At 63.1% G+C, this 56910-nt stretch carries 54 protein-coding genes and 2 tRNA genes (1 of these 56 only partly in view); 44 read left to right on the top strand and 12 right to left on the bottom strand.

Annotated features, from left to right (window positions below; genetic code table 11):
* On the top strand, positions 1-1206 hold the 3' portion of the coding sequence (locus CKO35_RS03415; RefSeq protein WP_200172676.1) for a SurA N-terminal domain-containing protein. 681 nt of this gene lie to the left of the window's left edge; the window shows 1206 of its 1887 coding nt (coding positions 682-1887); its start codon lies off the left edge, out of view; its stop codon occupies positions 1204-1206.
* Positions 1207-1264: 58 nt separating this feature from the next.
* Here the strand turns inward: CKO35_RS03415 and CKO35_RS03410 are convergent, their stop codons facing one another.
* Positions 1265-2053, bottom strand: coding sequence for an enoyl-ACP reductase FabI (locus CKO35_RS03410; protein ID WP_200172674.1), 789 nt, complete (start codon positions 2051-2053; stop codon positions 1265-1267).
* A 155-nt stretch (positions 2054-2208) separates the two neighbouring features.
* On the opposite strand from CKO35_RS03410, the gene CKO35_RS03405 reads away from it, so the two are divergent.
* The 4 genes from CKO35_RS03405 to CKO35_RS03390 are packed head-to-tail and all read left to right on the top strand — an operon-like array spanning position 2209 to position 8362.
* Positions 2209-4077, top strand: coding sequence for a peptide-binding protein (locus CKO35_RS03405; protein WP_200172672.1), 1869 nt, complete (start codon positions 2209-2211; stop codon positions 4075-4077).
* A 40-nt stretch (positions 4078-4117) separates the two neighbouring features.
* A complete protein-coding gene (locus tag CKO35_RS03400) occupies positions 4118-5500 on the top strand; it encodes an ABC transporter permease (protein WP_200172670.1) in 1383 nt (460 codons plus the stop codon).
* Positions 5493-6692: an ABC transporter permease gene (locus tag CKO35_RS03395; protein ID WP_200172668.1), complete on the top strand. Its 1200-nt coding sequence runs from the start codon at positions 5493-5495 to the stop codon at positions 6690-6692. Before CKO35_RS03400 ends, CKO35_RS03395 begins: the two co-directional genes overlap by 8 nt.
* Positions 6693-6694: 2 nt before the next feature.
* A complete protein-coding gene (locus CKO35_RS03390) occupies positions 6695-8362 on the top strand; it encodes an ABC transporter ATP-binding protein (protein WP_200172666.1) in 1668 nt (555 codons plus the stop codon).
* Between the two features lie 21 nt (positions 8363-8383).
* On the opposite strand, the gene CKO35_RS03385 is transcribed toward CKO35_RS03390, so the two are convergent.
* From CKO35_RS03385 to CKO35_RS03370, 4 genes are all read right to left on the bottom strand, one after another.
* Entirely contained in the window at positions 8384-9148 is a 765-nt protein-coding gene (locus CKO35_RS03385) for an FHA domain-containing protein (RefSeq protein ID WP_200172663.1), read from the bottom strand.
* A gap of 23 nt (positions 9149-9171) precedes the next feature.
* On the bottom strand, positions 9172-9882 hold the full coding sequence (locus CKO35_RS03380; protein ID WP_200172661.1) for an FHA domain-containing protein: 711 nt from the start codon (positions 9880-9882) through the stop codon (positions 9172-9174).
* Positions 9883-9907: 25 nt separating this feature from the next.
* Positions 9908-10732 (bottom strand): Stp1/IreP family PP2C-type Ser/Thr phosphatase, encoded by an 825-nt coding sequence (locus tag CKO35_RS03375; protein ID WP_200172659.1) that lies wholly within the window; start codon positions 10730-10732, stop codon positions 9908-9910.
* A gap of 129 nt (positions 10733-10861) precedes the next feature.
* Positions 10862-12274 carry a LysM peptidoglycan-binding domain-containing protein gene (locus tag CKO35_RS03370; RefSeq protein ID WP_242466994.1) on the bottom strand — a complete coding sequence of 471 codons (1413 nt, stop codon included), beginning with the start codon at positions 12272-12274 and terminating at the stop codon, positions 10862-10864.
* 325 nt (positions 12275-12599) lie between these two features.
* Between CKO35_RS03370 and CKO35_RS03365 the strand changes: the two genes are divergently transcribed.
* Genes CKO35_RS03365 through dnaQ form a run of 3 tightly spaced genes read left to right on the top strand, consistent with a single transcriptional unit; the run spans position 12600 to position 14529 of the window.
* A complete protein-coding gene (locus CKO35_RS03365) occupies positions 12600-13364 on the top strand; it encodes a class I SAM-dependent methyltransferase (protein ID WP_200172655.1) in 765 nt (254 codons plus the stop codon).
* On the top strand, positions 13357-13800 hold the full coding sequence (gene rnhA / locus CKO35_RS03360) for a ribonuclease HI (RefSeq protein ID WP_200172653.1): 444 nt from the start codon (positions 13357-13359) through the stop codon (positions 13798-13800). Before CKO35_RS03365 ends, rnhA begins: the two co-directional genes overlap by 8 nt.
* A gap of 9 nt (positions 13801-13809) precedes the next feature.
* Positions 13810-14529: a DNA polymerase III subunit epsilon gene (dnaQ, locus tag CKO35_RS03355; RefSeq protein WP_200172651.1), complete on the top strand. Its 720-nt coding sequence runs from the start codon at positions 13810-13812 to the stop codon at positions 14527-14529.
* 18 nt (positions 14530-14547) lie between these two features.
* Here dnaQ and smpB read toward each other — a convergent pair whose 3' ends face one another.
* Positions 14548-15030, bottom strand: coding sequence for an SsrA-binding protein SmpB (smpB, locus tag CKO35_RS03350; RefSeq protein ID WP_200172649.1), 483 nt, complete (start codon positions 15028-15030; stop codon positions 14548-14550).
* A gap of 166 nt (positions 15031-15196) precedes the next feature.
* Here smpB and CKO35_RS03345 point away from each other — a divergent pair, with 166 nt between their 5' ends.
* Genes CKO35_RS03345 through CKO35_RS03335 form a run of 3 tightly spaced genes read left to right on the top strand, consistent with a single transcriptional unit; the run spans position 15197 to position 17343 of the window.
* A complete protein-coding gene (locus CKO35_RS03345) occupies positions 15197-16585 on the top strand; it encodes a sodium-dependent transporter (RefSeq protein WP_200172641.1) in 1389 nt (462 codons plus the stop codon).
* 16 nt (positions 16586-16601) lie between these two features.
* Positions 16602-17039, top strand: coding sequence for a type II toxin-antitoxin system RatA family toxin (locus CKO35_RS03340; protein WP_200172639.1), 438 nt, complete (start codon positions 16602-16604; stop codon positions 17037-17039).
* Positions 17029-17343, top strand: a complete 315-nt coding sequence (locus CKO35_RS03335; protein ID WP_200172637.1) for an RnfH family protein — start codon at positions 17029-17031, stop codon at positions 17341-17343. The genes CKO35_RS03340 and CKO35_RS03335 overlap by 11 nt, the downstream gene beginning before the upstream one ends.
* A gap of 27 nt (positions 17344-17370) precedes the next feature.
* On the opposite strand, the gene CKO35_RS03330 is transcribed toward CKO35_RS03335, so the two are convergent.
* The gene (locus CKO35_RS03330; protein WP_200172635.1) at positions 17371-17700 is read right to left on the bottom strand and encodes an outer membrane protein assembly factor BamE; all 330 of its coding nucleotides are present in this window, start codon (positions 17698-17700) and stop codon (positions 17371-17373) included.
* A gap of 110 nt (positions 17701-17810) precedes the next feature.
* Here CKO35_RS03330 and fur point away from each other — a divergent pair, with 110 nt between their 5' ends.
* A complete protein-coding gene (gene fur / locus CKO35_RS03325) occupies positions 17811-18251 on the top strand; it encodes a ferric iron uptake transcriptional regulator (RefSeq protein WP_200172633.1) in 441 nt (146 codons plus the stop codon).
* Here the strand turns inward: fur and recN are convergent, their stop codons facing one another.
* Both recN and CKO35_RS03315 read right to left on the bottom strand, forming a co-directional pair.
* Positions 18252-19922, bottom strand: coding sequence for a DNA repair protein RecN (recN, locus tag CKO35_RS03320; RefSeq protein WP_200172632.1), 1671 nt, complete (start codon positions 19920-19922; stop codon positions 18252-18254). It abuts the gene before it with no gap.
* 132 nt (positions 19923-20054) lie between these two features.
* Positions 20055-20936: an NAD(+) kinase gene (locus CKO35_RS03315; RefSeq protein WP_200172630.1), complete on the bottom strand. Its 882-nt coding sequence runs from the start codon at positions 20934-20936 to the stop codon at positions 20055-20057.
* Between the two features lie 120 nt (positions 20937-21056).
* Here CKO35_RS03315 and hrcA point away from each other — a divergent pair, with 120 nt between their 5' ends.
* From hrcA to greA, 8 genes are all read left to right on the top strand, one after another.
* Positions 21057-22115, top strand: coding sequence for a heat-inducible transcriptional repressor HrcA (hrcA, locus tag CKO35_RS03310; protein WP_200172628.1), 1059 nt, complete (start codon positions 21057-21059; stop codon positions 22113-22115).
* A 96-nt stretch (positions 22116-22211) separates the two neighbouring features.
* On the top strand, positions 22212-22775 hold the full coding sequence (gene grpE, locus CKO35_RS03305) for a nucleotide exchange factor GrpE (protein WP_200172626.1): 564 nt from the start codon (positions 22212-22214) through the stop codon (positions 22773-22775).
* 114 nt (positions 22776-22889) lie between these two features.
* Entirely contained in the window at positions 22890-24824 is a 1935-nt protein-coding gene (dnaK, locus tag CKO35_RS03300; RefSeq protein WP_200172624.1) for a molecular chaperone DnaK, read from the top strand.
* A 127-nt stretch (positions 24825-24951) separates the two neighbouring features.
* Entirely contained in the window at positions 24952-26097 is a 1146-nt protein-coding gene (dnaJ, locus tag CKO35_RS03295) for a molecular chaperone DnaJ (protein ID WP_200172617.1), read from the top strand.
* Positions 26094-26906, top strand: coding sequence for a 4-hydroxy-tetrahydrodipicolinate reductase (gene dapB, locus CKO35_RS03290; RefSeq protein ID WP_200172615.1), 813 nt, complete (start codon positions 26094-26096; stop codon positions 26904-26906). Before dnaJ ends, dapB begins: the two co-directional genes overlap by 4 nt.
* 141 nt (positions 26907-27047) lie before the next feature.
* Complete coding sequence (gene carA / locus CKO35_RS03285; RefSeq protein ID WP_200172612.1) at positions 27048-28181, top strand: glutamine-hydrolyzing carbamoyl-phosphate synthase small subunit; 1134 nt, start codon at positions 27048-27050, stop codon at positions 28179-28181.
* A gap of 158 nt (positions 28182-28339) precedes the next feature.
* Positions 28340-31564 (top strand): carbamoyl-phosphate synthase large subunit, encoded by a 3225-nt coding sequence (gene carB / locus CKO35_RS03280; RefSeq protein ID WP_200172604.1) that lies wholly within the window; start codon positions 28340-28342, stop codon positions 31562-31564.
* On the top strand, positions 31561-32037 hold the full coding sequence (gene greA / locus CKO35_RS03275) for a transcription elongation factor GreA (protein WP_200172595.1): 477 nt from the start codon (positions 31561-31563) through the stop codon (positions 32035-32037). The genes carB and greA overlap by 4 nt, the downstream gene beginning before the upstream one ends.
* A gap of 47 nt (positions 32038-32084) precedes the next feature.
* Here greA and yhbY read toward each other — a convergent pair whose 3' ends face one another.
* Positions 32085-32375, bottom strand: coding sequence for a ribosome assembly RNA-binding protein YhbY (yhbY, locus tag CKO35_RS03270; RefSeq protein ID WP_200172593.1), 291 nt, complete (start codon positions 32373-32375; stop codon positions 32085-32087).
* Positions 32376-32570: 195 nt separating this feature from the next.
* Here yhbY and rlmE point away from each other — a divergent pair, with 195 nt between their 5' ends.
* The 23 genes from rlmE (at position 32571) to CKO35_RS03155 (ending at position 54480) form a co-directional block, all read left to right on the top strand.
* Positions 32571-33194, top strand: coding sequence for a 23S rRNA (uridine(2552)-2'-O)-methyltransferase RlmE (rlmE, locus tag CKO35_RS03265; RefSeq protein ID WP_200172591.1), 624 nt, complete (start codon positions 32571-32573; stop codon positions 33192-33194).
* A gap of 47 nt (positions 33195-33241) precedes the next feature.
* A complete protein-coding gene (ftsH, locus tag CKO35_RS03260) occupies positions 33242-35161 on the top strand; it encodes an ATP-dependent zinc metalloprotease FtsH (RefSeq protein ID WP_200172589.1) in 1920 nt (639 codons plus the stop codon).
* A 131-nt stretch (positions 35162-35292) separates the two neighbouring features.
* The gene (gene folP / locus CKO35_RS03255; protein ID WP_200172587.1) at positions 35293-36099 is read left to right on the top strand and encodes a dihydropteroate synthase; all 807 of its coding nucleotides are present in this window, start codon (positions 35293-35295) and stop codon (positions 36097-36099) included.
* A 55-nt stretch (positions 36100-36154) separates the two neighbouring features.
* Positions 36155-37507 carry a phosphoglucosamine mutase gene (gene glmM / locus CKO35_RS03250; protein WP_200172585.1) on the top strand — a complete coding sequence of 451 codons (1353 nt, stop codon included), beginning with the start codon at positions 36155-36157 and terminating at the stop codon, positions 37505-37507.
* A gap of 75 nt (positions 37508-37582) precedes the next feature.
* The gene (gene tpiA / locus CKO35_RS03245; RefSeq protein ID WP_200172583.1) at positions 37583-38344 is read left to right on the top strand and encodes a triose-phosphate isomerase; all 762 of its coding nucleotides are present in this window, start codon (positions 37583-37585) and stop codon (positions 38342-38344) included.
* A 7-nt stretch (positions 38345-38351) separates the two neighbouring features.
* A complete protein-coding gene (secG, locus tag CKO35_RS03240) occupies positions 38352-38702 on the top strand; it encodes a preprotein translocase subunit SecG (RefSeq protein ID WP_200172581.1) in 351 nt (116 codons plus the stop codon).
* Positions 38703-38819: 117 nt separating this feature from the next.
* Positions 38820-38904 (top strand) — tRNA-Leu (locus CKO35_RS03235).
* A gap of 377 nt (positions 38905-39281) precedes the next feature.
* Positions 39282-39638, top strand: a complete 357-nt coding sequence (locus CKO35_RS03230) for an NADH-quinone oxidoreductase subunit A (protein WP_008931995.1) — start codon at positions 39282-39284, stop codon at positions 39636-39638.
* Positions 39629-40105 carry a NuoB/complex I 20 kDa subunit family protein gene (locus tag CKO35_RS03225; RefSeq protein ID WP_200172579.1) on the top strand — a complete coding sequence of 159 codons (477 nt, stop codon included), beginning with the start codon at positions 39629-39631 and terminating at the stop codon, positions 40103-40105. Before CKO35_RS03230 ends, CKO35_RS03225 begins: the two co-directional genes overlap by 10 nt.
* A 27-nt stretch (positions 40106-40132) precedes the next feature.
* Complete coding sequence (locus CKO35_RS03220; RefSeq protein ID WP_200172577.1) at positions 40133-40858, top strand: NADH-quinone oxidoreductase subunit C; 726 nt, start codon at positions 40133-40135, stop codon at positions 40856-40858.
* On the top strand, positions 40851-42104 hold the full coding sequence (locus CKO35_RS03215) for an NADH-quinone oxidoreductase subunit D (RefSeq protein WP_200172575.1): 1254 nt from the start codon (positions 40851-40853) through the stop codon (positions 42102-42104). Before CKO35_RS03220 ends, CKO35_RS03215 begins: the two co-directional genes overlap by 8 nt.
* Positions 42104-42610, top strand: a complete 507-nt coding sequence (locus tag CKO35_RS03210; protein ID WP_200172573.1) for an NADH-quinone oxidoreductase subunit NuoE family protein — start codon at positions 42104-42106, stop codon at positions 42608-42610. Before CKO35_RS03215 ends, CKO35_RS03210 begins: the two co-directional genes overlap by 1 nt.
* A 6-nt stretch (positions 42611-42616) precedes the next feature.
* Complete coding sequence (gene nuoF, locus CKO35_RS03205) at positions 42617-43897, top strand: NADH-quinone oxidoreductase subunit NuoF (RefSeq protein WP_200172571.1); 1281 nt, start codon at positions 42617-42619, stop codon at positions 43895-43897.
* 32 nt (positions 43898-43929) lie between these two features.
* Positions 43930-46314, top strand: a complete 2385-nt coding sequence (gene nuoG, locus CKO35_RS03200) for an NADH-quinone oxidoreductase subunit NuoG (protein WP_200172569.1) — start codon at positions 43930-43932, stop codon at positions 46312-46314.
* Positions 46315-46342: 28 nt separating this feature from the next.
* On the top strand, positions 46343-47395 hold the full coding sequence (gene nuoH, locus CKO35_RS03195; RefSeq protein WP_420870736.1) for an NADH-quinone oxidoreductase subunit NuoH: 1053 nt from the start codon (positions 46343-46345) through the stop codon (positions 47393-47395).
* A gap of 14 nt (positions 47396-47409) precedes the next feature.
* Positions 47410-47901 carry an NADH-quinone oxidoreductase subunit NuoI gene (nuoI, locus tag CKO35_RS03190; protein WP_200172565.1) on the top strand — a complete coding sequence of 164 codons (492 nt, stop codon included), beginning with the start codon at positions 47410-47412 and terminating at the stop codon, positions 47899-47901.
* Positions 47902-47919: 18 nt separating this feature from the next.
* Positions 47920-48513: an NADH-quinone oxidoreductase subunit J gene (locus CKO35_RS03185; protein WP_200172563.1), complete on the top strand. Its 594-nt coding sequence runs from the start codon at positions 47920-47922 to the stop codon at positions 48511-48513.
* A 149-nt stretch (positions 48514-48662) separates the two neighbouring features.
* The gene (gene nuoK / locus CKO35_RS03180) at positions 48663-48968 is read left to right on the top strand and encodes an NADH-quinone oxidoreductase subunit NuoK (protein ID WP_200172560.1); all 306 of its coding nucleotides are present in this window, start codon (positions 48663-48665) and stop codon (positions 48966-48968) included.
* A gap of 3 nt (positions 48969-48971) precedes the next feature.
* Positions 48972-50972, top strand: coding sequence for an NADH-quinone oxidoreductase subunit L (gene nuoL, locus CKO35_RS03175; protein WP_200172558.1), 2001 nt, complete (start codon positions 48972-48974; stop codon positions 50970-50972).
* Positions 50973-51029: 57 nt separating this feature from the next.
* Positions 51030-52544: an NADH-quinone oxidoreductase subunit M gene (locus CKO35_RS03170; protein WP_200172556.1), complete on the top strand. Its 1515-nt coding sequence runs from the start codon at positions 51030-51032 to the stop codon at positions 52542-52544.
* Between the two features lie 18 nt (positions 52545-52562).
* The gene (nuoN, locus tag CKO35_RS03165; protein WP_200172554.1) at positions 52563-53999 is read left to right on the top strand and encodes an NADH-quinone oxidoreductase subunit NuoN; all 1437 of its coding nucleotides are present in this window, start codon (positions 52563-52565) and stop codon (positions 53997-53999) included.
* Positions 54000-54009: 10 nt separating this feature from the next.
* Positions 54010-54336 carry a DUF2818 family protein gene (locus tag CKO35_RS03160; RefSeq protein WP_200172552.1) on the top strand — a complete coding sequence of 109 codons (327 nt, stop codon included), beginning with the start codon at positions 54010-54012 and terminating at the stop codon, positions 54334-54336.
* Positions 54337-54403: 67 nt separating this feature from the next.
* Positions 54404-54480, top strand: a tRNA-Met gene (locus CKO35_RS03155).
* A gap of 53 nt (positions 54481-54533) precedes the next feature.
* Here the strand turns inward: CKO35_RS03155 and arsC are convergent.
* A complete protein-coding gene (arsC, locus tag CKO35_RS03150; RefSeq protein ID WP_200172550.1) occupies positions 54534-54965 on the bottom strand; it encodes an arsenate reductase (thioredoxin) in 432 nt (143 codons plus the stop codon).
* A 201-nt stretch (positions 54966-55166) separates the two neighbouring features.
* Here arsC and CKO35_RS03145 point away from each other — a divergent pair, with 201 nt between their 5' ends.
* Entirely contained in the window at positions 55167-56459 is a 1293-nt protein-coding gene (locus tag CKO35_RS03145) for an arsenic transporter (protein WP_430733774.1), read from the top strand.
* 43 nt (positions 56460-56502) lie between these two features.
* On the opposite strand, the gene CKO35_RS03140 is transcribed toward CKO35_RS03145, so the two are convergent.
* Positions 56503-56688, bottom strand: a complete 186-nt coding sequence (locus tag CKO35_RS03140; RefSeq protein WP_200172548.1) for a hypothetical protein — start codon at positions 56686-56688, stop codon at positions 56503-56505.
* Positions 56689-56910 lie beyond the last annotated feature (222 nt).

Below are 56910 nucleotides of genomic sequence, written 5' to 3'. Positions count from 1 at the left end.
GTGCGCCTGGAGTATCTGGTGCTGGATCTGGAGCAGCTGGAGTCCCGTATCACTCCCACCGAGTCTGAGCTGCGTCGCCACTATCAGCAGCAGATCGACCGTTTCACCACCCCGGAGGAGCGGCGTGCCGCCCATATTCTGGTCCGGGTCGACGCTGACGCCGATGCCGATGTGGTGGCCGATGCCCGGGCCCGCGCCCAGGCCCTGCGTGCCCGGGTGACCGGTGGAGAGGAATTTGCCCATGTGGCGGCGGATGCCTCCGAAGACCGCCTGACTGCGGAACGGGGAGGGGATCTGGGGTATGTGCAGCGGGGTGACCTGGGGCCGGCCCTGGACGGGGTGTTGTTCACCCAGTCCGTCGGCGATCTGAGTCAGCCCGTGCGAACCAGCGAAGGCTTTCATCTGGTGCTGCTGACCGATATCGAGCGGGCTTATGCGGAGCCGTTCGAGAATGTGCGGGAGCAGGTGGCGGAGGAGTTGCGTGCCCGTCAGGTGGAATCCCGTCAGATCGAGTTGATGGAACGCCTGCTGACCGAAAGCTATGAGCACCCCCGTAGTCTGGATGCCGCGGCTGATGCCACGGGCCTTGAAATCCGCCGCTCCGACTGGATCACCCGTGATCAGGGGCCGGGACTGGGCAGCTTCCCCATGGTGCGTCGGGCCGCCTTCAGCCAGGAGGTGCTGCAGGAAGGCCGTAACAGTGATGTGATCGATCTGCCCGATGGCCGTTCCGCCGTGGTGCGGGTTTTGGAACATGAACCGGCAGCACCCCGTGCCCTGTCCGAGGTCGCGGATGAAATCCGTGCGCTGATCCGCCGTGAGCAGTCCGGCCGTCTGGCCCGGGAGGCCGGCGAGGCGGTGCTGGAGGCCCTGCGGGGTGGCGAGGCGCTGGGCGCGGCGGTGGCGGGGCTACCGGGTAGCCTGGAACAGCAGCGGACCATTACCCGGGACAGTACCGATGTGCCGGGTGGGATCATCACGGCAGCCTTTGGCCTGTCGGCCTCGGATAGCGCGGGCGTGGCCCTGGATAGCGGGGATTATGCCCTGGTGAAGTTGCATGGCGTGAGAGATGTGGAGCCCAGCCGAGCAGAGCTGGACCGGGCCCGGAGTCACCTGGAAGGACTCTATGGGGCGCTGGATTTCGAGGCCGTGCTCAATGCCATGGAGGCCGCGGCCAAGATCAAGATCCACCGCGACAACCTGTAAGTCCATCCCCTGTTCGCCGGCGCATCAAGCCGGCGAACAGGGCAAGGTGTTGGCGGGATCAGACCTCTGCCGGGCCCAGACCCAGGGTGCTGTAGCCTGAGTCCACGTAGGTGATCTCCCCGGTGATGCCGGCGGCCAGGTCCGAACACAGGAAGGCGGCGGCATTGCCCACCTGCTCGATGGTCACGTTGCGGCGCAGCGGGGCATTTTTCTCCACATGGTCCAGGATCTTGCGGAAGTCGCCAATCCCGGCGGCCGCCAGGGTGCGGATGGGGCCGGCGGAAATGCCGTTCACCCGGATGCCTTCCGGACCCAGGGTGTAGGCCAAAAAGCGTACATTGGCCTCCAGACTGGCCTTGGCCAGGCCCATCATGTTGTAGTTGGGCATGGAGCGCACGGCGCCCAGGTAGGACAGGGTGAGAATGGCACCTTCGCGGCCCTGCATCATGGGGCGGGCGGCCTTGGCCAGGGCGGACAGGCTGTAGCTGCTGATGTCATGGGCGATGCGGAAGGCCTCCCGGGACATGCCCTCCAGAAAGTCTCCTTCCAGGGCTTCCTTGGGCGCGAAGGCCACCGAGTGTACCAGGCCGTCCAGGCCGTCCCAGTGCTTGCCCAGTGCGTCGAACAGACCCGTGATCTCCTCGTCGCTGGACACGTCGCAGGGCAGCACGATGCTGGAATTGAATTCCGCCGCCATCTTTTCCACCCGGTCCTTGAGGCGGTCGTTCTGGTAGCTGAAGGCGAGCTCGGCACCCTCGCGGGCCATGGCCTTGGCGATGCCGTAGGCGATGGAGCGGTTGCTGGCGAGGCCGACGATCAGTACACGCTTGCCTGTCATGAAGCCCATGCTGTTGTCTCCTGATGATGTTGTGATCGGGTTTTTCAAGCCGGGCATGATACTACGACTGTGCATCCGTCGGGTCCTGATCGGGAAACTTGTGGGACCCATTGCAATCTCTATACTCTGGACCCGTCACGTACCCCGAGAAGAATCCGCGATCCATGGAAAAGCGCTTCACGTCCAAAGATGCCGTCCTGATGGTTTTCCTGCTGGGGATCGCCCTGCTGGTGGTACTGCTCATGTATCAGGTGGACCGGCAATGGAATCGGCTGTCCGAGATGCAGCGGGCCATGCAGGAGCAGGCCGATGACATGCGGCGCATGCGGGCGGTGATGCAGTCCCTGGATGCCCGGCTCAGGGCCGGGGCCATTGCCGCCCAGGACGGTCCGGATGCCCACGCGGAAGTGCCGCCCGCCTTCGCGCGGGCCTGGGCCGCCACCCGGCAGCCGGACTATGCCCAGGGAGACTGGCTGGTCAGGGCCTTCGGCACCGGTCTGGCCACACTGACCCCGCTGGTGTCTTCCGACGCCTATTCCTCGGAGGTGCAGAGCTATGTGCTGGAGTCCCTGCTGATCCGTGACCCGGACACCCTGGAGTGGCAGGGGCTGCTGGCCCGGGACTGGTCCTTCAGCGAGGACGGACTGACCATCACCTTCCTGCTCCGGGAAGGCATCGAGTTCTCCGACGGTGAGCCGCTGACCGCCGCGGACGTGGTGTTCACCTACGACTTCATCATGACCGATGCCATCGCCGCCCCCCGGGCGCGGGCCTTTCTGGAGAAACTGGAGAAGGTGGAAGCCCTGGGGACCCACGAGGTGGCCTTCACCTTTTCCGAGCCCTACTTCAACAGCCTTTCCCTGGCGGGCGGCATGCAGATCATGCCCCGCCATTTCTACGCGCCCTTCCTGGAGAATCCCCAGCAGTTCAACCAGTCCCGTGGCCTGTTGATGGGGTCAGGCCCCTATCGCCTGGCGGACCCCAGGGGTTGGACCCCGGACCAGGGTCTGGTGGAACTGGAGCGCAATCCCCGTTACTGGGGGCCGGTGGATCCACCCTTCAACCGCCTGCTGTGGCGGGTGATCGAGAACGACAGCGCCCGCCTGACCACCTTCCGCAACCAGGAACTGGACGTCTACGGTGCCCGGCCGCGGGAATACGGGCAACTGCTTGACGATGCCCGCCTGCGCCAGCGTACCCACCACTTCGAGTACATGAGCCCGACCGCCGGGTACTCCTATATCGGCTGGAACCAGGAACGGGACGGCCGGCCCACCCGGTTCGCCGATCGCAGGGTACGCCAGGCCATGAGTCATCTGACGGACATCCAGCGGGTCATCGACGAGATCATGCTGGGTTATGCCGAGCCGGCGGTGAGCCCCTTCAATCCCCGCAGTCCCCAGCATGACAGCACGCTTGAACCCTATGACTTCAACCTGGAACGGGCCCGCGCCCTGCTGCGGGAGGCGGGCTTCGAGGACCGCAACGGCGACGGTATCCTCCAGGATCCGGAGGGGCGCGCCTTCGAGTTCGACCTGGTGTTCTTCCAGGACAACGAGGACACCCGCCGGATGGTGCTGTTCCTGCGGGATCTCTACGCCCGTGCCGGTATCCTGATGCGTCCCCGGCCCACTGAATGGTCGGTAATGCTGGACCTGCTCAACCGCAAGGACTTCGACGCCATCACCCTGGGCTGGACCAGCGGGGTGGAAACGGACATCTACCAGATGTTCCACTCCAGCCAGACCGTGTCCGGGGGCGACAACTTCATCAACTACCGCAACCCTGAACTGGATGCGGTGATCGAGCGGGCCAGGGCTACGGTGGACGACGATGAGCGGATGGCCATCTGGCACGAGGCGGAGCGTATCCTGCACGAGGATCAGCCCTATACCTTCCTCATGCGGCGCATGACCCTGGCCTTCATCGACGAGCGCATCACCAACCTGCAGAAGACCCGGCTGGGTCTGAACCTGACCAGCATCCCGGTGGAGATCTACGTGCCGGCGATCCAGCAGAAATACGCGCGCTGACCATGCCCGGTGGCATCCACGCAGACCCCGGGATCCGGCCATGCTGACCTATATCGTCCGTCGCCTGCTGCTCATGTTTCCCACCCTGATCGGGATCACCGTGGTGGTGTTCGTGGTCATGGCCGCCGCCCCCGGCGGCATCAGTGCCCAGTCCCTGGTGGACGGCATGAATCTGGAGCCCCAGGCCAAGAAGGCGCTGGAGCAATATTACAACCGCATGTACGGCCTGGATCAGCCGGCCCCGGTGCAGTATCTGCGCTGGCTCAACAATGTCTCCCCGGCGGGTTTCACCTTCGACCAGGACGGGGCGATCAGCGGCTTTTCCCTGTTCAAGGGCTCCGAACTGGGCACCAGTTTCCGCTACGGCCGGCCGGTGGGGGATCTGATCGCCGAGCGCCTGCCCATCACCCTGCTGCTCAACATCCTGTCCATTCCCATCATCTACGTCATCGCCATCGCCGTGGGGGTGCAGGCGGCCACCCGGCGCGGCAGCCGCTTCGATACCGGTTCGGGGATGGTTCTGCTGGGGTTGTGGTCCGTGCCCACCATGCTGGCCGGCGTGCTGATGATCGGATTCTTTGCCTCGGAGCAGTTCTGGCGCTGGTTCCCCACCGGCGGCATCAACCGGCGCGAGGCCCTGGACATGCCGTTTCTGCCCCACTGGACCGTGGCCACCGACCTGCTTTTGCTGTTCCTGCTGGCGGGGCTGTGTGCCGCGCTGATGATCTGGGCCGCCCTGAAACTGGCCCGTCACTGGCGCATCCTGCTCGGGGCGGTCCTGGGCGGCGGGCTGGGGGTGCTGATGGCCAATGGGGTGTCGGTGGTCACTTTTGGTCCGCTGCACGTGGTCCTGATGCTGCTGGTGGCCGGGGTGGTGGGTCTGGTGGCGGCCTCCGCGTTCACCGGCCTGCGGGTCGGTATCCTCGGGTTGCTGGGCATGGGGGTGGGCATCGCCCTGGCGGCGGGGATGGCCCAGGGTGAATTCGTCCGGGGGTTTGTGCTGGACCGGGCCTGGCACCTGATCCTGCCGGTGCTGTGCCTGTCCTACGGTGGGTTTGCCTTTTTGGCCAAGCTGACCCGTTCGGCGGTGCTGGAAAACCTGCTCTCCGACTACGCCCGCACCGCAAGGGCAAAGGGGGTGGGGGAGAGGGACGTGCTCTGGCGACACGTGTTTCGCAACTCCCTGCTGCCCCTGATCACCGTGTCCGCCACCCTGCTGCCCAGCCTGCTGGCGGGTTCGGTGATCGTCGAGACCATCTTCTCCATCGACGGCATGGGCAAGCTGGCGGTGGAGGCGGTGCAGACCCGTGACCGGGAGCTGGTGTTGTCGGTCACCCTGATCAGTGGTGTGCTGACGCTGGTGGGCTACCTGCTGGCGGACCTGTGCTATGCGATTGCGGACCCGCGGGTGAGTTATGACTGACACGGTACAGGACCCGACACCGACCTCCGCCTCCCGGCGTTCCCGCGGCTATGCGGCCCAGGTGGCCCGGGAGGTACTGCTGCGCTGGGGGGCACGGGTGGGGCTGGCCTGGATCGGCATCCTGGCGGCGGTGGCGGTGTTTGCCCCGTTCCTGGCCAGCAGCCATCCGTGGCTGATCCTGGAGGAGGGTAACTGGTCCAGTCCGGTGCTGCGTCACCTGACGCCCACCGATGTGACCCTGATGGCGGGTTTTTGTACCGGTCTGGTGTTGTTGTTCCTGCGCCTGTCCCTGCCCAGGAAACTGCTGATCCTGCTGGGGGTGCTGGTGGTGGCCGGCGGGATCAGTGCCGTCACCGTCTCTCCCCCCAAGCTGGTGATTCATGAACAGTATCGGGAGGCGGAAGCGGCCGGCCAGTACGACTGGGTGCTGCGTGCCCCGATCCCGTATTCCCCCAAGGATTACCTGCGGGACTTCGGCGACACGGGCATGGAGCCGCCCCTGGCCGATGACCTGCGCCGGCACTGGCTGGGCACGGAGGAAAACGGCGCCGACGTGTTGTCGCGGATGGTCCATGCCTCCCGCATCGCCCTGGCCATCGGCTTCATCGCCACCGGCATCGCCCTGGTGATCGGGGTCATCGTCGGCGGGCTGATGGGGTATTTCTCGGGCATTGTGGACATGATCGGCATGCGTATCGTGGAGATCTTCGAGGCCATTCCCACCCTGTTCCTGCTGCTCACCTTTGTCGCCTTCTTCGGCCGCAGTCTCTACATGATGATGATCATCATCGGCATCACCTCCTGGTCCGGCTATGCCCGCTATGTGCGCGCCGAGTTCCTCAAGCTGCGGGAGCAGGACTATGTACAGGCGGCGGTGGCCTGCGGCCTGCCGCTGCGTTCCGTGCTGTTCCGCCACATGTTGCCCAACGGTGTGGCGCCGATCCTGGTGGCGGCCAGTTTCGGCGTGGCCTCGGCGATCCTGGCGGAGGCCACCCTGAGCTTCCTGGGGCTGGGGCTGGTGGATGATCCCTCCTGGGGGCAGATGCTCAATCAGGCGGTACAGTCTTCCTCCTTCAACTGGTGGATGGCCGCCTTCCCCGGCGGCGCCATTTTCCTCACCGTGTTTGCCTACAACCTGGTGGGGGAATCCCTGCGGGATGCCCTTGACCCTTATCTGAAAAAGAAGGCCTGAATATGCTGCTGGAGGTCAGAAACCTGCAGACCCATCTCCAGGCCGGCGGTGCCGTCGTGAAGGCCGTGGATGACGTCAGTTTCGGTATCGAGCGGGGGGAAACCTTCTGTCTGGTCGGGGAGTCGGGCAGCGGCAAGTCGGTCACGGCCCTGTCGGTGATCCAGTTGCTGCCCCGGGGCATCAGTGATCACCCCGGGGGACAGATCCTGTTTCAGGAGCGCCACGCCGACGGCAGTCACCGGACCGTGGACATGCTGGATCTGCCGGAGACGGAACGCCGCCGCATCCGCGGCGCCCGCATGAGCATGATCTTCCAGGAACCCATGACCTCCCTCAATCCGGTGTTCACGGTGGGGGAGCAGATCGGGGAAGTGCTCAGGCTCCATCGACCGGAATTGTCGGAGGCGGAGATCCGGGAGCGGACCATCGAGGCCCTGGCCCAGGTACAGATTCCCCATCCCGCCGAACGGGCGGATGAATTTCCCCATCGCCTCTCCGGCGGGCAACGCCAGCGGGTGATGATCGCCATGGCCATGGCCTGCGAGCCGGATCTGCTGATCGCCGACGAACCCACCACGGCGCTGGACGTGACGGTACAGGCGGAGATCCTGCGTCTGATGCGAGAGCTGCAGGACCGTAACGGTATGGCCATCCTCTTCATCACCCACGATTTCGGCGTGGTGGCCCGGATGGGGCACCGCCTGGGGGTGATGCGCCTGGGGAAACTGGTGGAGGAGGGGACCGTTCGACAGGTGCTGCAGCGACCGGAGCATCCCTATACCCGGCAGCTCATTGATGCCCTGCCGGAGAATCTCGGTCGCCGCCGGGAGGCCGCCCGGGGGGCGGACGGGGTTGCCGGACAACAGGCATCGGAGGAGGCCCCTCTGGTCCGTCTGCAGGACCTGCAGATCCATTTTCCGGTGCGCAAGGGACTCATGCGCCGGGTGGTGGACCATGTGCGGGCGGTGGACGGGGTGAGCCTGGATATCCCCAGGGGGCAGGTCATGGCCCTGGTGGGGGAGTCCGGTTGCGGCAAGACCACCCTGGGCCGGGCCATCATCCGCCTGCTGGAGCCCACCGGCGGACGCATCCTGTTTGCCGGCGAGGACATCACCCGCCTGCCGGCCAGGGGCATGAAGCCCTATCGCCGGCGTATGCAGATCATTTTCCAGGACCCCATGTCATCCCTGAACCCCCGTCTGACCGTGGCGGCCACCCTGACCGAGCCCATGACCGTGCACGGGATCGGCAAGGATCGGGATGAGCGGCTGGCCCTGGCGGCCCGGGTGCTGGAGCAGGTGAAACTGCCGGCGGAAAGCCTGTGGCGTTATCCCCATGAGTTCTCCGGGGGGCAGCGCCAGCGTATCGGCATTGCCCGGGCGCTGGTGCTGGACCCGGCCTTCATCGTCTGTGACGAGGTGACCAGCGCCCTGGATGTCTCGGTACAGGCGGAGGTATTGCAGATCCTGAGCGCCCTCACCCGGGAGCGGGGGCTGACCCTGCTGTTCATCACCCACAACATCGGGGTGGTGGAATACCTGGCCGATACCATGGCGGTGATGTATCAGGGGCGGGTGGTTGAACAGGGCGAGGCGCGCCGGATCTGTCGGCATCCCGAGCATGAATACACCCGAAAACTGCTGTCGGCGGTACCGCGGGTGTCGCTGTAATTCATGCCTTGAAGGCGGGTTTTACAAAGGGTGCCTTTCCCCTTCTCCTGCGCTTGTTTCGATGTTCACCATCATGTGAACACCCGCTACTTCCAGGATGTCACCATGCTTGAGCGGATGGCGCCCGAGGTCGTCAATGGTTTTTTTGTTGACCAGGGGCGGGTCGAGTTCGGATGCGAGGACCTGAAGGAAAAGTTGCCCTTTTTCCCTGATCAGCGCCACGATCTGACGGCCGGGTTCTCCCAGGGTGTTGACCGGAGAGAGCAGATCCAGGTGTCGGCCCTGATTGCGACCGCTGATGATGCGAAGGAGCATCCGGTATTGGGATGGGGCCGGGCCTTCACCCCCATGGCTTGATGAGAGTGCCACCTGTTCCTTGGCCTGACGAATCCTGGCGCTCAGCTCCTGGTCGGCCACGATGGGAGGCAATCCGGGGGTGGCCAGGCGGAGGATATAGGTGTCGTCATCCTCATCTGTTGATCCACGGAGTGAATCCTGAGATTGCATCCAGAAACGGAGCCTGAATTTTCCGATGATGATGAAATCCCCATCCTGAAGGGTTGCTTCCCGGGTTGTTTCGCCGTTGACGAAGGTTCCGTTGGTGCTTTCGAGATCGTGGATGGTGGCAACGCCCCGGTAAAACCGGATACGGGCATGATGCCCGCTGACTGATCGGTCATCCAGCAATATGCGGTTGTCCTGGTGCCTTCCAATGGTCGTGGTTCCTTCCTGCAGTTGGTATTCACCCGCGGGTTGTCGGTTCAGGTAGGCTTGTAGATATGCCATGGAATCTGTGCTCTCAAGATTCGTTACAACATGATGAATTCCATGCGCACCCCCGCGACATCTATGATGTCGTGATTTTTGAGTGGGCTGGCCTGGGTGGTGAGATCTGACCCATTGAGCCTTGGAGGGGCGTCTCTCGATCCCCCTTCCACGCGGGTTATGTAATAGTCCGATCCACGCCGCAGAATGGCCGCGACCTGAACACCGGGATGTCCCAAGGTGGTCACGGATTTTGTTATTTGAAGTTCACGTCCTGCGTTGGCGCCGCTGAGTATCTGGACCCTGACCCTGGGAATGGACAGTGTGGGGGTCTTTCCGGTTCCACTCTGCTTTTGTCCCACCATGGATTCATCCGGCCCGGCACCGCTGCCGGCAACAGGCATGGGGGATGGCCCCGAGGGCAGGATGAGGGTCTCGTCGCTGGTATTGGGGTCGTCTCTGGGGGTGTTTAACTGGGTGAAACGGATCTGGTAGGTACCGATAACAATGGTGTCACCTTCCTGAAGCACTCGCTTCCGGACGCGGACGCCATTGACGACCGTGCCGTTGGTACTGCCAAGGTCTTCCACCAGGGCATCGTTGAGCAGGCTGATCACTTGGGCGTGGTAACCACTTACCGCCAGATTGTTGAGCCGTATGTCATTGTCCGGTCGACGGCCGATGGTAAGGGTTTTCTGGCCCAGAGGGTAATCGCCGATAGGGGTGTCGCCACAGGAAAGACAGAGTCTGGACATGGTTGATGTTTGCGCCTCCTGCAAATCAACGCCAGCGATTGATCATGCGCCGATACCAGGGTTTTCGGGGGGGTAAGGGCATGGATGGTTTTGCCAGTGCCACGCTGATGTTGTCTCTTCCGCCGCGGTCATTGGCTTGCTGAATCAGCACATCCACGGCCTGTTCCAGATCGGTGGTGTGTCTGCGCAGGATGTCCTCGATGAGGGCGTCATCAAGCATGTCGTTCAAGCCGTCGGAGCATAGCAGGTAGATGTCGCCAGGCAGGACCAGTTCCTCGCGGATGTCCACGGCCACGGTGGAATCGATACCCAGCGCGCGGGTGACCAGATTGCGGTTGACCGATGTCTGCGCCTCCTGCTGGGAATAAAACCCGCGATCCACCATTTCCTGAATCAGGGTGTGATCCGTGGTCAGCTGTTCCAGATGGTTTTCACGGTATCGATAGACTCTCGAATCGCCCACATGGGCCAGGACCACCCGTGGGTGGTTGAACAGGGCCATGACCAGGGTTGTTCCCATGCCTGTGTGGCCCACGTTATCCCTGGCCGCCTGCTGGATGGCGTGGTTGGCGTCGATGATGGCTCTGCGCACCGCCAGACTGCGGTCAAGGGGTTCCAGGTGGCTTTCATGGGGTGGGCGGTCCGGATTTGCCAGGGACTGCCTGAGGCTTTGCATCACCGTTTCCACCGCCAGTTGGCTGGCCACCTCACCCGCCAGGTGGCCCCCCATGCCATCGGCCACCACGATGATGCCCATTTCCGGATCCTCTCCGACAAAGTCCTCATTGTGGGGGCGGACCTTGCCCGGATGCGTGCGGACGAAAATCTGAAGCGTCTCGGAAAGGTTCATGGAGGCTGGTTAAACCATCAGGAGGCTGGGGAATCAATATGCCATGATCATAGGCTGGAGCGGCATCGGCCGCCATCCATCTTTACCTGAAAGGTATCAGCGTTCCGCTAAAGCCGTGGTTGGGCGCGATCAGCTTTCCTGGGGTTGGCCTTCCATGATCAGCAGGCGCTGTCCCGGGCGTATCAGGTGATCCTCCAGTTGGTTCCAGTGCTGGATGTCGCTGACGCGGACCCCGAAGCGCCGGGAAATCGAGGACAGTGAGTCACCGGCGCGTACCGAGTAAGTCACCATATTCTGCCTGGGAGCCAAGGCTGCCATGGTGTCGGGCTGGTTGACCGGCTGGCGAATGACCAGTGTCTGGCCGGGCCTCAGGGGAGATTCGCTGCTGATACGGTTCCAGTCGGCGAGTGACTGCAGGTTGACACCATGGGATCTGGCCAATGCCCAGAGCGTGTCTCCCGGCTGGACCGTGTAATGGACGGCGCGGGTGGTGGACGGGGTGTCCCCGGTCGAATGCCTGGCCACGGTGGATTTCTCATCGACGATGGCTTGCTCGCCCGGCACGGGTATCAGCAGGACATCCCCCGCGCGGATCATGTGCCCACGCAACTCGTTTTTCTGCTGCAGAAGTGCGACGGTCGTATTGTAGCGGGATGCAATCTGGCCCAGGTTTTCTCCGGGCTGTATCCGGTGTCGCAACCAGGATACGCGGTGTTCCATCGGCAATGCGGCGAGTGCCGTCTGGAAGGCGTCGATACGGTCAATCGGCAGGAGTAGGTGATGGGGACCATCAGGGTCCGTGGCCCAGCGGTGAAACCCTGGATTCAACTGGGTGATCTGATCAAGGGAAAGATCCGCCAGTTCCGCGGCAATGTTGAGTTCCAGCTGTCCTCCCAGTTCCACAAGGCCAAGCCGGGGTTCGTTCGGAACGGGCCACAGGCCTACCTGGTAGTAATCCGGGTCTGAGACGATGGCCTGCAGGGCCAGCAGTCTGGGGACGTAGTGCTGGGTTTCCCGGGGCAGATCCAGATTCCAGTAGTCGGTGGGCTGGCCCAGGGACTCGTTGCGACCGATGGCCCTGCTCACCGTGCCTTGCCCGGCGTTGTAAGCGGCCAGGGCCAGCAACCAGTCGCCATTGAAGCGCTCATTGAGCTGGGTCAGGTAGTCCAGGGCGGCATGGGTGGAGGCATGAACATCCTTGCGGCCATCGTACCACCAGTTCTGATGGAGCCCGAAATGACGGCCGGTGGAAGGAATGAACTGCCAGATGCCCGCTGCCTGCCCCGAGGAATAGACATCGGTCCGATAGGCGCTTTCCACGATCGGAAGCAGCAGCAGCTCGGAAGGCATGTCCCTGGCTTCGATTTCTTCGAGAATGTAGTGCAGATAGGGTTCTGCGCGGGCCAGAACCTGACCCAGGTAATCCGAATTGGCCTGATGCCACTGGATGTAATGAAGCACCCGCTCGTTGTCGCTTTCATCCGGCAGGGCAAAGCCTCGACGGACCCTGTTCCAGATACCATCATCCGAAGACGATGACATCTCACCGGCCTTCTTGCCCGAGATGAGGATGGGGGGCTTGGCCTGTCTGCTTCGCGGAGAGGTTGTGGTCGTCTGCGGGGAGGTGAGTCCGGTGCCCGCCGCGGCGAGAGCCGACGCATCATGAACAGGGGGCGCCCCGTCCATGCTGGCACAGGCGGATAGCAAGAGTGTAGCCCCCAGTAATGCAAGCCCCGGGCCTTTCGGCTTGTTCTTTTTCATAGGGGAGTTAGGATAGCGGGGCGTTCCCGTGTCCTCAACCCCGGTTGGTCATTTCTTTGATCCATGATCACTGGCCATGCTCCCCCATGGATTCTATGCTTCCCCTATGCCATTACCCACTTCTTCAAGTGCCTCACACAGGGAATGTCTGCAACGCTGGTACAGCACTGCGGCGGGGCAGGCCATGCGGGTGGCCCTGCAGTCCCATCTGGACCGCTTCGTGCCACAGCTGTTTGGCTATCACGCCCTGCAGATAGGGCATCTGGCCCCGGACCATGACTTGCTGGCCGCCAGCCGGATCGGCCATCGGGTGCACATGGAATGCGAGCCCGGTCACGGGGATCTCAGTGCCCTGGCCGATGCCCTGCCCATTCTCACCGACAGCATGGATCTGGTGGTGCTGGTGCATTGTCTGGAGCAGGTGGAAGACCCTTACCAGGTCCTGCGCGAGACGGATCGCATCCTGGTGCCGGAGGGACATGTCCTGATCGTCGGGTTCAACCCCCTCAGCCTGGCGGGACTCCGGCGGATGATGCCCGGGTGTTCCGGTAGCCTGGGGGTGCCCTGGTCCGGTCAATGCCACGCCACGGGGCGGGTGCGCGACTGGCTGGCCTTGCTGGGTTTCGAGGTCCGGGCCCGTGCCTACGCGGGTTTTCGCCCGCCGGAGGGCCGTTCCGGATTCAAGGCCCGTCTGCAGGTGGTGGAGTGCCTGGGGGGGCGTTATCTGCCTTATCTGGGGGCGGGGTATGTGATTCTGGCCCGCAAGCGCGTGGCCAACGTGATGCCTCTGCGAACACGCTGGCGACCGTCCAGGAGGATGGTGCCCGGCGGTCTTGCCAGCCCCTTTTGCCGGAGAACGGATCGTGACTGATGTGGTGGAAATCTTTACCGATGGCGCCTGCAGGGGCAACCCTGGGCCCGGCGGCTGGGGGGCTTTGCTGCGTTTCGGGCCCCATGAGAAGCAACTCAAGGGGGGGGATCTCCAGACCACCAACAACCGGATGGAGCTGATGGCGGCCATCGCGGCGCTGGAACTGCTCAAGCGCCCTTGCGTAGTGGATCTGACCACCGATTCCCAGTACGTCAAGAACGGGATCAATCAGTGGTTGCCCAACTGGAAGCGTCGCGGCTGGCGTACCGCGGCGGGTGAGCCGGTGAAGAATCAGGATCTGTGGCAACGCCTGGATGAGGCGGCTTCACGGCATCAGGTGCGCTGGCACTGGGTGCGGGGGCATAGCGGACATCCCGAAAACGAACTGGCCGATCGCCTGGCCAACGAAGCCATCGATGCCCTGCGAGTGAAGTGAGGAGTGACCGTGAGCCTGCAAGTCAATGACCGGATCGTGATTCTGGATACGGAGACCACCGGCCTGGATCCGTCCGACGGCCATCGCATCATCGAGATCGGCTGCGTGGAGATGGTGCGAAGACGCCATACCTCCCGCCATTACCATCAGTATCTGCAGCCGGATCGGGAAGTGGATGCCGGGGCGGTGGAAGTCCATGGCATCACCAACGAATTCCTCGCCGACAAGCCGCGCTTTGCCGATGTAGTGGAGGATTTCATCGGGTTTGTCCGCGGCTCGGAGCTGATCATCCACAACGCCCCCTTTGACGTGGGTTTCATCAACCACGAGCTGTCCCGGCTGGATGGGGACTGGGGGCGGCTGGAGGATTACTGCACCATCACCGACTCCCTGGTGATGGCGCGCAAGATGCACCCGGGGCAGCGCAACAGCCTGGATGCCCTGTGCAAGCGCTATCAGATCGACAATTCGGGCCGGGAACTCCACGGCGCATTGCTGGATGCCCGCATCCTGGCGGAAGTGTATCTGGCCATGACCGGCGGCCAGAAAACCCTGTCCCTGGGCGTGGAGTCGGAAGGGCAGGGGAGTACCGCGGCGGATACCCGCATCCGCCGGCTGCCGGCCGACCGGCCTCCGCTGGCGGTCGTCCGCCCCACCGAGGCGGAACAGGAGGCCCATGAGGCCTATCTCAAGGTGCTGGCCAAGGCGGGTGAGATCCAGGCCTGGTAGCAGGCCTGTCCGTAGCGGCTAGCGGGTCACGGTTTTCACCACCCGCGCCTTCTCCCGCTGCCAGTCCCGCTCCTTCGACACGGCCCGCTTGTCGTGTTCCTTCTTGCCCTTGGCCAGGCCGATTTCCAGCTTGGCGCGGCCCCGTTTCCAGTACAGGGCCAGCGGCACCAGGGTGTATCCCTTGCGTTCCACCTGTCCGATGAGCTTGTTGAGCTCGGCCCGGTGCAGCAGCAGCTTGCGGCTGCGCATGGGGTCCGGGTGGATATGGGTGGAGGCGGTGGTCAGCGGGGTGAGATGGGCGCCGAACAGCCAGGCCTCGCCGGCCTTGATCAGGACATAGCTCTCGCTCAGTTGCACCCGTCCGGCCCGCAGGCTCTTGGCCTCCCAGCCCTCCAGGGCCAGGCCGGCCTCGAAGCGCTCCTCAATGAAGTATTCGTGCTTGGCCTTCTTGTTCAGGGCGATGGTGCTGCCGCCCGGGGCATTTTTTGATTTTTTGCTCATCGGGCGATTATAAACGAGCTGTCTGATCCAATGGACTGCCGGCGGCGTTTTCCGGCGGCCCTTTTGCCGTGTGCGATATCGTGGGGATTCCCGGCCCGATGCGACAGACGTTGAGCCGTGGCGCCAAATTCCTCAAAATGCGCCGATCGCGAGGGGGAAATCATCAATGAGAAGAGAAAGCTCGATTCACGGCCAGTGGTCCTCGAAGCTGGTCTTTATCCTGGCGGCCACCGGTTCGGCTGTCGGTCTGGGCAACATCTGGCGTTTTCCCTACATCGCCGGAGAGAACGGCGGCGGCGCCTTTGTGCTGATCTACCTGGCCTGCATCCTGTTGATCGGTCTGCCCATCATGATGGCGGAGATCACGCTGGGCAGACGAGGCCGGCAGAGCCCCATCAACACCATGGCCACCCTGTCCCGGGAGGAGGGACTGCACCGGGCCTGGGGATTCGTCGGCTGGCTCGGCGTGGCGGCGGGTTTCATCATCCTCTCCTACTACAGCGTGATCGCGGGCTGGTCCCTGTCCTATGTCTTCAGGGCCGCGGGCGGCGCCTTCGCCGGTCTGGATGCCGACGGGGTCAGGGGCATGTTCAACGCGTTGGTGAGCGATCCGGAGCGGCTGCTGGCCTGGCATACCCTGTTCATGATCATGAATGTCCTGGTGGTGGCCCGAGGGGTGCGCTCGGGGCTTGAGAAGGCCGTCAAGTTCCTCATGCCCGCACTGTTCGGATTGCTGCTGCTGGTGGGTTATTCCATGAGCCAGGGCCACTTCATGGAGGGGGTCAGCTTTTTGTTCAAGCCGGACTGGAGCGAAGTGAGCGGTGACACCATCCTGCTGGCCATGGGGCAGGCCTTTTTCACCCTGAGTCTGGGCATGGGCGCCATCATGATCTACGGCTCCTATCTGAGTTCCAGGGCTTCCATCCTCAAGACCTCCGCCACGGTGGTGTCGGCGGACACCGCCGTCGCCCTGCTGGCCGGTCTGGCCATCTTCCCCATCGTCTTTGCCAGCGGTCTGGCGCCCGGTGAAGGTCCCGGTCTGATCTTCATCACCCTGCCCATGGCCTTTGCGGAGATGCCGGGCGGGCTGCTTTTCGGCACCCTGTTTTTCCTGTTGCTGGTCACCGCGGCCTGGACATCCTCCATTTCCCTGATGGAACCGGCGGTGGCCTGGCTGGTGGAGAACCGGGGTTTTGACCGACCCATGGCGGCGGTGATCGTGGGCGGGATCGCCTGGTTCCTGGGGCTGGGGACCATCCTGTCATTCAGCCTCTGGTCCAATCCCATCGGCTTCAGTCTCACCATCGGCGGCGAGGCCACCTTCATCGGCGGCACCCTGTTCGAGATGGCCGATTACCTGACCTCCAACATCATGCTGCCCCTGGGTGGTCTGCTGATCGCCCTGTTCGTGGGCTGGCGGATGACCCAGCGCTCCGTGGAGGATGAGCTGGACCTGCACAGCCGGGTGCTTTTCAAGGCATGGTATTATGTGCTGCGCTTCGCCGCCCCGGTCGGCATCCTGCTGATCTTCCTCAAGGCGGTCAATCTCATCTGATAACCAGGGGAGCTTCATGCCTTCCATAAGTCGTCATGCGCTGGTGCCCTACACGCCCAAGGAGATGTTTGATCTGGTGAACGACGTGGCGGCCTATCCGCGCTTTCTGCCCGGCTGCCGCAGCTCCGCGGTGCTGTTCGCCAATGAGGATGAGGTGAAGGCCAGCATCGAGCTGGCCAAGGGTGCCGTGGGCAAGTCGTTCACCACACGCAACCGCCTGCAGCGCAACAAGATGATCGAGATGCGCCTGGTGGAGGGGCCGTTCCGGCATCTGGAAGGCTTCTGGCGCTTTGATGCCATGAGTGACACCGCCAGCCGGGTATCCCTGGACCTGGAGTTCGAGTTTTCCAACAAGATCATGAGCATGGCCTTCGGCCCGGTGTTTCACCAGATTGCCAACACCCTGGTGGATTCCTTCGTCAAGCGGGCGAGGGAGGTCTACGGTGTCCGATGAACGTCTCCGGGTGGAGGTGGCCTACGCCCGTTCCGACCAGCAGTGGGTGCTGGAAGTGTCCTTGCCCCAGGGAGCGACGGTGGAAGATGCCATCCGCGCCTCCGGAATCCTGGACAAGGTGCCGGAGATCGACCTGGCGGTGAACAAGGTCGGTGTCTACGGCAAGCTCGCCAAGCTCAACGCCGAGCTCCATCATCGTGACCGGGTGGAGATCTACCGGCCGTTGATCGCGGATCCCAAGCTGGTGCGCAAAAAACGCGCAGCCGAAGGCAAGGCCATGAAAAAGGGCGCAGGGGAGGCCTGATTGCCTCCCCCGTCAGGCCCCTTCACATCATTTGTGCAGGCCGCTGTCCCTGATCTCCGACACCAGGCCGTCCTCAAAGAAGATGATGACCCGGCGGTATGCCGCGGGGCCGTCGCCGGGCTTGAGGTAATACACGTAATCCCATCGACGGTCACCCTGGAAGGGATCTTTCAGCACCGGTTCTCCCAGCAGAAACCGGACCTGCCGTTGGTTCATGCCGACCTGAATCTGCTCCAGCTGGCTCTCCTCGATGGCATTGCCCTGCTGCACGTCCGGTCGATGTACGGACAGCAGGCCGCTGCTGCAGCCCTGCAGTAATCCGCCAATGAGGATAGAATAGAGAATCAGTCTTGCCATAATTGCGTCCTATAGGCCGTGAGTTGCAAGATGGGCCACCACGTTCCGAAAACCAATAGCGCGGGATTCTACACCAGGTGTCGGATCATCTCGCATGGAGATCAACTCCCATGGAAACCCAAGAGCTCAAAAAGGCCGGACTCAAGATAACGTTGCCCCGCGTGAAGATCCTGCAAATTCTGGAAACCGCGGAAGACCACCACATGAGTGCGGAAACCATCTATCGCCAGCTGTTGTCGGCGGGCGAGGAGATCGGTCTGGCAACGGTTTATCGGGTGTTGACCCAGTTCGAAGCGGCCGGCCTGGTCAACCGACATCACTTCGAGGGCAATCAGGCTGTGTTCGAACTGGAGCGCGGACGTCATCATGACCACATCGTCTGCGTGAAATGCGGGCGCGTGGATGAGTTCGTGGATTCGGTCATCGAAGAGCGTCAGAAGGCGATTGCCGAGAAGCTGGGCTACACCATCCAGGATCACGCCCTGATCATCTACGGTGAGTGCAGTCAGGGCGGTTGCCCCAAGAAACAGGAAGCGGACGAAGCGGGTTGATCAGCCGCTCGCTGCCCGGGTGATCATCTCCCGGGCATGGGCCAGGCTCTGCTCGGTGATTTCGATGCCGCCGAGCATCCTGGCCAGCTCCCGTACCCGGTGTTCGTCCGCCAGGGAGCGGATGCGCGTGGACGTGTGGTCCTTGCCCTTGTGCTTCTTTACCTGCAGATGCTGGTGGGCCTGGGCCGCCACCTGGGGCAGATGGGTCACGCACAGCACCTGCCGGTGTTCCCCCAGACTGCGCAGCTGACGTCCCACCACTTCGGCCACCCCGCCGCCGATCCCGGTATCCACTTCGTCGAAGATCAGGGTGGCGATGGGCAGGGCATGGGCCGCGATCATCTGAATAGCCAGACTGATGCGGGAGAGTTCACCGCCGGAGGCCACCTTGGCCAGGGGCTGGAGGGGTTGCCCAGGGTTGGCGCTGACCAGGAATTCCACCCGGTCCATGCCATGGGTCGAGGGCTGTCCCCTGCCGTCGTCCTCCACGTTGCAGGCAAACCGTCCGCCCTCCATGCCCAGGCCCTGCATGGCTCGGGTGATGGCCTCCGAGAGTCGTTCCGCCGCCCGGCGGCGGGCGTCTGACAGTTCGGCGGCTTGACGCAGGCAGGTCTGAAGCGCCTGCTCCACCGCCCGGGTGAGCGCCTCCAGGTTTTCACCGCCTTCCTCCAGCCCCCCCAACTCCGCCTCCAGTGTTTCCAGCAGGTGGGGCAGGGCCGTGGGGTCCACCCGGTGCTTGCGCGCCAGATCCTGGATCGCGGCCAGGCGGGATTCGAGAAAATTCAGCCGTGCCGGATCCATTTCCAGGCCATCGGCATAGCGGCGCAGCCAGTCGGCGGCCTCGCGGATCTGTATCTGGGCGGCCGCCAGCAGTTCCCTGGGTTCCGCCAGACGGCTGTCCAGGGTCTGCAGATGCTCAATGTCGGTGCTGAAGCGTCCCACCACGGATTCGGCGCTGCCGTCGGCTTCGTACAGGCTTTGGTAGGCGGTTTCGGCCATCTCCAGCAGGCGCCCGGCATGGGCCAGGCGGCCATGCTCTTCCTCGATTCGTTCCAGTTCCCCTTCCGCCAGGTCCAGGGCCTTGAGTTCGTCGGTCTGGAACCGCAACAGGTCCCGGCGGGCCGCCCTGGCTTCGCCATCCTCGCTCAGTTCCGCCAGGCGTCGGGCGGCCTTCTGCCAGATGCCGTGATCACGGGCCATGGCGGCAAGCAGTTCCGGGTGGTCGGCGTAGTCGTCCAGGATGCGGCGTTGCACCTCCCGGCGCAGCAGGGACTGGTGGGCATGCTGGCCATGGATGTCCACCAGCATCTCGCCCAGGGTTTTCAGGGACTGGAGGGTCACGGCCGAGCCATTGATCCATGCCCGGCTCTTGCCGTCCCGGCCAATGACACGCCGGATCAGGCATTCTTCCGCCGCCAGATCCTGTGCCTCAAGCCAGGCACGGGCCTCTGTCTCCCGGTTGATGTCGAACTGGGCGCTGATCTCGGCCCGTTCCGCGCCGTGGCGGACGGTGGTGCTGTCCGCCCTGTCGCCCAGTACCAGGCCCAGGGCATCCACCAGGATGGATTTACCGGCGCCGGTTTCACCGGTCAGCGCGGTCATGCCCGTGGACAGGTCCAGGGACAGTTCATCGACGATGGCGAAATCACGGATCTGGATGTGGGTCAGCACGGTCGGGATTCGCGGTTGCGGGTAACGGGTGTGCCGAGGGCGGCGACGCCCCGGGGCACCGTGAGAGATTAAAGAGTAAATCTCCCGGAAGGAAGGGGGGAAGGGGAATTTTAATGTATGTTTGAACAGTATTCAGGGTTGTTCCCCCCACCCCAGTTTCACCCTCAGGATCTGCAGGTAGTCATAGCCGGTGGGATGAATCAGTCGCAGCTTATGGGGCTTGGGTTCGATCACGATCCGGTCCAGGGGCTCCATGTCGAAGGTGTCCTGGCCATCGAAGGCCACCTGCGCCCGGGTGCGGCTATGCTCGTTCACGGCAATCTCGATGCGATTGGCGGCCGGCACCACCAAGGGGCGATTGCTCAGGCCGTGAGGACAGATCGGTACCATGACCACGGCTTCCAGGCAGGGGGAGAGGATGGGGCCACCACCTGACAGGGCATAGGCGGTGGAGCCGGTGGGAGTGGCCACCACCATGCCGTCGGCCCGTTGGGTGTTGACGAAACGGCCGTTGATCCAGGTATCGAACTCGATCATGCGTACGGCGTCACGAATGTGCATGACCACGTCGTTCAGGGCGTCCTGGGCCGCCACCACGTCATCTCCCCGCATCAGGCGGGCATGCAGCATGCTGCGCCGGTCTTCCACATAGAGTCCGGAAAGGATCTCGTCCAGTCGCCCCAGCATTTCGTGGGGGGAGACGTCAACCAGGAAACCCAGGCGTCCGGCATTGATGCCCAGCAACGGCACCTCGGCATCCACCAGGGTGCGGGCCGCGCCCAGGAAGGTGCCGTCACCGCCCACCACGATGGCCAGATCCGCCTCGGCGGCCATTTGTGCCCGTGTTACCGGTTCTCCGGCAGGGGGGGCGTCCAGCCAGGGCAGCACGCTGTCATCCAGCAGGATGCGGCGCTGATGGTGTTGCAGATGCCCGATCAGGGCCTCCAGGATGTGCCCCAGGCGCTGCTCCTGGGTCTTGGCAATGATGCCGATGGTGTGGAAGGAAAGATTCATGTCAGGGATTATGGTGGAAATGCGTGGCAGGTGGCGAGTGCCGACAGGCTAGCCACCCGCCGCTTCCTTGAGTAACATGCGCTGTCTGGCACTCACACTCAACGAGTGCCAGGGTGGACCATGAAAACATCCCCGAAAACACAATCACAGGCCCTGTCCGAACGTGCCCGGCTGTTGCTGCGGGCGCTGGTGGAGAGCTATGTGCGCGATGGGCAGCCGGTGGGCTCCCGGACCCTGGCCCGTACCGCCGGTCTGGATCTCAGCCCGGCTTCCATTCGCAATGTCATGGCGGATCTGGAAGATCTGGGGCTGGTCAGTTCCCCCCATACCTCGGCGGGACGGATTCCCACCTCCCTGGGTTATCGCCTGTTCGTGGATTCCCTGCTGGAGGTCAAGCCCCTGGACAGTGCCGAGGTGCGCACGCTCAAACAGCGTCTCACCCCCGACATGGATACCAAGGCCCTGGTGGAGTCCGCCTCGGACCTGCTTTCGGCCATTACCCAGATGGCCGGGATGGTCAGGGTGCCGCGGCGGGATCATGCCGCCCTGAGCCAGATCGAATTTCTCAAGCTGTCCGGGCGCCAGGTGCTGGCGATCCTGGTCATGAACAAGCGGGAGGTGCAGAACCGCATCCTGGAGCTGGACCGGGAGTATTCCCATGCCGAGCTGCAGCAGATGGCGAATTATCTCAATCAACATCTGGTCGGGCGGGACCTGCGGCAGGCCCGGGAGCAAATCCTCAAAGAAATGAAGGCCGTCCGCGAGCACATGAACACCCTCATGCTGGCCGCCATCGAGCTGGGGGAAAAGGCCTTTTGCGACGATGAAGGCACGGATGATCTGGTCTTTGCCGGTCAGATCCATCTCATGGACTACGCGGAACTTTCCAGCGTGGAGAAATTGCGCAACCTGTTCGAGGCCTTCACCGAAAAAAGACAGTTGCTCACCCTGCTGGATAATTGCATCAGTGCCGAAGGGGTCCAGATCTTCATCGGCCAGGAGTCGGGACATCAGGTGTTGGATGACTGCAGCGTGGTGACGGCCCCCTACAGCGTGGGTGGCCGGATCGTGGGTGTGCTGGGGGTGATCGGCCCCACCCGCATGGCCTACGAGCGCATTATCCCGGTGGTGGACATCACCGCCAGGCTGCTGGGCGCGGCCTTGAATTCCCGTAACTGAAGTCCCACATACAAGGGCATGTGCTCATCGGATCATCGCCGGTGAGTGGTTGCTTTTGCCGGATTACACCAAGACATGAGCGGATCGGAGCTTTCCATGGCGAACGAGGAACAAGTCGAAAACCCCCAGCATGACCAGGCCCCCGCGGCTCCTGAAGAGAAGGCGCCGGAATTCAGCCCCGGAGCGCTGCTCAAGCAGCTGGAAGACGCACAAAAACAGGCCCAGGAGCACTGGGACAAGCTGGTGCGCGCCCAGGCGGAGCTGGATAACCTGCGCAAGCGCATGAGCCGGGATGTGGAAAACGCCCACAAGTACGCCCTGGAACGCTTCGCCGGTGAACTGCTGCCGGTGAAGGACAGCCTGGAAATGGGTCTGGACGCCGCCCGGAGCGAGGCCGACCTGAACAAGATCCGCGAAGGCACGGAGCTGACCCTGAAGATGCTTGAACAGGTGATGGCCAAGCAGGGTATCGAGATGGTGGACCCCGCCGGCCAGCGCTTCGATCCGGAGCGTCATCAGGCCATGTCCATGCAGGAAAACGCCGAACTGGAGCCCAACACCGTCATGGCCGTGCTGCAGAAGGGGTATGCCCTCAATGATCGTCTGCTGCGCCCTGCCATGGTGATTGTCAGCAAGGCACCGGCGGCCGGAAGCGAATGACCCGGAGGGACGGATTTTTCGCCGGGGCTTGAAAAGGCCCGGCGGCACCCCCATCAAGCGGGTAATCCCGGATTCACGGCATTGACAGAAACCTGAACACTTTTGGAGACACACATGGGCAAGATCATCGGTATCGACCTGGGCACGACCAATTCCTGCGTCGCCATCATGGAAGGCGGCAATGCCAAGGTCATTGAAAACGCCGAGGGCGGTCGTACCACTCCCTCCATCGTGGCCTTCGCCGAAGATGGCGAGGTGCTGGTGGGCCAGTCCGCCAAGCGCCAGGCGGTGACCAATCCCCAGAACACCCTGTTTGCGGTCAAGCGCCTGATCGGGCGCCGCTTCGAAGAACCCGAAGTGCAGAAGGACATCAAGCTGGTGCCCTACAAGATCGTCAAGGCGGACAACGGTGACGCCTGGGTGGACGTGCGCGGCAAGAAGATGGCCGCTCCGGAAATCTCCGCCCGCGTGCTGCAGAAGATGAAGAAGACCGCCGAGGACTACCTGGGCGAGCCGGTCACCGAGGCAGTGATCACCGTGCCGGCCTACTTCAACGACTCCCAGCGTCAGGCCACCAAGGACGCCGGCAAGATCGCCGGTCTGGAAGTCCGTCGCATCATCAACGAGCCCACCGCCGCTGCCCTGGCCTACGGCCTGGACAAGAAGCGCGGTGACAGCAAGGTGGCGGTCTATGACCTGGGCGGTGGTACCTTCGACATCTCCATCATCGAGATCGCCGAAGTGGACGGCGAGCACCAGTTCGAGGTGCTGGCCACCAACGGTGACACCTTCCTGGGCGGCGAGGACTTCGACTCCCGCCTGATCGAATACCTGGCGGCCGAGTTCAAGAAGGAGCAGGGCATCGATCTGACCGGTGACCCGCTGGCCATGCAGCGTCTGAAGGAGGCCGCCGAAAAGGCCAAGATCGAGCTTTCCTCCAGCCAGCAGACCGACGTCAACCTGCCGTACATCACCGCCGACAACACCGGACCCAAGCACCTGAACATCAAGGTGTCCCGTGCCAAGCTGGAAGCCCTGGTGGAAGAACTGGTCAAGCGCACCATCGAGCCCTGCAAGGTGGCCCTGAAGGATGCCGGCCTGTCTGTGTCCCAGATCGACGACGTGATCCTGGTGGGCGGCCAGACCCGCATGCCCAAGGTGCAGGAGGCGGTGAAGGACTTCTTCGGCAAGGAACCCCGTCGCGACGTCAACCCCGACGAGGCGGTGGCGGTGGGCGCTGCGATCCAGGGCGGCGTGCTGGGCGGCGACGTCAAGGACGTGCTGCTGCTGGACGTCACCCCCCTGTCCCTGGGCATCGAGACCCTGGGCGGCGTGATGACCAAGCTGATCGAGAAGAACACCACCATCCCCACCAAGGCCTCCCAGGTGTTTTCCACCGCCGAGGACAATCAGACCGCGGTGACGGTGCACGTGCTGCAGGGTGAGCGCGAAGTGGCCCATGCCAACAAGTCCCTGGGTCGCTTTGATCTGGCGGACATCCCGCCGGCCCCCCGCGGCGTGCCCCAGATCGAGGTGGTGTTCGACATCGACGCCAACGGTATCCTCAACGTGTCCGCCAAGGACAAGGCCACCGGCAAGCAGCAGTCCATCGTCATCAAGGCCTCTTCCGGTCTGAACGATGACGAAATCGAGCGCATGGTCAAGGACGCCGAGGCCCACGCCGAGGAAGACAAGCGCTTCCACGAACTGGTGGGTGTGCGCAATCAGGCCGATAACCTGATCCATTCGGTGGAGAAGACCCTCAAGGACATGGGCGACAAGGTGGAGGCCGGCGAGAAGAGCGCCATCGAGTCCGCCATCAGCGCCCTGCGGGATGCCATGAAGGGTGACGACAAGGCGGTCATCGAAGACCGTACCCAGAAACTGGCCGAGGCCTCCGGCAAGCTGGCCGAGCGCATGTATGCCCAGCAGGCCGAGGGCGAGGCCGCCGGAGGCGCCGACAATGCCCAGGGCCAGGCCGGCACCAAGGGTACCCAGGACGATGTGGTGGACGCCGAGTTCGAAGAAGTGGACGATAAGAAGAAGTAACGGCCAAGGGGCCCGTCCCAGGACGGGCCTTTTCCTCGTCATCCGGGTCCGTTGACCGGCGGATGCCCGCAACAGGGGCATGTGCCGGTCCGCGGGCTTTAACGTTTCTGCAAGACCCACGGAAATCATGGCAAAACGCGACTATTACGAAGTCCTGGGGGTGGCGAAGAACGCCAGCGAGGACGCACTCAAGAAGGCCTTCCGCCGGTTGGCCATGAAATATCATCCCGACCGGAACCCCGGCGACAAGCAGGCGGAAGAACACTTCAAGGAGGCCAAGGAGGCCTATGAGGTGCTGTCCGATGCCCGCAAGCGGGCCGCCTACGACCAGTTTGGCCATGCCGGTGTGGAAGGCGCCTCCGCCGCCGGTCGTGGAGGACCGGGGGGAGCCAGTTTCAGTGACATCTTCGAGGATCTGTTCGGCGACATCTTCGGCGGTGCCGGCGGGCGTGGCGGCAGCAACGCCTTCCGCGGCGCGGATCTGCAGTACAACCTGGAGATGACCCTGGAAGAGGCCGTCTTCGGTACCGAGGTGAAGATCCGCGTCCCCACCCTGGTGAGCTGCAAGGCCTGTAACGGTTCCGGCGCCGAGCCGGGCACCAGCCCCGAGGCCTGCCCCACCTGCGGTGGAATGGGCCGCGTACGCATGCAGCAGGGTTTCTTTTCGGTGCAGCAGACCTGCCCCCGGTGTCGCGGCACCGGCAAGATCATCGCCAAGCCCTGCGGCACCTGCCGGGGACAGGGGCGGGTGGAGGAGCGTCGCACCCTGAGCGTGGCCATCCCGGCCGGCGTGGACAGCGGCGACCGTATCCGTTTGTCCGGAGAAGGGGAAGCCGGTGTCAATGGCGGCCCACCCGGGGATTTGTATGTCCAGGTCCATGTCAAACCCCACAAGCTGTTCACCCGCAAGGGCAGCGAGCTGTTCTGCGAGGTGCCCATCAGTTTTGCCACTGCCACCCTGGGGGGAGACCTGGAGATTCCCACCCTCAAGGGACGGGTGGCCCTGAAGATCCCCGCCGAGACCCAGACCGGCCGTCTGTTCCGTCTGCGGGGCAAGGGCGTCAAGTCCGTGCACGGGGGCGCCGAGGGTGATCTGATCTGCAGTGTCAAGGTGGAGACTCCGGTGAACCTCACCAAGGAACAGAAGGAGTTGCTGCAGCAGTTCGATGCCTCCATGAAGATGGGTGGCCAGAAGCACAGCCCCCAGCATGAGGGCTGGCTGGATGGGGTGAAGGGTTTCTTTGAAGATCTCAAGTTCTGGAGAAAGTCATGAGTGCGGTACGCGTAGCCATTGTCGGCGCCGGTGGGCGCATGGGGCGCACCCTGATCGAGGCGGCGGTCCTGGCTCCGGGGCTGGAGCCTTCCGTGGCCACGGAGATGCCTTCCAGTTCCCTGCTGGGTTCCGATGTCGGTGAACTGGCCGGTCTGGGACGTCTGGGGGTGATCCTGGAGCCGGATCCGGCGGCTGCGGTGGAGCGGTTTGATGTCCTGGTGGATTTCACCCGCCCGGAGGGTACCCTGGCCCATCTGGAGATCTGTCGTCGGGCCGGGAAGGCCATGGTGATCGGAACCACCGGATTCACCGATGATCAAAAGGCTGTGATCCGCAAGGCCGCCGAGGACATTCCCGTGGTCTTTGCGCCCAACATGAGTGTGGGGGTCAATCTGTGCCTCAAGCTGCTGGATCTGGCGGCCCGGGTGCTGGGTGACGAAGTGGATATCGAGATCGTCGAGGCCCATCACCGGCACAAGGTGGATGCCCCTTCAGGTACTGCCCTGCGCATGGGCGAGGTGGTGGCGGATGCCCTGGGGCGTGACCTCAAGACCTGTGCCGTCTATGGACGGGAAGGGGTGACGGGAGAGCGGGATCGGCAGACCATCGGGTTTGAGACCATCCGGGCCGGAGACATCGTGGGCGAGCACACGGTGATGTTTGCCGGTCTCGGGGAGCGGGTGGAGATCACTCACAAGGCCTCCAGCCGCATGACCTTCGCCAAGGGCGCCATGCGTGCCGCCGCCTGGCTCAATGGCCGCCCGGCAGGGTTGTACGATATGCAGGACGTGCTGGGACTGGCCGGTTGAGTGCGCCCCCGGTGGCGGGGCTCATTGGACGAAATGGCCCCGATCCGCTAGAATCCAGGCCATTCAACAGGTCTTGAAATCCCTGACAGGGCTGGTTGGGTCCCCCAACCCGCCCTGTTTCTATGTGTGCCGGAGGACTCTTTGAGAACCACACCCGCCTTGCTGGCTTTGGAAGATGGCAGTCTGTTTCGCGGTTACGCCCTGGGTGCGGAAGGAACCACCGTGGGTGAAGTCGTGTTCAATACATCCATGACCGGTTATCAGGAAATCCTCACGGATCCTTCCTATTCGCGTCAGATGGTGACGCTCACCTATCCCCACATCGGCAACACTGGTATCAATCCCGAGGATGAGGAAGCCGAAGGCCCGCAGGCCGCCGGATTGATCGTCCGCCATGTGCCCGGGCGCATGTCCAACTGGCGTGCCACCGAAACCCTGCCCGATTACCTCAAGCGCCACGGCATCGTCGCCATCACCGGCGTGGATACCCGTCGTCTGACCCGGCTGCTGCGGGAAAAGGGCGCCCAGAACGGCTGCATCATGGCCGGCGAGGTGGACGAGGCCAAGGCCCTGGAGGCCGCGCGTGCTTTCCCCGGCATCAACGGCATGGATCTGGCGAAGACCGTCACCACGGCAACGCCTTATGCATGGAGTGAGGGCAGCTGGACCCTGGGCGAGGGCTATCGGCAGGGACCGGCCGACCGACCCTTCCACGTGGTCTGCTACGACTTCGGCGTCAAGCGCAACATGCTGCGGCTGCTGGTGGATCGGGGCTGCCGTGTCACCGTGGTGCCCGGCACCAGTACCGCCGAGGAGATCCTGGCCCTGAATCCGGACGGCGTCCTGCTTTCCAATGGCCCCGGTGATCCGGCGCCCTGTGATTACGCCATCCGCGGCATCCAGGGGCTGCTGGAAAAGAGTATTCCCCTTTACGGCATCTGTCTGGGTCATCAGCTGCTGGGGCTGTCCGTGGGTGCGAAGTCCATGAAGATGAAGTTCGGCCATCATGGCGCCAATCATCCCGTTCAGGATCTGGCCACCTGCAAGGTGATGATCTCCAGCCAGAACCACGGTTTTGCCATCGACGAAAAGACCCTGCCGGCCAATGCCCGCGCCAGCCACCGTTCCCTGTTCGATGGTACCCTGCAGGGTATCGAACTGACCGACGGTCCGGCCCTGAGCTTCCAGGGACACCCGGAGGCAAGCCCCGGTCCCGAGGACGTGGCGCCGCAGTTCGACCGGTTCATCGACATGATGCGAGCCCGTCAGGGCTGAGGACTCGGCGTGTCATGAAGTACTTTCCAAGCATCGTCCGGGCCTGCTCGTACCGACTTGGATGGCGCTGCTTCGGCACCTGATCCGACCCATAAATCGCCCCACATTTTGCCCGCCGGCGCCGTCAATGGCGCCGGGCTGTTCACGGTAGGACACGCATGCCAAAGAGAACCGACATCCAGAGCATCCTCATCATAGGCGCCGGCCCCATAGTCATCGGCCAGGCCTGTGAATTCGACTACTCCGGGGCCCAGGCCTGCAAGGCCCTGCGCGAAGAGGGTTACCGGGTCATCCTGGTCAACTCCAACCCCGCCACCATCATGACCGATCCGGAGATGGCCGACGCCGTCTACATCGAGCCGGTGGAGTGGAAGACCGTCGCCCGCATCATCGAGCGGGAGCGCCCGGACGCCGTACTGCCCACCATGGGCGGACAGACCGCCCTCAACTGTGCCCTTGACCTGGCCCGCAACGGCGTGCTGGAAAAGTTCGGCGTGGAACTGATCGGCGCCACCGAAGACGCCATCGACATGGCCGAGGACCGGGAGCGCTTCCGTCAGGCCATGGACGAGATCGGTCTGGCCTCGCCCATGGCCTTCATGGTCAACAGCTGGGAAGAGGCCCAGCGGGTGCAGCCGGAGATCGGTTATCCCATCATCATCCGTCCCTCCTTCACCATGGGTGGAAGCGGCGGTGGCATTGCCTACAACCGGGAAGAATACGAAGAGATCGTCAAGCGCGGCCTGGACCTGTCTCCGGTCAACGAGGTACAGGTGGAGGAATCCGTGCTGGGCTGGAAGGAGTACGAGATGGAGGTGGTTCGCGACCGCGCGGACAACTGCATCATCATCTGCTCCATCGAGAATCTGGACCCCATGGGTGTGCATACCGGTGACTCCATCACCGTGGCCCCGGCCCAGACCCTGACGGACAAGGAATACCAGATCATGCGCAACGCCTCCCTGGCGGTGCTGCGCAAGATCGGCGTGGACACCGGTGGTTCCAACGTGCAGTTCGCCGTGAACCCGGAGGACGGGCGCCTGGTGGTCATCGAGATGAACCCCCGGGTATCCCGTTCCTCGGCCCTGGCCTCCAAGGCCACCGGCTTCCCCATCGCCAAGGTGGCGGCCAAGCTGGCCGTGGGTTTCACCCTGGATGAGCTGCGCAACGAGATCACCGGCGGCGTGACCCCGGCCTCCTTCGAGCCCTCCATCGACTACGTGGTGACCAAGATCCCCCGGTTCACCTTCGAGAAGTTCCCCAGCGCCAAGGCCAAGCTGACCACCCAGATGAAGTCCGTGGGCGAGGCCATGGCCATCGGCCGCACCTTCCAGGAATCCTTCCAGAAGGCCCTGCGCAGCCTGGAAACCGGCAGCGACGGCCTTAACGAGGTGGTGGACCTGAACAACGCGGAAGATGCCGAGTCCATCATTCGCAGCGAGCTGGCCGATGCCGGCCCCGAGCGCATCTGGTACGTGGCCGATGCCTTCCGCTTCGGCCTGACCCTGGAACAGGTGCATGAACTCAGCCGCATCGATCCCTGGTTCCTGGCCCAGATCCAGGAACTGGTGGACATCGAGCAGGACCTCAAGACCAAGTCCCTGAAGGATCTGGACCGTCAGGCCCTGTTCACGATCAAGCAGTACGGTTTCTCCGACCGCCGCCTGGCCAAGCTGCTCGACGAGACGGAGCGGACCGTGCGCACCTACCGCCACGAGCTGGGCATCCACCCCGTCTACAAGCGGGTGGACTCCTGTGCCGCGGAGTTTGCTTCCACCACCGACTACATGTACTCCACCTATGAGGAGGAGTGCGAGGCCAACCCCTCCGGCCGTGAGAAGATCATGGTCCTGGGCGGCGGCCCCAACCGGATCGGGCAGGGGATCGAATTCGACTACTGCTGCGTGCACGCCGCCCTGGCCATGCGCGAGGATGGCTATGAGACCATCATGGTCAACTGCAATCCGGAAACCGTCTCCACCGACTACGATACCTCCGACCGGCTGTTCTTCGAGCCGCTGACCCTGGAGGACGTGCTGGAGATCGTGCACCTGGAGAAGCCCAAGGGCATCATCATCCAGTTCGGCGGCCAGACCCCGTTGAAGCTGGCCCGGGACCTGGAGGCCGCCGGTGCGCCGGTGATCGGCACCACTCCGGACTGCATCGATCTGGCGGAGGACCGGGAACGCTTCCAGCAGCTGATCGAGAAGCTGGAGCTGGCCCAGCCCCCCAACCGCACCGCCCGCAGCGTGGACGAGGCGGTACGCCATGCGGAGGCCATTGGCTATCCGGTGGTGGTGCGTCCTTCCTACGTGCTGGGTGGCCGTGCCATGGAGATCGTCTACAACGAAACCGACCTGCGCCGCTACATGCGCGACGCGGTGAAGGTGTCCAATGACGCCCCGGTGCTGCTGGACCGCTTCCTGGACGATGCCGTGGAAGTGGACGTGGATGCCATCTGTGACGGCAAGGACGTGCTCATCGGCGGCATCATGCAGCATATCGAACAGGCCGGCGTGCACTCCGGTGACTCCGCCTGTTCCCTGCCGCCCTACAGTCTGAGCATGGATCTGCAGAACCAGATCGCTGAACAGGTGCGCAAGATGGCGCTGGCCCTGGGCGTGGTGGGTCTGATGAACACCCAGTTCGCCATCCAGCGGGACCGCATCTTCGTGCTGGAGGTGAACCCCCGTGCCTCCCGTACCGTGCCCTTCGTCTCCAAGGCCATCGGCATGCCCCTGGCCAAGATCGCCGCCCGCTGCATGGCCGGCCGCTCCCTGGTGGAGCAGGGTGCCACCGAAACCGTGGTGCCCGACTACTACTCGGTGAAGGAGGCGGTCTTCCCCTTCATCAAGTTCCCCGGCGTGGACCCCATCCTCGGCCCCGAGATGAAGTCCACCGGCGAGGTCATGGGCATGGGCCGCAATTTCCCCGAGGCCTTTGCCAAGAGCCAGCTGGGTGCCGGTGTCAGGATGCCCGAGACCGGCAAGGCCTTCATCAGTGTGCGCGAGGTGGACAAGCCCGGCATCATCCGGGTGGCGAAGGATCTGGTGGCCCGCGGCTTCGAGCTGATCGCCACCCACGGCACCGCCCAGACCCTGGAAGATGCCGGTGTGGCCTGCGAACGCATCAACAAGGTGACCGAAGGTCGGCCTCATATCGTCGACATGATCAAGAACGACGAGATCAGCCTGATCATCAACACCACCGAAGGCAAGCAGGCCATTGCGGATTCCTTCACCATCCGTCGTGAAGCGCTGCAGCACAAGGTGACCTATACCACCACGCTGGCTGGCGCCTATGCCACTGTCCAGGCCCTGGAGTACCTGGACAGTGACCGGGTGTACTGCCTGCAGGACATGCACAAGGAGACCTGCTCATGAGCAAGACACCTTTGACGGTACGCGGGGCTGAATTGCTCAAGTCGGAATTGCAGCGTCTCAAGAGCGAGGATCGTCCGCGGGTGATCGCCGCCATCGCAGAGGCTCGTGCCCACGGCGATCTGAAAGAGAATGCCGAATACCACGCCGCCCGTGAGCAGCAGGGCTTCATCGAGGGGCGCATCAAGGATCTGGAGGCCAAGCTGTCCAATGCCCAGATCATTGATGTGACCACCCTCAACGCCGGCGGCAAGGTGGTTTTTGGTGCCACGGTGGAGCTGCTGGATCTGGACTCGGATGCGGAAGTCACCTATCAGATCGTGGGTGACGACGAGGCCGACATCAAGGCGGGCCTGATTTCGGTGAATTCACCCATCGCCCGGGCCCTGATCGGCAAGCATGAAGGTGATGAGATCCACTTCAGTGCCCCGGGCGGAGAAAAGCACTTCGAGATCGTGGCGGTACACTACCGCTGAATGGCCACGGCCGGCCCTTCTCCCGTCAGGGAGAAGGGCCGGGACGCTCAGGGAAGTTCGATCACCGGCTTGTCCGGGTTGCGCCGGAACAGGGTGGCGATGAATCCCACCCGCTGTACCAGTTCTGCTCCGGTCTTTCCGCAGATGTCCTGGATTGCCGCGTCCCGCTGCTCCCGGTCGCCGATGGCCACCTTGATCTTGATGAGCTCATGATGGTCCAGCGCCTTGCGAATTTCCTCCATGACCGGTTCGGTGAGGCCGTTGCGGCCCAGGCTGACCACGGGTTTACGGGAGTGCGCCAGGGCACGCAGGTGCTTGATGTGTCTTTCGATGGGCATGTCAGGGAAAAATCCGCAAGAATAACCAGGACGCGGGAGCATCCCGCGAGGTGACGGGACAGCCGGGGCATGCAGGCCGTTCCTCAAGTCGCTCAGTCTAGCATGCACACACCCGCTGTAGGAGTCCGGCCCCAGGCATTATTGTCCGGTGGTCCCGACTTCAGAATAGGGAAGCAACCCCGGAAACTCTTACCCATGGCACGCAGCAAGACCAGCAGCCGCTGGCTCAAGGAACACTTCAGCGATCCCTTCGTCCAGAAGGCGCAGCAGGAAGGCTGGCGTTCACGCGCCGTCTACAAGCTGCAGGAGATCCAGGCCCGTGACCGGATCATCCGGCCCGGCATGCGGGTGCTGGATCTGGGGGCCGCCCCGGGCGGCTGGACCCAGTTCGCCGTCGGAGAGGTAGGACGCAAGGGGCGGGTGATCGCCTCCGACATCCTGCCCATGGATGCCATCGAGGGGGTGACGTTCATCCAGGGGGATTTCCATGAGGAGGAGGTCCTTCAGGCCATCCTCGCCGCCCTCGGTGATGAGCCGGCAGACCTTGTAATCTGTGACATGGCCCCCAATACCAGTGGAGTGGAGGCCGTGGATCAGCCACGGGCCATGTATCTGGCGGAGCTGGCCCTGGATACGGCGGGCCGGGTGTTGAAACCCGGTGGTGATTTTCTGGTCAAACTGTTCCATGGGACGGGCTTTGACGACTATGTGAAGACCCTGCGCGGACAGTTCGACAAGGTGCAGATTCGCAAGCCCGAGGCGTCACGGTCCCGATCGCGGGAGGTTTATGCGTTGGCCAGGGGCGTCAAACTGGTGTAAGGTCAGCAGAACCACGAGCACACGACAGACAAAGTCGAGGTAGACCCTTGAACGAGCTGGTAAAAAACCTGATTATCTGGGCGGTTATCGCCATCGTGCTGATGTCGGTGTTCAACAACTTCAGCCCGACGCAACCCCAGCCCCAGGCCTGGTCCTATTCGGAATTCATCAATGAGGTGAAGGCCGGACGCATCGACAGCGTCTACATCGAGGACAAGACCATCCACGGCCGTACCATCGGCGGCGAGCGTTTCAATACCTACGCTCCCAATGACCCCGGCCTGATCGGCGACCTGCTGGCCAGCAACGTGGAGATCCGCGTGGAGGAACCCGCCCAGCGATCCCTGCTGACGGACATCCTCATCAGCTGGTTCCCCATGCTGCTGCTGATCGCGGTCTGGATCTACTTCATGCGTCAGATGCAGGGTGGTGCCGGCGGTCGGGGGGCGATGTCCTTCGGCAAGAGCAAGGCCCGCATGATGAGCGAGGACCAGATCAAGGTCACCTTCGGCGATGTGGCCGGTTGTGACGAGGCCAAGGAAGACGTGGCCGAGCTGGTGGACTTCCTGCGCGACCCCAGCAAGTTCCAGAAGCTGGGCGGCAAGATCCCCCGCGGCGTCCTGATGGTGGGTTCCCCCGGTACCGGCAAGACCCTGCTGGCCAAGGCCATTGCCGGCGAGGCCAAGGTACCCTTCTTCAGCATCTCCGGTTCCGACTTCGTGGAGATGTTCGTGGGTGTGGGCGCCTCCCGGGTCCGAGACATGTTCGACCAGGCCAAGAAGCACGCCCCCTGCATCATCTTCATCGACGAAATCGATGCCGTGGGCCGTCACCGTGGCGCCGGGCTGGGGGGTGGTCATGACGAGCGCGAGCAGACCCTGAACCAGCTGCTGGTGGAAATGGACGGCTTCGAGGGCAGCGAAGGCATCATCGTCATTGCCGCCACCAACCGTCCCGACGTGCTGGATCCGGCGCTGCTGCGTCCCGGTCGCTTCGACCGCCAGGTGGTGGTGCCCCTGCCGGATGTGCGCGGTCGCGAGCAGATTCTCAAGGTGCACATGCGCAAGGTGCCCCTGTCCGAGAACGTGCGTGCCGACCTGATCGCCCGCGGCACCCCCGGCTTCTCCGGTGCCGATCTGGCCAACCTGGTCAACGAGGCCGCCCTGTTTGCGGCGCGCTCCAACAAGCGACTGGTGGAGATGATCGACTTCGAGCGCGCCAAGGACAAGATCATGATGGGCGCCGAGCGCAAGTCCATGGTGATGAGCGACGACGAGAAGAAGCTGACCGCCTACCACGAGGCCGGTCATGCCATCGTCGGCCGTCTGGTGCCCGAGCATGATCCGGTCTACAAGGTGAGCATCATCCCCCGTGGCCGTGCCCTGGGCGTGACCATGTTCCTGCCCGACGAGGACCGCTACAGCCACAGCAAGACCCGGCTTGAGAGCCAGATCTGCTCCCTGTTCGGCGGTCGCATCGCCGAGGAGATCATCTTCGGCGCCGACAAGGTGACCACGGGTGCCTCCAACGACATCGAACGGGCCACGGCCATTGCCCGCAATATGGTGACCAAGTGGGGCCTGTCCGACCGCCTCGGTCCGCTGTCCTACGGTGAGGAGGAAGGAGAGGTGTTCCTCGGTCGCCAGGTGACCCAGCGCAAGCAGATGTCCGACGAGACGGCGCATGCCATTGACGAGGAGATCCGTCGCGTCATCGACACCAGCTACGAGCGTGCCAAGGAGATCCTTGAAGCCAACATGGACAAGCTTCATACCATGGCCGATGCCCTGATCAAGTTCGAGACCATCGACGTGGATCAGATCAACGACATCATGGAAGGTCGTGAGCCCCGCGAGCCTGGTGGCTGGACTGGTGGCAGCGAACCGGGTGCCGGTGGCACGGCCGATCGTGACCAGGAAAAGGGTGACAGCAAGGGGGTGATCGGTGGCCCCGCCAGTCAGACCTGATGGGATCGGCCCTGAGTGAAACGGGCTGGTAGTTGGATGGCCCCATGGAGAAGCCGCCCTGTCCGGGCGGCTTCTTTGTTTTGATAACCTGATCCCCTCATGGGCCGATCCCCGGACCCTGGATGCAAGACATGTCCCATCACCCCGCGCTGCCTCAGATCATGGGCATTCTCAACGTCACCCCCGATTCATTCTCCGACGGTGGCCGTTTCCTGGCCCCGGCGCAGGCCATCGAACGGGCTCTTGCCATGGTGGATGAGGGGGCGGACATCATCGATGTGGGGGGAGAGTCCACCCGCCCCGGTTCGGCCGGCGTGTCCCTGCAGGAAGAACTGGATCGGGTGGTCCCTGTGGTCGAGGCCATTGCCTCCCGGGTGGATGTGGTGATCTCGGTGGATACCAGCAAGCCGGAAGTGATGCGCGAGGCCTGTGCCGCCGGCGCCGGCATGATCAATGATGTCTTCGCCCTGCAGGCCCCCGGCGCCCTGATGGTGGCGGCCGGGATGAAGGCGCGGGTCTGTCTGATGCACATGCAGGGGGAGCCCCGCAGCATGCAGGTGGATCCCCGTTATGACGATGTGGTGGCGGAGGTGCGGGATTTCCTTGCCGCCCGTGTGACTGCCTGTCTTGAGGCGGGTATCCCGGAGGATCGCCTGGTGCTGGATCCGGGGTTTGGTTTCGGCAAGACCCATGAGCACAATCTCGCCCTTTTCCGGCAGTTGCCGGCGCTGGCCGTGAATGGACTGCCCTTGCTGGTGGGTGTGTCCCGCAAGAGCATGATCGGTAAAATGCTCGGAGATGACCGCCCGCCCCGGGGGCGTATCATGGGCAGCGTGGCGGCGGCCTTGCTGGCAGCCCAGCGTGGCGCCCGGATTCTGCGTGTCCACGACGTGGGCGCCACCCGGGATGCCTTTCGGGTGCTGGCTGCCCTGGCATAGCCATCGACGGCGGCAGGATCACCCGGCAGACTCACTCACAGACTCAGGTACGACCATGGAAAGACAATACTTCGGTACCGACGGCATTCGCGGGCGCGTCGGACGTTATCCCATGACCCCGGATTTTGCCCTGCGTCTGGGGTGGGCCGCCGGACGGGTGCTGGCCCGGGACGGCAAGGGTCTGGTGCTCATCGGCAAGGATACCCGGGTCTCGGGTTACATGTTCGAATCCGCCATGGAGGCCGGCCTGTCTGCCGCCGGTCTGGATATTCGACTGCTCGGACCCATGCCTACGCCCGCGGTGGCCTATCTGACCCGTACCTTCCGCGCTTCGGCCGGCATCGTCATCAGCGCTTCTCACAACCCCTATTACGACAACGGCTTCAAGTTCTTTTCCAGCAACGGCAACAAGCTGCCGGATGCGGTGGAGCAGGCCATCGAGGCGGAGCTGGAAAAACCCATGGAGACGGTGGACTCCGCCGATCTGGGCAAGGTGGAGCGGATGGTGGATGCCGCCGGCCGCTATATCGAATTCTGCAAGGGCACGATTCCCACCGGCACAACCCTGCGCGGACTCCGGATCGTGGTCGACTGTGCTCACGGTGCCACCTACGCGGTGGCGCCGCACGTGTTTGAAGAGCTGGGTGCCGAAGTGATTCCCGTCGGCGTGGAGCCGGACGGATTCAATATCAATGAGGGCTGTGGTTCCCTGCACCCCAGGCAACTCCAGACCGCGGTGCTGACTCACCAGGCGGATCTGGGTATCTCCCTGGACGGGGACGGCGATCGCCTGATCCTGGTGGACGAGAAGGGGGAGGTGGTGGACGGTGACCAGGCCCTGTGCATCATTGCCCTGGCCCGGCACGCGGACGGTATCCTGCAGGGCGGGGTGGTGGGTACCTTGATGAGCAATCTGGGGCTGGAGCAGGCCCTGACCGCCCGGGGGATTCCGTTTCGGCGTGCCGCCGTGGGCGACCGTTATGTGATGGAGGCCCTGCAGTCGGAAGGCTGGTTGCTGGGCGGAGAGTCCTCCGGGCATCTGATCTGCCTGGACCGGACCAGCACCGGAGACGGGATTGTGGCGGCGCTGCAGATCCTGGAGGTCATGCTTTCCTCTGGCAGGCCCCTGTCGGCCCTGAAGGCCGTGATGGAGAAATACCCGCAGACCCTGGTGAATGTTCCCATCAATGCCGCCACATCCCGTGCCACCCTGCTGGATCACCGGGAGATCACCGCGGCGCTGCAGTCGGCCGAGGCCACCCTGGCCGGTCGCGGGCGTGTCCTGCTGCGCCCATCGGGCACCGAGCCCCTGGTGCGGGTGATGGTGGAAGGTTCCGACCTGCGCCTGGTGGGACGGATTGCCCAGGAACTGGCCGAGGTGGTGCGCCGGGCCGCCGAGACAGGATGAAATTGATTTATCCGCGCCGCGAAGGTAGGATTCCCGGCTCCATACAGCACGCAGCGCGAACTCGGGAGCAGACTCATGCGCAGGCCCCTGGTAGCCGGTAACTGGAAGTTGAATGGTTCACGCAATGCCAACCAGACCCTGGTTCAGGAACTGGTGGGTCCCGCGAGCGGGTTGGGCAGGGTGGACGTGGCGGTGTGTCCGCCCTTCGTGTATCTGGATCAGGTATCCGGATTGTGCCGGGATGGCAGTATCGCCCTAGGTGCCCAGGACGTGTCGGATCAGGACAGCGGTGCCTTCACCGGCGAGGTGTCCGGCGACATGCTGCGGGAAATGGGTTGTACCTATGTGATTGTGGGTCATTCCGAGCGCCGTACCCTGTATGGTGAGGACGATGCCTTTACCGCGCGCAAGTTTGCCGCTGCCCGCCGCCACGGTCTCACCCCCATTCTGTGCGTGGGTGAGTTGTTGGAGGAGCGCGAAGGCGGAGTCACCGAATCCGTGGTGGCACGCCAGCTGGATGCAGTCCTGGCCATGGAGGGGATTGAAGCCCTGGCGGATGCGGTGATTGCCTATGAGCCCGTCTGGGCCATTGGTACCGGCAGGACGGCCTCGCCGGAACAGGCGCAGGCAGTGCATGCCTTCATCCGTGCCAGGCTGGCGGACCGGGATCCGGTCGTGGCACGGAAGGTTCGTATCCTGTATGGCGGCAGCGTCAAAGCCGATAACGCCGCCGAGCTGTTTGCACAACCCGATATCGATGGCGGCCTGATCGGCGGCGCCTCACTCAAGGCCTCGGATTTCCTGGCAATCTGCAAGGCCGCAGAACAAGCAGGTTGAAATCGTCATGCTGTATGGCATTTTGCTCGTTATCCAGGTCATCCTGGCCATTGGACTGATCGCCCTGATCCTGTTGCAGCACGGCAAGGGTGCGGATGCCGGCGCGGCATTCGGCAGCGGGGCTTCGGCCACCGTGTTCGGGGCACGTGGTTCCGCCAACGTCCTTAGTCGTGCCACCGCTTTTACGGCCACCGCCTTTTTCGTCAACAGCCTGGCGCTGGCCTATCTGGTGGCCAACCGGCCCGAGGCGCCCAGCGTCATCGACCTGATCGATACCGCGCCCCGCGTCATTGAGCAGACGGTGGATCAGGCACCTGCCAGCGGTGCGCGTGACGTACCTGCCGATGTGCCGAATTGATTGGAAATAAAGCGAAATTCGGGGTTTACCTCGGCGCGCTTTCTGATTAGAATGCCGGACTCGGTAATCGAGCCGGCTTGACGCGGCGGATTGCCGGATGCCTCCGGCAGTCATATTGCAGATGTGGTGGAATTGGTAGACACGCCGTCTTGAGGGGGCGGTGGCGAAAGCCGTGTCGGTTCGAGTCCGACCATCTGCACCATCTTTATCCTTTCAGTCCTGATCCTGCTTCCAGAGCGGGCTGGCGGCCTTTCCTTTCCAAGTGAGCCGCACCGACTTGCCCAGTGAATCCGGGCCGTTCCCGTCAGGCAGGATTTCGTGATGGCAAACCGGCCTTTCCTACGGGCAGGCATTGCGACTTGTCAAAATAATTTGCCGTTGCATCAATGCATTAGTTTTATTGGGAGCTTGACACTTTTTTATGGGTGTCCTAGACTCGCTCGGGCCCCGGAAGCATTGGCACTTTACGTCGGCTCAAATAACTAATAAAAAGATGTGCCTGGACCTGAGTCATGGGCACACAAAACATCACCAAGTCCCGCCCCGTGCCGGTTTGCGATGGGTCGGGAGGAGAGGGAAATGCTGGAAAACTACCTGCCAATACTGGTGTTCATTGGCATCGGGCTGCTTGTCGGCGTCATTCCCCTGGCAATCGGCATGGCCGTGGGGCCACGCAAGCCTGATAGCGCCAAGGATTCGCCCTATGAATGCGGCTTCGAGGCCTTTGAAGACTCCCGCATGAAATTCGACATCAGGTTCTACCTGGTGGCCATACTCTTCATTATCTTCGATCTGGAAATCGCGTTTCTCTTCCCCTGGGCGGTGGCCCTGGACGAGATCGGCATGTTCGGCCTGCTCGCCATGGCCATGTTTCTCGGCATCCTGGTGATCGGCTTCATCTACGAGTGGAAGAAGGGGGCCTTGGAATGGGAATAGAGGGCGTCCTGGAAAAGGGCTTCGTCACCACCTCCGCGGACAAGCTCATCAACTGGGCCCGGACCGGGTCTCTCTGGCCCGTTACCTTTGGTCTGGCCTGCTGTGCCATCGAGATGATGCACGCCGGTGCCGCCCGCTATGACATGGACCGCATGGGCGTGATCTTTCGCCCCAGTCCTCGCCAGTCGGACGTCATGGTGGTGGCCGGCACCCTGTGCAACAAGATGGCGCCCGCCCTGCGCAAGGTCTACGATCAGATGGCGGAACCCCGCTGGGTCATTTCCATGGGTTCCTGTGCCAACGGGGGAGGGTACTATCACTACTCCTATTCGGTGGTGCGCGGCTGTGACCGCATCGTGCCCGTGGATGTCTACGTCCCCGGATGTCCTCCCACGGCGGAGGCCCTGCTCTACGGCATTCTGCAGCTGCAGAACAAGATCCGTCGTACTCAGACCATTGCCCGCTAGCCGGCGGCCTCCAGCCTGGACTTCACGATGAGCGAGAAACTCGACAGACTGACCGCGTGTCTGGAAGAAAAGATCAAGGGTCGAATCCGGAGCCTGCGTCAGGCCTGCGATGAACTGACCCTGGAAGTCTCCGCCGGGGACCTGCCGGGTGTTGCCGGAACTTTGCGCCGGGACCCGGAACTGGGGTTCGACATGCTGGTGGATGTCTGCGGGGTGGACTACTCCGCCTATGGAGTGACGGAATGGACCACCGAGTCCTCCACTGCCGAAGGCTTCAGCCGCGGGGTGGAGAAGTCCACCTTCGGCCGCTTCACCTTCGATGAGACACCGCCCGCTTCCGGGCGGACCGGTCCCCGTTACGCGGTTGTCTACCACCTGCTGTCACTTACTCACAATCATCGCCTGCGGATCAGGGTGTTCTGCGAGGATGACGAATTTCCCACCATGCCTTCCCTGGTGGAGGTCTGGAACAGCGCCAACTGGTTCGAGCGGGAGGCCTTCGATCTGTTCGGCATCGTCTTCAATGGTCACCCGGACCTGCGCCGCATCCTCACCGACTACGGCTTTGTCGGCCATCCCTTCCGCAAGGACTTTCCCCTGGTGGGCCATGTGGAGATGCGCTATGACCCGGAACAGCGCCGGGTGATCTACCAGCCCGTGACCATCACTCCCCGGGTCCTGGTGCCCAGGGTGATCCGCAAGGACCATCGCTACCTGGACGATGCCGCCGAGGAGAAGTCCGCCGATGCCTGAGATTCGCAATTACACGCTTAACTTCGGCCCTCAGCACCCGGCTGCCCACGGGGTGCTGAGGCTGGTGCTGGAGATGGACGGCGAGGTGGTGCAGCGTGCCGATCCCCATATCGGTCTGCTGCACCGGGGCACGGAAAAACTGGCCGAGAGCAAGCCTTACAACCAGAGCATCGGCTACATGGATCGCCTGGACTACATGTCCATGATGGTCAACGAGCACGGCTACGTGAAGGCGATCGAGCGCCTGATGGGGATTGAGCCGCCGCTGCGCGCCCAGTACATCCGGGTCATGTTTGACGAGATCACGCGGATCCTGAACCATCTGCTGTGGCTGGGCACCCACGCCCTGGATGTGGGCGCCATGACCATGTTCCTGTACTGTTTCCGCGAGCGCGAGGACCTGATCGACTGCTACGAAGCGGTCAGCGGTTCCCGCATGCATGCCACCTACTATCGTCCCGGCGGTGTCCACCGGGATCTGCCCGGTACCATGGCCCAATATGAGCCTTCCCGCTGGAAGAGCGCGGCGGACGTGAAGCGTCTTAACGAGAGTCGCTCCGGCTCCCTGCTGGATTTCATTGAGGATTTCACCCGCCGTTTTCCGGCCTGCGTGGACGAGTATGAGACCCTGCTCACTGATAACCGCATCTGGAAGCAGCGCACCGTGGGGATCGGCGTGGTCAGCCCGGAGCGTGCCCGGCAGATGGGCCTGACCGGTCCGATGCTGCGCGGCTCGGGAGTGGCCTGGGATCTGCGCAAGAAACAGCCTTATGCCGTCTATGACCGCATGGATTTCGATATCCCGGTGGGGGTCAACGGAGACAGCTACGACCGCTATCTGGTCCGGATTGAGGAGATGCGCCAGTCCAACCGCATCATTCGTCAGTGCGTGGACTGGCTCAAGGCCAACCCAGGCCCGGTGATGATCGACGACCACAAGGTCGCGCCGCCGCCGCGGGAGGAAATGAAGGCGGACATGGAGTCCCTGATTCATCACTTCAAGCTTTTCACCGAAGGTTACTGCGTGCCCGAGGGCGAGGTGTATTCGGCGGTGGAGCATCCCAAGGGGGAATTTGCGGTGTATCTGATCTCCGACGGGGCCAACAAGCCCTACCGGGTCAAGGTCCGGCCGCCGGGGTTCGTCCATCTGTCGGCCCTGGACGAGATGTCCCGGGGTCATATGCTCGCCGACGTGGTCACCCTGATCGGCAGCCTGGATATCGTGTTCGGGGAGATTGACCGCTGATGTCAGCCAAGCAGACCAAGGGGAAGGCCAGCCTGCTCAATGCGCATCTGCGCGAGGAGATCGATCAGTGGTTGGCCCGCTATCCGGAAGACCGGCGCCGCTCGGCGGTGCTGGGGGCCTTGCGGGCCGTCCAACATGAGCAGGGGCATCTGAGCACCGAGATGATGGATGCGGTGGCCGAGTACATCGGCATGCCGGAGATCGCCGTCTACGAGGTGGCCAGCTTCTACTCCATGTTCGAGCTGGAGCCGGTGGGGCGTCACAGTATCTCCGTGTGCACCAATGTCTCTTGCATGCTGCGCGGCGCCGACAAGATCCTCGAACACGTGGAAAACAAGCTGGGTATCAAGCTGGGGGAGTCCACGCCTGACGGCCGTTTCTTCCTCAAAAAGGAAGAAGAGTGCCTGGCGGGTTGCTGCGGCGCTCCCATGATGCAGGTGAACCACGTCTATCACGAGCATCTCACCCCCGAGAAGGTGGATGAGATCCTGGACAAGCTGGAGTAGACGCCCATGACCAACCGCATCTGCTTCATCACCCGCCAGTTCGATGAACCCTGGACCTATGAGAACTACCTCAAGGTGGGCGGGTACAAGGCCCTGGAAAAGATCGTCGCCGGGAAGATGACCCCGGACCAGGTCATCGAAGAGGTGAAGAAATCCAATCTGCGGGGCCGCGGCGGAGCCGGGTTCCCCGCGGGTCTCAAGTGGAGCTTCATGCCGCGCACGGCGCCGGGCCAGAAGTACGTGGTGTGCAACTCGGACGAATCCGAGCCGGGCACCTGCAAGGACCGGGACATCCTGCGCTTCAATCCCCACGCCCTGGTGGAAGGCATGATCATCGCCGGTTATTCCATCGGCGCCACCGTCGGCTACAACTACATGCGCGGCGAGTTCATGGACGAGCCCTATCAGCGCTTCAGCCAGGCGGTGAAGGAGGCCTATGACCACGGCTGGCTGGGGCGGAACATCAAGGGCAGCGGCATTGATTTCGACCTGTATCCCACCCTGGGTGCCGGCGCCTACATCTGCGGCGAGGAAACCGCCCTGCTGGAGTCTCTGGAAGGCAAGAAGGGCATGCCTCGGTTCAAGCCGCCGTTTCCGGCCAACTTCGGTCTCTACGGCCGGCCCACCACCATCAATAACACCGAGACCCTGTCCTCGGTACCCGCCATCATCCGCGAAGGCGGCGAGTGGTTCGCCGGTCTGGGGGTGGAGCGCGCCGGTGGCGAAAAGCTATTCTCGGTTTCCGGCCATGTGGAACGCCCCGGCAACTATGAGGTACCCATGGGCACCCCGTTTGCCGACCTGCTGGCCATGGCCGGCGGGGTCTGGAAGGGGCGCAAGCTCAAGGCAGTGATCCCCGGAGGTTCCTCGGTGCCGGTGGTGCCGGGGGATCTCATGATGACCGCCACCATGGACTACGACGGCGTGACCAAAGTGGGCTCCATGCTGGGTTCCGGCGCCGTCATCGTCATGGATGAGACCACCGACATGGTCAAGGTGCTGCAGCGCATCTCCCGCTTCTATTTCGCCGAGTCCTGCGGCCAGTGCACGCCCTGCCGCGAAGGCACGGGCTGGCTCTACCGCATGGTCACTCGCATCGTGGAAGGACAGGGCCGCATGGAGGATCTGGCGCGGTTGGACGAGGTGGCTGCCAAGATCGAGGGACGCACCATCTGCGCCCTGGGCGATGCCGCCGCCATGCCGGTGCGCAGTTTTGTGAAGCACTTCAGACACGAGTTCGAACACTACATTCAGCACGGTCGCAGCCTGGTGGCGGACGCGGCCTGACGGGTGCGGAACGGGGCAACGGGAAGTGAAGCATGAGTGACGATCTGGTCAACTTCGAGGTCAACGGCATCCCCCTGCAGGCCAGGAAGGGGAGCATGTTGATCGCCGCGACGGATGCCGCCGGTATCCGTATCCCGCGTTTCTGCTACCACGAGAAGCTGTCGGTGGCGGCCAACTGCCGCATGTGCCTGGTGGAGGTGGAGCGGGCGCCCAAGCCCATGCCGGCCTGCGCCACCCCGGTGGCCGAGGGCATGAAGGTCTACACCCGGTCGCCCAAGGCCCTGGCCGCCCAGAAGGCGGTGATGGAATTCCTGCTCATCAACCACCCCCTGGACTGCCCGGTCTGTGACCAGGGCGGGGAATGCGAGCTGCAGGATGTCTCCATGGGCTATGGCGAGGACCTGTCCCGCTACAGTGAGACCAAGCGCGTGGTCAGGGACAAGGACATCGGTCCCCTGATCGCCACCGAGATGACCCGCTGCATTCACTGCACCCGCTGTGTGCGTTTCGGCGAGGAAATCGCCGGCATGCGGGAACTGGGGGCCACCGGACGTGGCGAGCGGGTGGAGATCGGGACCTTTGTCCAGCGTACCGTGGTGTCGGAACTTTCGGGCAATGTCATCGACCTGTGTCCGGTGGGGGCGTTGACCGCCAAGCCGTCCCGTTTCACCTACCGGGCCTGGGAACTGATTCAGCACCCCACCGTGTCTCCCCATGACTGCGTGGGTTCCAACCTGTTCCTGCACACCTACAATGGTCAGGCCAAGCGGGTGGTGCCCCGTCGCAATGACGGCGTGAACGAAACCTGGATCGCGGACCGCGACCGCTTCAGCTATGCCGGACTGCAGTCGGAAGATCGTCTCACCACACCCATGATCCGCGAACGGGGAGAGTGGGTGAATACCGACTGGGAAACGGCCATGACCCGCGTCATCGAGGGGTTGCGGGCGCAGCCGGCCGCCGAGTGCGGCGCCCTGCTGTCTCCCCAGTCCAGTCTGGAAGAATTCTATCTGGCCCAGCAATGGCTGCGGGGCATGGGGATCCAGTCCCTGGATCATCGTCTGCGGCAGACGGACTTCTCGGATCAGGATCAGGCACCTCTGTTCCCCTATCTGGGCAGCAGCCTGGAGGATCTGGAGGAGACCGGCGGTCTGCTGCTGGTGGGGGGCAACGTCCGCAAGGAACAACCCATGCTGGCCCATCGCCTGCGCAAGGCGGCCCTCAAGGGGCGGCCGGTGATGGCCATCAATCCCCGGGATTTCGGTTTCCACTTCCCCCTGACTCATCAGCGGGTCACCGATCCTCACGGCATGCTCACGGCCCTGGCCGGGGTGCTCCAGGCGGCCCTGGCCGGGGCGGGACAATCCGTGCCGGCCGCCTTGGCCGACGTGCTCAAGACCGTCAAGCCCGATGCCGTCGATACGGCCATGGCCGGTGTTCTGGCCCAGGCCGGGGCGCGGGGGCAGGTGCTGTTGGGCAGTCAGGCCATGCACCATCCCCGGTTTGCCCTGCTGCGCGCCCTGGCGGGCGCCCTGTGCGATGTGACCGGTGCCCGCATGGGGTATCTGCCCGAAGGCGGCAATACCGCCGGTGCCTGGCTGGCGGGTGCGGTGCCTCACCGGGGCGCTGCCGGGGCAGCCCTGCAGACGGAAGGACGACATGTTCAAAGCCTGCTGGCCGACGGCATCAAGGCCTGTGTGCTGCTGAACGTGGAACCGGAACTGGATTGCGACAACCCCGCCCAGGCCCTGCAGGCCCTGCAGGGGGCGGAATTCGTGGTGGCCATGACGCCGTTCGTCACCGAGACCCTGCGCCGCCATGCCCATGTGCTGCTACCCATCGCCACCTTTGCCGAGACTTCCGGTACCTGGGTCAATGGGGAAGGCCGCTGGCAGAGCGTGCCCGGTGCCGCCACCCCGCCGGGGGACACCCGTCCCGCCTGGAAGGTGCTGCGGGTACTGGGCAACATGAGCGATCTGGCCGGGTTTGAATACCTGTCCTCGGAAGAGGTGAGGGACGAACTCAAGGCCCGTCTGGCTGAGGCCGACGTCACCGGTTTCGATAACCGGGTTTCCCTGGAGGGCCGTACCCTGGCCATGCCGCCCAGACCGGCCGGACTGCAGCGGGTTTCCGCCACCGCCATGTATGGGGTGGACAGTCTGGTGCGCCGATCCCTGCCCCTGCAGCAGACGCCGGAGGCCCGGGACCGGGCGGCCCGCCTGTGTGAGGCCGAGGCCCGTGGTCAGGATCTGCTCGGGGTGGAGGAAGTGGTGGTGCGTCAGGGCAAGCTGACCGCCCGCATGAGGCTGATGATCGACGATTCGGTACCCGCCGGCTGTGTCTGGCTGCCGGGTGGCATCACGGAAACAAGCACCCTCGGCCCCGCATTCGGGCCGGTGGAATTGCACAAGGTTTAAAGGTCGGGGTCCGAGCATGCAGCAAGCCATGATGGAATTCTGGGACGGGTTGCCCGTGATCGTGCAGATCGTGACCAAGATCATGATGATCGTGGGCCCCCTGTTGCTGGTGGTAGCCTATACCACCTTGGCCGAGCGCAAGGTGATCGGCTATATGCAGGTACGGGTGGGTCCGAACCGGGTGGGGCCCAGAGGCCTGTTGCAGCCCATCGCCGACTCCCTCAAGCTGCTGCTCAAGGAAGTCATCATTCCCAGCAACTCGGACAAGTACCTGTTCCTGATTGCGCCGATACTGGCCATCGCCCCGGCCCTGGCGGTATGGGCGGTGATCCCCTTCGATGACGGCATGGTGCTGGCGGATATCAACGCCGGTCTGCTGTATCTACTGGCACTGAGTTCGGTGGGTGTCTACGGCATCATCATTGCCGGCTGGGCCTCCAACTCCCGCTACGCCCTGCTGGGGGGGATGCGATCCGCCGCCCAGATCGTGTCCTACGAGATCGCCATGGGGTTCGCCCTGGTGGGCGTGGTGATGGCCGCCGGCAGTCTGAATCTGGGCGAGATCGTCATGTCCCAGCAGGGCAGTGTCTATCACTGGTTCCTGCTGCCCCTGTTCCCCCTGTTCCTGGTCTACCTGATCTCCGGGGTGGCGGAGACCAACCGCGCGCCCTTCGACGTGGCGGAAGGGGAGTCGGAGATCGTTGCCGGTTTCCATGTGGAATACTCCGGCATGGCCTTCGCCATCTTCTTCCTGGCCGAATACGCCAACATGATCCTGATTTCGGCGCTGACCGCCCTGCTGTTCCTGGGTGGCTGGCTGTCGCCCTTCGAGGGTATCCTGCCCGAGAGCGCCTTTGCCCTGCCACTGATCGGCTGGCTGCTGGACAGCGGTATCCACTGGCTGCTGATCAAGACAGCCTTCTTCCTGTTCTGTTTCCTCTGGTTCCGCGCCACCTTCCCGCGCTACCGCTATGACCACATCATGCGGCTGGGCTGGAAGGTGCTGATTCCCGTGACCATCGTGTGGCTGTTTGTCCTGGGCGTGGCCTTTGCCCTGGGCATCGGTCCCTGGTTCGCGTAAGGGAGGCTTTCATCATGAGCACGGCGATTCGCCAGTTCTTCAAGACCTTCCTGCTGTGGGAGTTGCTGCTGGGCATGAAGCTCACCGGCCGGCACTTCTTTGCCCGCAAGATCACCGTCCAGTATCCGGACGAGACCACGCCGATTTCTCCCCGTTTCCGCGGTCTGCATGCCCTGCGCCGCTATCCCAACGGGGAAGAACGCTGCATCGCCTGCAAGCTGTGCGAGGCGGTGTGTCCGGCACTGGCCATCACCATCGAGTCGGAGCAGCGGGATGACGGTACCCGTCGCACCACCCGTTACGACATCGATCTGTTCAAGTGCATCTTTTGTGGCTTCTGCGAGGAGGCCTGCCCGGTGGATTCCATCGTCGAGACCCACATCATGCACTACCACTTCGAAAACCGAGGGGAGCAGATCATGACCAAGGACAAGCTGCTGGCCATCGGTGATAAGTACGAGACGCAGATTGCCGCCGCCCGAGCCGTCGATGCGCCCTACCGCTGATCAGGGGGACTGCCTGTCATGAGTTTCGAACAGTTTCTGTTCTACTTCTTCTCCACCATCCTGGTGGCTTCGGCCGTGGCCATGATCACGGTGCGCAATCCGGTGCATGCCGCCCTGTTCCTGGTGCTGGCCTTCTTCACCAGTGCCGCCCACTGGATCATGCTGGAGGCGGAGTTCCTCGGTATCCTGCTGGTGCTGGTGTATGTGGGGGCGGTGATGGTGCTGTTCCTGTTCGTGGTCATGATGCTGGACATCAATGTGGCCCGGGTCAGGGAGGGCTTTGTCAGGCTGCTGCCGGTGGGACTGGTGGTGGCCGTGGGCATGATGGTGGTGATGGCCATGGTGGTGGGAGCCAGGGTGTTCCAGCTGGAATCTCCCGGGCGTGCCGATGCGGACTACAGTAACACCGAGGCCATCGGTCAGTTGCTGTATACCGAGTATGTGTATCCCTTCGAGATTGCCGCCGTGATACTGCTGGTGGCCATCATCGCGGCCATCGTGCTGACGCTGCGGCGCCGGCCCGACAGCCGCTACATGGATCCGGCGGAACAGATCAAGGTTCAGCGCAAGGACCGCGTGCGCCTGATCAAGATGGAAGCGGAAAAGAAGTAGCGTCACATGGGCCGATGGACCCTGAACCTTTCCGTCCTGACCGGCTCGGCATGGCGGGCGGGTTCCTGGACTGAATCTACAGGGCTGAACGAAAACACCCAAGCGGGCGCCGTGGCGAGACCTGCGCTGGGCCAAAAACGGGACCAAGCATGATTCCTCTGTCGCATTACCTCATCCTTGGGGCGATCCTGTTCGCGCTGAGCGTCACCGGGATCTTCCTGAACAGGAAAAACCTGATCCTCCTGCTCATGTGCATTGAACTCATGTTGCTGGCGGTGAACATGAACTTCGTCGCCTTTTCCCATTACCTGGGGGATCTGGCGGGGCAGATCTTCGTGTTCTTCATCCTCACCGTGGCAGCGGCGGAGGCGGCCATCGGCCTGGCCATCCTGGTGCTGGTGTTCCGTAATCGACAGACCATCAACGTCCAGGATCTGGACGAGATGAAGGGGTAGGGCATGGATACTATCTATCTGCTCATCGTACTCGCCCCCCTGTTCGGGGCCATCGCCGCCGGTCTGTTCGGCCGGCAGCTCGGGCGGACCTGGGCGCATACCGCCACCATCGCCGGGGTGGCCGTCTCCTTCCTGCTCTCGCTGGTGGTGTTCTGGCAGCATGTGATCGGCGGGGCCGAGGTCTACAACGAGACCGTCTACACCTGGCTGGTGAGTGACGGCATCCGCTTCGAGGTGGGGTTTTTGATCGATAACCTCACTGCTCTGATGATGCTGGTGGTGACCTTCCTCTCCCTGATGGTGCACATCTACACCATCGGCTACATGCATGAGGACCCGGGCTATCAGCGCTTCTTTGCCCTGATTTCCCTGTTCACCTTCTCCATGCTGATGCTGGTGATGGCCAACAACTTCATGCAGCTGTTCTTCGGCTGGGAGGCCGTGGGCCTGGTGTCCTACCTGCTCATCGGTTTCTGGTTCAAGCGGCCCACCGCCATCTACGCCAACCTCAAGGCCTTCATCGTCAACCGGGTGGGGGACTTTGCCTTCGTGCTCGGGATTGCCGCCATCGTCTTCTACACCGGCAGCCTGGACTACGCCACCGTCTTCGGTCAGGCCGAAGGCATGTCCCATGCCGGTATCACCGTCCTGCCGGGTACTGAATGGTCCCTGCTGACCGTGGCCTGCATCCTGCTGTTCATCGGTGCCATGGCCAAGTCGGCCCAGGTGCCCCTGCATGTGTGGCTGCCCGACTCCATGGAAGGCCCAACCCCCATCTCGGCCCTGATCCACGCCGCCACCATGGTGACGGCGGGGATCTTCATGGTGGCGCGCATGTCGCCCCTGTACGAATTCTCCGTCACCGCCTTGAGTTTTGTGCTCATCATCGGTGCCGTCACCGCCTTCTTCATGGGGCTGGTGGGTCTGGTGCAGAACGACATCAAGCGGGTGGTGGCCTATTCCACCCTGTCCCAGCTGGGTTACATGACGGTGGCCCTGGGTGCCTCCGCCTATGCGGCGGGCATCTTCCACCTGATGACCCATGCCTTCTTCAAGGCCCTTCTGTTCCTGGCCGCCGGTTCGGTGATCATGGCCATGCATCATGAGCAGGACATCCGTCGCATGGGCGGGCTGCGCAAGTACATGCCCATCACCTATGCCACCGCCCTGATCGGGTCCCTGGCCCTGATCGGTTTCCCGGGTCTGGCCGGTTTCTTCTCCAAGGACGGCATCATCGAGGCCGTGTCCCTGTCGGAGATCCCGGGGGCGGGTATCGCCTATGTGCTGGTGCTGCTGGGGGTATTCGTCACCGCCCTGTACACCTTCCGCATGTTCTTCCTGGTATTCCATGGCGAGGAACGTTTCCGCCATGCGGCACCCGGCACCGACCACGATCATGGGCATGATCATGCCGGCCATGGCCACGGCCTCAAGGGCGACCCGAAGGAGTCTCCCTGGGTGGTGACCGTGCCCCTGATCCTGCTGGCGATCCCCTCGGTGCTGGCGGGTTATTTCGTCGGTCCCATGTTGTTCGGTGATTTCTTCTCCGGCGTGATCCATGTGGATGAGACCCGGGATGTGCTGGCTCGCCTGGGCGAGGGCTACACCGGGGTCATGGGCTACATCACCCACGGCCTGGCGATGCCGCCCTTCTGGCTGGCCATGGCGGGTCTGGCCACGGCCTGGTATGTGTACATGAAGCGTCCGGAACTGGCCGACGAAGCGCGTCAGCGTGCTCCGTGGGCCTATGACCTGCTCACCCGGAGCTACGGCTTCGACCGGTTCAATGATGTGGTATTCGCCAGGGGAACCCAACGCCTGGGACAGTGGTTGTGGCGCTTTGGTGACACGTTGGTGATCGATACGACCATCGTCAACGGCAGTGCCAGGGCGGTGGGCTGGTTGTCCCGGCAGGTGCGTCATGTGCAGACGGGCTACGTGTATCACTACGCCTTCGCCATGATCATCGGTCTGCTGGTGCTCATCATGGCGTTCGCCTTCTAGCGTGGTTGTGCTGGGTGCAACGACAGGATCAACGCAGGATTCCACTGGGAAGAAATAATGTTCGCTGACTGGCCACTGCTCTCTCTTGTGATATGGACGCCGATACTCGGCGGCCTGATCGTCCTGACCATGGGTGACCGGATGCCCGAGGCATCCCGGCGCGTGGGCCTGGCCTTCGCGGTGCTGACCTTCCTGGTGAGCATCCCGCTGTTTACCCAGTTCGACCGCGGCACCCACGAGATGCAATTCGTGGAGATGATCCCCTGGATCAGCACCTTCAACATCCATTACCACCTGGGCGTGGACGGGATCTCCATGCCGTTGATCCTGCTCACCACCTTCACCACGGTGCTGGTGGTCATCGCCGCCTGGGAGGCGATCCAGTACCGGGTATCCCAGTATCTGGCGGCCTTCCTGGTCATGGAGGGCCTGATGATCGGGGTCTTCTCGGCCCTGGACGCAGTGCTGTTCTACGTCTTCTTCGAGGCCATGCTGATCCCCATGTTCCTAGTGATCGGCATCTGGGGCGGTCCCAACCGGATCTACGCCACCCTCAAGTTCTTCCTCTACACCTTCCTGGGCTCGGTATTCCTGCTCATCGGCCTGATCTACCTGTATACCCAGTCCGGCAGCTTCGCCATCCTGGATTTCCACCATCTGCCCCTGGGCATGACCGCCCAGACGCTGATCTTCCTGGGGATGCTGCTGGCCTTCGGGGTGAAGATTCCCATGTTCCCGGTCCATACCTGGTTGCCGGATGCCCACGTGGAGGCACCCACCGGGGGGTCGGTGATCCTGGCGGCGATCATGCTCAAGATCGGCGGCTACGGCTTTCTGCGCTTTTCCCTGCCGATCGCCCCGGACGCGGCCATGGCCCTGGACTGGCTGATGGTGACCCTGTCCCTGATCGCCGTGGTCTACATCGGCCTGGTGGCCCTGATGCAGCAGGACATGAAAAAGCTGATTGCCTATTCGTCCATCGCCCACATGGGCTTCGTGACCCTGGGTTTCTTCATCGTCTTCATGATCTTCAACAACACCGGCTCCTGGCAGGGGGCCGCCCTGGGGATCAGCGGCGGCATGGTGCAGATGATCTCCCACGGCCTGATCTCCGCGGCCATGTTCCTCTGCGTGGGCGTGCTCTATGACCGCATGCACAGCCGCCGGATCGCCGATTACGGCGGTGTGGCCAACACCATGCCCTGGTTCGCCGCCTTCTTCGTGCTGTTCGCCATGGCCAACACGGGACTGCCGGGTACCTCGGGCTTCGTGGGCGAGTTCATGGTGATCCTGGCCGCCTTCCGCGCCGACTTCTGGATTGCCCTGCTGGCCGCCACCACCCTGATCCTGGCCGCGGCCTATACCCTGTGGCTGGTGAAGCGGGTGGTCTACGGCGAGGTGGCCAATGACAACGTGGCCAAACTGACGGATGTGAACCGGCGTGAGTTCTGGGTGCTGGGCGTGCTGGCCTTTGCCGTGCTCCTTCTGGGGGTCTGGCCGGCGCCCCTGCTGGATGTGCTGGACGCCACCGTGGACAACCTGGTGCGGCATATCGCCGTTTCCAAGCTCTAAGCTCTCCTGGATGCCGATATGACCTTTGAGATTCCGGACTTCATCCCCGTCATTCCCGAGCTCTTCCTGCTGGGCATGGGCTGCTTCATCCTGGTGGCGGATCTGTTCATCCCCCAGGCCCGGCGTGACATCACCTACGGACTGGCTCAGTTCTCTCTGTTGGGCGCCCTGCTGCTGACCCTGTGGCTGGCGGCGCCGGAGGTACGGATCACCATGTCCGGTACCTTCGTGGCCGATCCTATGTCGGATCTGCTCAAGTCGGTGGTGTTGCTGATTTCGGCGGTGGTCTTCCTCTATGCGCGGCCCTACCTGATGAGCCGGGATCTGTACCAGGGTGAGTTCTATGTCCTGGGGCTGTTCGGGGTGCTGGGGATGATGGTGATGATCTCGGCCAACAGCCTGCTCACCCTCTATCTCGGGCTTGAGCTACTGTCCCTGTGCCTCTATGCCATGGTGGCCTTCAATCGGGATTCCACCCAGGCGGCCGAGTCCGCCATGAAGTACTTCGTGCTGGGGTCGATTGCCTCGGGCGTACTGCTCTACGGCATGTCCATGCTCTACGGCATCACGGGTACCCTGGACATCGCCGGTGTGACCGCGGGCATCCTGACGGCCTCTGGTGAATTCAACATGGCCCTGGTGTTCGCCCTGGCCTTCGTGGTGGTGGCCCTGGCGTTCAAGCTGGGGGCGGTGCCCTTCCACATGTGGCTGCCGGATGTGTACCACGGCGCGCCCACACCGGTGACTCTGTTTATCGGCACGGCGCCCAAGATCGCCGCTCTGGCCATCATCATGCGCCTACTGGTGGATGGCCTTGGGCCGCTGCACGCGGACTGGCAAGGCATGCTGCTGATCCTGGCGGTGCTTTCCCTGGCGGTGGGCAACGTGGTGGCCATCGCCCAGACCAACATCAAGCGCATGTTCGCCTATTCCACCATTTCCCACGTCGGGTTCGTGCTGCTGGCCGTCATGGCCGGGACGACGGAGGGGAATGCGGCGGCCCTGTTCTATGTGATCGCCTATGCCCTGATGGCAGCCGGCGGCTTCGGCATGGTGCTGTATCTGTCCCGCCAGGGCTTCGAGGCGGACAACATCCAGGATTTCCGCGGCCTGAATGAACGCAGTCCCTGGTTTGCCTTCATCATGTTGCTGCTGATGGCTTCCATGGCAGGCCTGCCGCCTACCCTGGGTTTCTATGCCAAGCTGGCGGTGCTGCAGGCGGTGGTGCAGGTGGACTTCGTCTGGATAGCCGTGTTCGCCGTCCTGATGTCGGTGATCGGTGCCTTCTACTACCTGCGCATCATCAAGTTCATGTACTTCGACAAGCCGGAGGATCGGACCGAACTGTCCCGGGGCATGGATTTCAACGTGGTGCTGTCGGTCAACGGTCTGCTGATGCTGGGTCTGGGGATCTTCCCCGGCATCCTGATGTCGCTGACTGCAGCGGTCCGGTAGGGGAGGGGGTATGGATCTTTTGCAGGTTACCGTGTGGCTCTATCTTCTCATCGCCCTGGCGGCAGCCAACCTGCCGTGGCTCAATGAACGGGTCCTGTTCGTTCTGACGCCACGGGGCGATGCCAAACCGGCCTTCATGCGCTTTCTGGAATGGGGTATACTCTACGCCCTGGTGGTGGCCATCGGCCTTGGGCTGGAGCGTCTGGTCACCGGCACGATCCATACCCAGGGCTGGCAGTTCTATGCCATCACCCTGTCCATGTTTGCCGTGTTTGCCATGCCCGGATTCATCTATCGACATGATCTGCGCCGACACCTGGTCCACCGTGGTGCATGAGTTGCAAAAAAGTTGGATGAAACCCTTGTATTATCCGGGCAAGATCGGTAGTATACATATCTTCAGTTGCGGGGTGGAGCAGTCTGGCAGCTCGTCGGGCTCATAACCCGAAGGTCGCAGGTTCGAATCCTGCCCCCGCTACCACATTCGAAGTACAAAAAACCCGCGTCGGTCATCCCGGCGCGGGTTTTTTCGTTTCAGCGCTTCAGATCTGCCAGCAGGGTGCTCACCCGCGCCCGGATCTCGTCCCGTATCTGCCTGAAGGCCAGGTTGATCTCTTCCTCGGTGCCGGTGGCCTTGGCCGGGTCCGTCAGGGGCCAGTGCAGGCGCCGTGTGCCCGGAGGCAGCAGGGGGCAATGTTCATCCGCGTGCCCACAGACCGTCACCACCAGATCCGCCTCCACCAGCATGGCATCGGTGACGCGGGTGGATTCCTGGCCGCTGATGTCGATCCCCAGTTCCGCCATGGCCAGGATGGCCCGGGGGTTCTTGCCGTGGGCCTCGATCCCCGCCGACTGGATCCGGAAGGCGTCGCCTCCCAGATGACGGGCAAAGCCTTCAGCCATCTGGGAACGGCAGGAGTTGCCGGTGCAGAGGAACAGGATGCTGGGATTATTTGATGAAGTCATGGGGCTGTGCCTTGGTGGGTGAATAGATATTTGTTCTTGCGAATATGCGGTATGGACTATATCTTATCTCTCATGACTAATGAATGACCCGGCATAGTGCATGCTGGCAATCTTCACCCTGGTGCACAGCGCTTCCATGCCGAAGGCCATGGCGAGGTGCGGCAGTGGCTGTCTGACTGAACCCGACCACAGGACATATCCATGTTGTTGACCGCCCTGACGATCTTCATCGTCACCATCACCTTCGTCATCTGGCAGCCCAAGGGGCTTGGCATCGGCTGGAGCGCCCTGGGCGGCGCGGCCCTGGCCCTGGCCACGGGAGTGGTGCAGTTCTCCGACGTGCCCATCGTGGTGGACATCGTCTGGAACGCCACGCTCACCTTCGTATTCATCATCATCATCTCCCTGATCCTGGATGAGGCCGGATTCTTTGAATGGGCGGCCCTGCACGTGGCTCGCTGGGGCAAGGGGAGCGGCCTGCGCCTGTACGCGTTCATCATCCTGCTGGGCGCCGCAGTGGCCGCCATGTTTGCCAACGACGGCGCCGCCCTCATGCTCACCCCCATCGTGCTGGAGATGCTCCTGGCCCTGGGCTTCACCGCCGGGGCGGCCTTTGCCTTCGTCATCGCCGCAGGCTTCATCGCCGACACCGCCAGTCTGCCTCTGGTCACCTCCAACCTGGTGAACATCGTCTCGGCGGATTTCTTCGGTATCAACTTCCGCGAATACGCCGCCGTGATGATGGTGGTGAACGCCGTCTCGGTGACCGCCTCGCTGGGTATCCTGTACCTGTTCTTCCGCAAACAGATCCCCCGCACCTACAGCCTCGACGGTCTGCGCAGGCCCGAACAGGCCATCAAGGACCCGGCCGTATTCAAGGCGGGCTGGGTGGTGTTGGCCCTGCTGCTGTTCTGCTTTCTGGTGATCGAGCCCATGGGCGTGCCCATCTCCGCCATGGTGGGGCTGGGTGCCGCCATCCTGCTGGCGGTGGCCGCCCGGGGACATGTGATTTCCACCCGCCGGGTCTTCGTCAGCGCCCCCTGGCAGATCGTGATTTTCTCCGTGGGCATGTATCTGGTGGTCTACGGCCTGCGCAATGCCGGGTTGACGGCGGACATCGCCATCGCTCTGAACTGGATCGGTCAGTATGGGGTGACGGCGGCGGCGGTGGGTACCGGCTTCATCGCCGCCTTCTTCTCCTCCATCATGAACAACATGCCCGGGGTGATGGTGGTGGCCCTGTCCATCGACGAGGCCAACGTCACCGGCGTGGTCAAGGAGGCGATGATCTATGCCAACATCATCGGTTCGGACCTGGGGCCGAAGATCACCCCCATCGGCAGCCTGGCCACCTTGTTGTGGCTGCATGTGCTGGCGCGGCGCGGCATCAAGATCACCTGGGGACAGTATTTCAGGATCGGCATCCTGATCACGCCGCCGGTGCTGCTGGTCACGCTGCTGGCCCTGGCCGGGTGGCTGTCGCTGATCCGCTGAGCGGGTACCGCCGCTCGGTGGTGGGGGCGCCACGATACACCGCCTACAGTGCCGCCAGTGCCCAGGCCCAGACGGCCAGAAAGAGCACAAGACTCAGGGTGATCCACACTGTTTGGGTCAACAGTCCCAGATAGAACAGCGTCATGCCACCGGTGAGTCCGGCCCAGGCTGGCACATAGCGGAACCAGGGAATTTCGGTGCCGTTCATCCAGTGGGGATAGGTGGTCATGAGAAATCCGAAGACTATCGTCAGCATCAGCTGGATCATGCGGGGCAGGAATACCAGCCGGTGAGGGGCGACACTGTAATGCTTCTAGGTCTGTCTTGGGAGGGTGGCTCGGGGCGCACCCTGGGAGTGGTCATACTGCACCGGACCAATAACTCTCAAGACCCACTCTGGCCCGCGGAAGAATGGCGTTTGCTGAAGGCCTGTCTGTTACAGGTGAGCATC

Origin of the sequence: Ectothiorhodospira shaposhnikovii, from assembly GCF_016584105.1 — a bacterium.
GTDB lineage: Bacteria > Pseudomonadota > Gammaproteobacteria > Ectothiorhodospirales > Ectothiorhodospiraceae > Ectothiorhodospira > Ectothiorhodospira shaposhnikovii.
The sequence above is the reverse complement of the archived record's forward strand: the minus strand, read 5'-3'. Positions and strand labels throughout refer to the sequence as shown.

Bases quoted from the DNA above. Each gene is read 5' to 3' on its own strand.
- CKO35_RS03375 (WP_200172659.1), bottom strand. From the start codon at position 10,732: ATGAACCTTTCCGAGACGCTTCAGATTTTCGTCCGCACGCATCCGGGC.
- CKO35_RS03315 (WP_200172630.1), bottom strand. From the start codon at position 20,936: ATGAATCTTTCCTTCCACACCATCGGCATCATTGCCAAGACCCAGGAG.
- nuoH (WP_420870736.1), top strand. From the start codon at position 46,343: ATGATGGAATTCTGGGACGGGTTGCCCGTGATCGTGCAGATCGTGACC.
- CKO35_RS03185 (WP_200172563.1), top strand. From the start codon at position 47,920: ATGAGTTTCGAACAGTTTCTGTTCTACTTCTTCTCCACCATCCTGGTG.
- CKO35_RS03390 (WP_200172666.1), top strand. From the start codon at position 6,695: ATGCTGCTGGAGGTCAGAAACCTGCAGACCCATCTCCAGGCCGGCGGT.
- hrcA (WP_200172628.1), top strand. From the start codon at position 21,057: ATGAAAACATCCCCGAAAACACAATCACAGGCCCTGTCCGAACGTGCC.
- nuoN (WP_200172554.1), top strand. From the start codon at position 52,563: ATGACCTTTGAGATTCCGGACTTCATCCCCGTCATTCCCGAGCTCTTC.
- folP (WP_200172587.1), top strand. From the start codon at position 35,293: ATGTCCCATCACCCCGCGCTGCCTCAGATCATGGGCATTCTCAACGTC.
- dapB (WP_200172615.1), top strand. From the start codon at position 26,094: ATGAGTGCGGTACGCGTAGCCATTGTCGGCGCCGGTGGGCGCATGGGG.
- rlmE (WP_200172591.1), top strand. From the start codon at position 32,571: ATGGCACGCAGCAAGACCAGCAGCCGCTGGCTCAAGGAACACTTCAGC.
- CKO35_RS03405 (WP_200172672.1), top strand. From the start codon at position 2,209: ATGGAAAAGCGCTTCACGTCCAAAGATGCCGTCCTGATGGTTTTCCTG.
- grpE (WP_200172626.1), top strand. From the start codon at position 22,212: ATGGCGAACGAGGAACAAGTCGAAAACCCCCAGCATGACCAGGCCCCC.
- nuoI (WP_200172565.1), top strand. From the start codon at position 47,410: ATGAGCACGGCGATTCGCCAGTTCTTCAAGACCTTCCTGCTGTGGGAG.
- CKO35_RS03345 (WP_200172641.1), top strand. From the start codon at position 15,197: ATGAGAAGAGAAAGCTCGATTCACGGCCAGTGGTCCTCGAAGCTGGTC.
- fur (WP_200172633.1), top strand. From the start codon at position 17,811: ATGGAAACCCAAGAGCTCAAAAAGGCCGGACTCAAGATAACGTTGCCC.
- CKO35_RS03330 (WP_200172635.1), bottom strand. From the start codon at position 17,700: ATGGCAAGACTGATTCTCTATTCTATCCTCATTGGCGGATTACTGCAG.
- CKO35_RS03340 (WP_200172639.1), top strand. From the start codon at position 16,602: ATGCCTTCCATAAGTCGTCATGCGCTGGTGCCCTACACGCCCAAGGAG.
- CKO35_RS03220 (WP_200172577.1), top strand. From the start codon at position 40,133: ATGAGCGAGAAACTCGACAGACTGACCGCGTGTCTGGAAGAAAAGATC.
- nuoG (WP_200172569.1), top strand. From the start codon at position 43,930: ATGAGTGACGATCTGGTCAACTTCGAGGTCAACGGCATCCCCCTGCAG.
- greA (WP_200172595.1), top strand. From the start codon at position 31,561: ATGAGCAAGACACCTTTGACGGTACGCGGGGCTGAATTGCTCAAGTCG.
- yhbY (WP_200172593.1), bottom strand. From the start codon at position 32,375: ATGCCCATCGAAAGACACATCAAGCACCTGCGTGCCCTGGCGCACTCC.
- CKO35_RS03385 (WP_200172663.1), bottom strand. From the start codon at position 9,148: ATGGCATATCTACAAGCCTACCTGAACCGACAACCCGCGGGTGAATAC.
- dnaJ (WP_200172617.1), top strand. From the start codon at position 24,952: ATGGCAAAACGCGACTATTACGAAGTCCTGGGGGTGGCGAAGAACGCC.
- CKO35_RS03370 (WP_242466994.1), bottom strand. From the start codon at position 12,274: ATGTCATCGTCTTCGGATGATGGTATCTGGAACAGGGTCCGTCGAGGC.
- smpB (WP_200172649.1), bottom strand. From the start codon at position 15,030: ATGAGCAAAAAATCAAAAAATGCCCCGGGCGGCAGCACCATCGCCCTG.
- CKO35_RS03170 (WP_200172556.1), top strand. From the start codon at position 51,030: ATGTTCGCTGACTGGCCACTGCTCTCTCTTGTGATATGGACGCCGATA.
- nuoF (WP_200172571.1), top strand. From the start codon at position 42,617: ATGACCAACCGCATCTGCTTCATCACCCGCCAGTTCGATGAACCCTGG.
- CKO35_RS03145 (WP_430733774.1), top strand. From the start codon at position 55,167: ATGTTGTTGACCGCCCTGACGATCTTCATCGTCACCATCACCTTCGTC.
- secG (WP_200172581.1), top strand. From the start codon at position 38,352: ATGCTGTATGGCATTTTGCTCGTTATCCAGGTCATCCTGGCCATTGGA.
- nuoK (WP_200172560.1), top strand. From the start codon at position 48,663: ATGATTCCTCTGTCGCATTACCTCATCCTTGGGGCGATCCTGTTCGCG.
- CKO35_RS03365 (WP_200172655.1), top strand. From the start codon at position 12,600: ATGCCATTACCCACTTCTTCAAGTGCCTCACACAGGGAATGTCTGCAA.
- glmM (WP_200172585.1), top strand. From the start codon at position 36,155: ATGGAAAGACAATACTTCGGTACCGACGGCATTCGCGGGCGCGTCGGA.
- CKO35_RS03210 (WP_200172573.1), top strand. From the start codon at position 42,104: ATGTCAGCCAAGCAGACCAAGGGGAAGGCCAGCCTGCTCAATGCGCAT.
- carB (WP_200172604.1), top strand. From the start codon at position 28,340: ATGCCAAAGAGAACCGACATCCAGAGCATCCTCATCATAGGCGCCGGC.
- CKO35_RS03215 (WP_200172575.1), top strand. From the start codon at position 40,851: ATGCCTGAGATTCGCAATTACACGCTTAACTTCGGCCCTCAGCACCCG.
- CKO35_RS03230 (WP_008931995.1), top strand. From the start codon at position 39,282: ATGCTGGAAAACTACCTGCCAATACTGGTGTTCATTGGCATCGGGCTG.
- CKO35_RS03395 (WP_200172668.1), top strand. From the start codon at position 5,493: ATGACTGACACGGTACAGGACCCGACACCGACCTCCGCCTCCCGGCGT.
- CKO35_RS03410 (WP_200172674.1), bottom strand. From the start codon at position 2,053: ATGGGCTTCATGACAGGCAAGCGTGTACTGATCGTCGGCCTCGCCAGC.
- CKO35_RS03225 (WP_200172579.1), top strand. From the start codon at position 39,629: ATGGGAATAGAGGGCGTCCTGGAAAAGGGCTTCGTCACCACCTCCGCG.
- tpiA (WP_200172583.1), top strand. From the start codon at position 37,583: ATGCGCAGGCCCCTGGTAGCCGGTAACTGGAAGTTGAATGGTTCACGC.
- CKO35_RS03140 (WP_200172548.1), bottom strand. From the start codon at position 56,688: ATGACCACCTATCCCCACTGGATGAACGGCACCGAAATTCCCTGGTTC.
- dnaK (WP_200172624.1), top strand. From the start codon at position 22,890: ATGGGCAAGATCATCGGTATCGACCTGGGCACGACCAATTCCTGCGTC.
- nuoL (WP_200172558.1), top strand. From the start codon at position 48,972: ATGGATACTATCTATCTGCTCATCGTACTCGCCCCCCTGTTCGGGGCC.
- arsC (WP_200172550.1), bottom strand. From the start codon at position 54,965: ATGACTTCATCAAATAATCCCAGCATCCTGTTCCTCTGCACCGGCAAC.
- CKO35_RS03160 (WP_200172552.1), top strand. From the start codon at position 54,010: ATGGATCTTTTGCAGGTTACCGTGTGGCTCTATCTTCTCATCGCCCTG.
- CKO35_RS03380 (WP_200172661.1), bottom strand. From the start codon at position 9,882: ATGTCCAGACTCTGTCTTTCCTGTGGCGACACCCCTATCGGCGATTAC.
- CKO35_RS03400 (WP_200172670.1), top strand. From the start codon at position 4,118: ATGCTGACCTATATCGTCCGTCGCCTGCTGCTCATGTTTCCCACCCTG.